This is a genomic window from Mucilaginibacter sp. 14171R-50 (genome assembly GCF_010093045.1).
Taxonomy (GTDB): domain Bacteria; phylum Bacteroidota; class Bacteroidia; order Sphingobacteriales; family Sphingobacteriaceae; genus Mucilaginibacter.
Genome location: NZ_CP048115.1, coordinates 1,900,114 through 1,957,784, shown reverse-complemented (window position 1 = coordinate 1,957,784; position 57,671 = coordinate 1,900,114). Strand labels below are relative to the sequence as shown.

48 protein-coding genes (2 of these 48 only partly in view) are annotated in these 57,671 nt (G+C 45.7%); 10 read left to right on the top strand and 38 right to left on the bottom strand.

Annotation, left to right across the window (positions count from 1 at the left end):
* Positions 1 to 1,223: the 5' portion of an energy-dependent translational throttle protein EttA gene (gene ettA / locus GWR56_RS09020; protein WP_162430785.1), read on the bottom strand. 460 nt of this gene lie to the left of the window's left edge; only the first 1,223 of its 1,683 coding nucleotides appear in the window; its start codon is at positions 1,221 to 1,223; the stop codon falls past the left edge of the window.
* Between the two features lie 476 nt (positions 1,224 to 1,699).
* Between ettA and GWR56_RS09015 the strand changes: the two genes are divergently transcribed.
* On the top strand, positions 1,700 to 4,237 hold the full coding sequence (locus GWR56_RS09015) for an ATP-dependent Clp protease ATP-binding subunit (protein ID WP_162430784.1): 2,538 nt from the start codon (positions 1,700 to 1,702) through the stop codon (positions 4,235 to 4,237).
* 60 nt (positions 4,238 to 4,297) lie between these two features.
* Here the strand turns inward: GWR56_RS09015 and GWR56_RS09010 are convergent, their stop codons facing one another.
* Genes GWR56_RS09010 through GWR56_RS08995 form a run of 4 tightly spaced genes read right to left on the bottom strand, consistent with a single transcriptional unit; the run spans position 4,298 to position 8,767 of the window.
* Entirely contained in the window at positions 4,298 to 5,368 is a 1,071-nt protein-coding gene (locus tag GWR56_RS09010) for a carboxypeptidase-like regulatory domain-containing protein (RefSeq protein WP_162430783.1), read from the bottom strand.
* 36 nt (positions 5,369 to 5,404) lie between these two features.
* Positions 5,405 to 6,553: a carboxypeptidase-like regulatory domain-containing protein gene (locus GWR56_RS09005; protein ID WP_162430782.1), complete on the bottom strand. Its 1,149-nt coding sequence runs from the start codon at positions 6,551 to 6,553 to the stop codon at positions 5,405 to 5,407.
* Positions 6,554 to 6,573: 20 nt separating this feature from the next.
* The gene (locus GWR56_RS09000; RefSeq protein WP_162430781.1) at positions 6,574 to 7,641 is read right to left on the bottom strand and encodes a carboxypeptidase-like regulatory domain-containing protein; all 1,068 of its coding nucleotides are present in this window, start codon (positions 7,639 to 7,641) and stop codon (positions 6,574 to 6,576) included.
* Between the two features lie 25 nt (positions 7,642 to 7,666).
* Positions 7,667 to 8,767: a carboxypeptidase-like regulatory domain-containing protein gene (locus GWR56_RS08995; protein ID WP_162430780.1), complete on the bottom strand. Its 1,101-nt coding sequence runs from the start codon at positions 8,765 to 8,767 to the stop codon at positions 7,667 to 7,669.
* Between the two features lie 136 nt (positions 8,768 to 8,903).
* Here GWR56_RS08995 and GWR56_RS08990 point away from each other — a divergent pair, with 136 nt between their 5' ends.
* Positions 8,904 to 9,314, top strand: coding sequence for a hypothetical protein (locus tag GWR56_RS08990; RefSeq protein ID WP_162430779.1), 411 nt, complete (start codon positions 8,904 to 8,906; stop codon positions 9,312 to 9,314).
* Between the two features lie 157 nt (positions 9,315 to 9,471).
* On the opposite strand, the gene GWR56_RS08985 is transcribed toward GWR56_RS08990, so the two are convergent.
* The 4 genes from GWR56_RS08985 to GWR56_RS08970 all read right to left on the bottom strand — a co-directional run bounded on the left by GWR56_RS08985 (position 9,472) and on the right by GWR56_RS08970 (position 14,791).
* Positions 9,472 to 10,284 carry an enoyl-ACP reductase gene (locus GWR56_RS08985; RefSeq protein ID WP_129876133.1) on the bottom strand — a complete coding sequence of 271 codons (813 nt, stop codon included), beginning with the start codon at positions 10,282 to 10,284 and terminating at the stop codon, positions 9,472 to 9,474.
* A gap of 127 nt (positions 10,285 to 10,411) precedes the next feature.
* The gene (recN, locus tag GWR56_RS08980) at positions 10,412 to 12,112 is read right to left on the bottom strand and encodes a DNA repair protein RecN (RefSeq protein ID WP_162430778.1); all 1,701 of its coding nucleotides are present in this window, start codon (positions 12,110 to 12,112) and stop codon (positions 10,412 to 10,414) included.
* A gap of 187 nt (positions 12,113 to 12,299) precedes the next feature.
* Positions 12,300 to 14,330 (bottom strand): M56 family metallopeptidase, encoded by a 2,031-nt coding sequence (locus GWR56_RS08975; RefSeq protein ID WP_162430777.1) that lies wholly within the window; start codon positions 14,328 to 14,330, stop codon positions 12,300 to 12,302.
* A gap of 86 nt (positions 14,331 to 14,416) precedes the next feature.
* Entirely contained in the window at positions 14,417 to 14,791 is a 375-nt protein-coding gene (locus tag GWR56_RS08970) for a BlaI/MecI/CopY family transcriptional regulator (protein ID WP_162430776.1), read from the bottom strand.
* 287 nt (positions 14,792 to 15,078) lie between these two features.
* Between GWR56_RS08970 and GWR56_RS08965 the strand changes: the two genes are divergently transcribed.
* Positions 15,079 to 15,849 (top strand): MBL fold metallo-hydrolase, encoded by a 771-nt coding sequence (locus GWR56_RS08965; RefSeq protein WP_162430775.1) that lies wholly within the window; start codon positions 15,079 to 15,081, stop codon positions 15,847 to 15,849.
* Here the strand turns inward: GWR56_RS08965 and GWR56_RS08960 are convergent.
* From GWR56_RS08960 to GWR56_RS20535, 4 genes are all read right to left on the bottom strand, one after another.
* A complete protein-coding gene (locus GWR56_RS08960; RefSeq protein ID WP_162430774.1) occupies positions 15,846 to 16,265 on the bottom strand; it encodes a response regulator in 420 nt (139 codons plus the stop codon). The genes GWR56_RS08965 and GWR56_RS08960 overlap by 4 nt on opposite strands.
* Before the next feature lie 342 nt (positions 16,266 to 16,607).
* A complete protein-coding gene (gcvP, locus tag GWR56_RS08955) occupies positions 16,608 to 19,517 on the bottom strand; it encodes an aminomethyl-transferring glycine dehydrogenase (protein ID WP_162430773.1) in 2,910 nt (969 codons plus the stop codon).
* Between the two features lie 115 nt (positions 19,518 to 19,632).
* Positions 19,633 to 20,349, bottom strand: a complete 717-nt coding sequence (locus GWR56_RS08950) for a pyridoxine 5'-phosphate synthase (protein ID WP_162430772.1) — start codon at positions 20,347 to 20,349, stop codon at positions 19,633 to 19,635.
* A 91-nt stretch (positions 20,350 to 20,440) separates the two neighbouring features.
* Positions 20,441 to 22,039 carry an aminopeptidase P family protein gene (locus tag GWR56_RS20535; protein WP_202925396.1) on the bottom strand — a complete coding sequence of 533 codons (1,599 nt, stop codon included), beginning with the start codon at positions 22,037 to 22,039 and terminating at the stop codon, positions 20,441 to 20,443.
* Between the two features lie 213 nt (positions 22,040 to 22,252).
* Here GWR56_RS20535 and GWR56_RS08940 point away from each other — a divergent pair, with 213 nt between their 5' ends.
* Both GWR56_RS08940 and GWR56_RS08935 read left to right on the top strand, forming a co-directional pair.
* A complete protein-coding gene (locus tag GWR56_RS08940; RefSeq protein WP_162430771.1) occupies positions 22,253 to 22,954 on the top strand; it encodes a hypothetical protein in 702 nt (233 codons plus the stop codon).
* A 35-nt stretch (positions 22,955 to 22,989) separates the two neighbouring features.
* Complete coding sequence (locus GWR56_RS08935; protein ID WP_162430770.1) at positions 22,990 to 23,391, top strand: DUF5655 domain-containing protein; 402 nt, start codon at positions 22,990 to 22,992, stop codon at positions 23,389 to 23,391.
* 209 nt (positions 23,392 to 23,600) lie between these two features.
* On the opposite strand, the gene ahcY is transcribed toward GWR56_RS08935, so the two are convergent.
* From ahcY to GWR56_RS08915, 4 genes are all read right to left on the bottom strand, one after another.
* Positions 23,601 to 24,917 carry an adenosylhomocysteinase gene (gene ahcY, locus GWR56_RS08930; RefSeq protein ID WP_162430769.1) on the bottom strand — a complete coding sequence of 439 codons (1,317 nt, stop codon included), beginning with the start codon at positions 24,915 to 24,917 and terminating at the stop codon, positions 23,601 to 23,603.
* Positions 24,918 to 25,053: 136 nt separating this feature from the next.
* Positions 25,054 to 25,434: a hypothetical protein gene (locus GWR56_RS08925; protein WP_162430768.1), complete on the bottom strand. Its 381-nt coding sequence runs from the start codon at positions 25,432 to 25,434 to the stop codon at positions 25,054 to 25,056.
* A 6-nt stretch (positions 25,435 to 25,440) separates the two neighbouring features.
* Positions 25,441 to 25,617 carry a hypothetical protein gene (locus GWR56_RS08920; RefSeq protein ID WP_162430767.1) on the bottom strand — a complete coding sequence of 59 codons (177 nt, stop codon included), beginning with the start codon at positions 25,615 to 25,617 and terminating at the stop codon, positions 25,441 to 25,443.
* A 58-nt stretch (positions 25,618 to 25,675) separates the two neighbouring features.
* Positions 25,676 to 26,527 carry a M23 family metallopeptidase gene (locus GWR56_RS08915; RefSeq protein ID WP_162430766.1) on the bottom strand — a complete coding sequence of 284 codons (852 nt, stop codon included), beginning with the start codon at positions 26,525 to 26,527 and terminating at the stop codon, positions 25,676 to 25,678.
* Positions 26,528 to 26,728: 201 nt separating this feature from the next.
* On the opposite strand from GWR56_RS08915, the gene GWR56_RS08910 reads away from it, so the two are divergent.
* Complete coding sequence (locus GWR56_RS08910) at positions 26,729 to 27,139, top strand: BrxA/BrxB family bacilliredoxin (protein WP_162430765.1); 411 nt, start codon at positions 26,729 to 26,731, stop codon at positions 27,137 to 27,139.
* 106 nt (positions 27,140 to 27,245) lie between these two features.
* Here GWR56_RS08910 and GWR56_RS08905 read toward each other — a convergent pair whose 3' ends face one another.
* The 5 genes from GWR56_RS08905 to GWR56_RS08885 all read right to left on the bottom strand — a co-directional run bounded on the left by GWR56_RS08905 (position 27,246) and on the right by GWR56_RS08885 (position 35,963).
* The gene (locus GWR56_RS08905; protein WP_162430764.1) at positions 27,246 to 27,875 is read right to left on the bottom strand and encodes a family 16 glycoside hydrolase; all 630 of its coding nucleotides are present in this window, start codon (positions 27,873 to 27,875) and stop codon (positions 27,246 to 27,248) included.
* Between the two features lie 13 nt (positions 27,876 to 27,888).
* Positions 27,889 to 30,360: an ABC transporter permease gene (locus tag GWR56_RS08900; protein ID WP_162430763.1), complete on the bottom strand. Its 2,472-nt coding sequence runs from the start codon at positions 30,358 to 30,360 to the stop codon at positions 27,889 to 27,891.
* A 104-nt stretch (positions 30,361 to 30,464) separates the two neighbouring features.
* Positions 30,465 to 32,867 carry an ABC transporter permease gene (locus GWR56_RS08895; RefSeq protein WP_162430762.1) on the bottom strand — a complete coding sequence of 801 codons (2,403 nt, stop codon included), beginning with the start codon at positions 32,865 to 32,867 and terminating at the stop codon, positions 30,465 to 30,467.
* Between the two features lie 374 nt (positions 32,868 to 33,241).
* Positions 33,242 to 34,618, bottom strand: a complete 1,377-nt coding sequence (locus GWR56_RS08890) for a DUF1080 domain-containing protein (RefSeq protein WP_162430761.1) — start codon at positions 34,616 to 34,618, stop codon at positions 33,242 to 33,244.
* A 19-nt stretch (positions 34,619 to 34,637) separates the two neighbouring features.
* Complete coding sequence (locus tag GWR56_RS08885; protein WP_162430760.1) at positions 34,638 to 35,963, bottom strand: Gfo/Idh/MocA family protein; 1,326 nt, start codon at positions 35,961 to 35,963, stop codon at positions 34,638 to 34,640.
* Positions 35,964 to 36,678: 715 nt separating this feature from the next.
* On the opposite strand from GWR56_RS08885, the gene GWR56_RS08880 reads away from it, so the two are divergent.
* The 3 genes from GWR56_RS08880 to GWR56_RS08870 all read left to right on the top strand — a co-directional run bounded on the left by GWR56_RS08880 (position 36,679) and on the right by GWR56_RS08870 (position 40,320).
* The gene (locus tag GWR56_RS08880; RefSeq protein ID WP_162430759.1) at positions 36,679 to 36,870 is read left to right on the top strand and encodes a hypothetical protein; all 192 of its coding nucleotides are present in this window, start codon (positions 36,679 to 36,681) and stop codon (positions 36,868 to 36,870) included.
* Between the two features lie 423 nt (positions 36,871 to 37,293).
* On the top strand, positions 37,294 to 39,777 hold the full coding sequence (locus tag GWR56_RS08875; RefSeq protein WP_162430758.1) for a M1 family aminopeptidase: 2,484 nt from the start codon (positions 37,294 to 37,296) through the stop codon (positions 39,775 to 39,777).
* 84 nt (positions 39,778 to 39,861) lie between these two features.
* Positions 39,862 to 40,320: a hypothetical protein gene (locus tag GWR56_RS08870; RefSeq protein WP_162430757.1), complete on the top strand. Its 459-nt coding sequence runs from the start codon at positions 39,862 to 39,864 to the stop codon at positions 40,318 to 40,320.
* Here the strand turns inward: GWR56_RS08870 and GWR56_RS08865 are convergent.
* The 16 genes from GWR56_RS08865 to GWR56_RS08785 all read right to left on the bottom strand — a co-directional run bounded on the left by GWR56_RS08865 (position 40,309) and on the right by GWR56_RS08785 (position 56,150).
* Positions 40,309 to 41,394 carry an acyltransferase gene (locus tag GWR56_RS08865; RefSeq protein ID WP_162430756.1) on the bottom strand — a complete coding sequence of 362 codons (1,086 nt, stop codon included), beginning with the start codon at positions 41,392 to 41,394 and terminating at the stop codon, positions 40,309 to 40,311. The genes GWR56_RS08870 and GWR56_RS08865 overlap by 12 nt on opposite strands.
* A 93-nt stretch (positions 41,395 to 41,487) precedes the next feature.
* Complete coding sequence (locus tag GWR56_RS08860; RefSeq protein ID WP_162430755.1) at positions 41,488 to 43,815, bottom strand: DPP IV N-terminal domain-containing protein; 2,328 nt, start codon at positions 43,813 to 43,815, stop codon at positions 41,488 to 41,490.
* A gap of 149 nt (positions 43,816 to 43,964) precedes the next feature.
* The gene (locus tag GWR56_RS08855; RefSeq protein ID WP_202925395.1) at positions 43,965 to 44,708 is read right to left on the bottom strand and encodes a sulfite exporter TauE/SafE family protein; all 744 of its coding nucleotides are present in this window, start codon (positions 44,706 to 44,708) and stop codon (positions 43,965 to 43,967) included.
* 109 nt (positions 44,709 to 44,817) lie between these two features.
* On the bottom strand, positions 44,818 to 46,395 hold the full coding sequence (locus GWR56_RS08845) for an alginate lyase family protein (protein WP_202925394.1): 1,578 nt from the start codon (positions 46,393 to 46,395) through the stop codon (positions 44,818 to 44,820).
* A 295-nt stretch (positions 46,396 to 46,690) separates the two neighbouring features.
* A complete protein-coding gene (locus GWR56_RS08840; protein WP_238395338.1) occupies positions 46,691 to 47,386 on the bottom strand; it encodes a LytTR family DNA-binding domain-containing protein in 696 nt (231 codons plus the stop codon).
* Complete coding sequence (locus GWR56_RS08835) at positions 47,361 to 48,866, bottom strand: TlpA disulfide reductase family protein (protein WP_162430754.1); 1,506 nt, start codon at positions 48,864 to 48,866, stop codon at positions 47,361 to 47,363. The genes GWR56_RS08840 and GWR56_RS08835 overlap by 26 nt, the downstream gene beginning before the upstream one ends.
* Entirely contained in the window at positions 48,863 to 50,347 is a 1,485-nt protein-coding gene (locus tag GWR56_RS08830) for a sensor histidine kinase (RefSeq protein ID WP_162430753.1), read from the bottom strand. Before GWR56_RS08830 ends, GWR56_RS08835 begins: the two co-directional genes overlap by 4 nt.
* Before the next feature lie 145 nt (positions 50,348 to 50,492).
* On the bottom strand, positions 50,493 to 51,692 hold the full coding sequence (locus tag GWR56_RS08825; protein ID WP_162430752.1) for an MFS transporter: 1,200 nt from the start codon (positions 51,690 to 51,692) through the stop codon (positions 50,493 to 50,495).
* A gap of 103 nt (positions 51,693 to 51,795) precedes the next feature.
* Positions 51,796 to 52,119 carry a helix-turn-helix transcriptional regulator gene (locus GWR56_RS08820; protein WP_162430751.1) on the bottom strand — a complete coding sequence of 108 codons (324 nt, stop codon included), beginning with the start codon at positions 52,117 to 52,119 and terminating at the stop codon, positions 51,796 to 51,798.
* Positions 52,100 to 52,552 (bottom strand): SRPBCC domain-containing protein, encoded by a 453-nt coding sequence (locus GWR56_RS08815; RefSeq protein WP_162430750.1) that lies wholly within the window; start codon positions 52,550 to 52,552, stop codon positions 52,100 to 52,102. Before GWR56_RS08815 ends, GWR56_RS08820 begins: the two co-directional genes overlap by 20 nt.
* A 25-nt stretch (positions 52,553 to 52,577) precedes the next feature.
* Positions 52,578 to 53,024: an SRPBCC domain-containing protein gene (locus GWR56_RS08810; RefSeq protein WP_162430749.1), complete on the bottom strand. Its 447-nt coding sequence runs from the start codon at positions 53,022 to 53,024 to the stop codon at positions 52,578 to 52,580.
* Positions 53,025 to 53,136: 112 nt separating this feature from the next.
* The gene (locus tag GWR56_RS08805; protein ID WP_162430748.1) at positions 53,137 to 53,592 is read right to left on the bottom strand and encodes a DsrE family protein; all 456 of its coding nucleotides are present in this window, start codon (positions 53,590 to 53,592) and stop codon (positions 53,137 to 53,139) included.
* A gap of 2 nt (positions 53,593 to 53,594) precedes the next feature.
* Positions 53,595 to 54,623: a c-type cytochrome gene (locus GWR56_RS08800; RefSeq protein WP_238395337.1), complete on the bottom strand. Its 1,029-nt coding sequence runs from the start codon at positions 54,621 to 54,623 to the stop codon at positions 53,595 to 53,597.
* A 244-nt stretch (positions 54,624 to 54,867) separates the two neighbouring features.
* A complete protein-coding gene (locus tag GWR56_RS08795; protein WP_162430747.1) occupies positions 54,868 to 55,302 on the bottom strand; it encodes a VOC family protein in 435 nt (144 codons plus the stop codon).
* Positions 55,303 to 55,344: 42 nt separating this feature from the next.
* Positions 55,345 to 55,833, bottom strand: a complete 489-nt coding sequence (locus GWR56_RS08790) for an SRPBCC domain-containing protein (RefSeq protein ID WP_162430746.1) — start codon at positions 55,831 to 55,833, stop codon at positions 55,345 to 55,347.
* On the bottom strand, positions 55,833 to 56,150 hold the full coding sequence (locus tag GWR56_RS08785) for a helix-turn-helix transcriptional regulator (protein ID WP_162430745.1): 318 nt from the start codon (positions 56,148 to 56,150) through the stop codon (positions 55,833 to 55,835). The genes GWR56_RS08790 and GWR56_RS08785 overlap by 1 nt, the downstream gene beginning before the upstream one ends.
* A gap of 309 nt (positions 56,151 to 56,459) precedes the next feature.
* Here GWR56_RS08785 and GWR56_RS08780 point away from each other — a divergent pair, with 309 nt between their 5' ends.
* Positions 56,460 to 57,671: the 5' portion of an ABC transporter permease gene (locus GWR56_RS08780; protein WP_162430744.1), read on the top strand. The gene runs 1,188 nt beyond the window's last position; only the first 1,212 of its 2,400 coding nucleotides appear in the window; the start codon lies at positions 56,460 to 56,462; the stop codon falls past the right edge of the window.

Here is a 57,671-nt window from a genome sequence, read left to right as displayed (position 1 = left end):
TTAGGGTCAAGGTCGTCGTGCATCTGGTCTACATAACCGAGCGCGACGGTATCACCTACACGGAAAGTACCGGCATCAGGCTGGTCCTGCCCGGTTATCAGGCGGAACAGCGTAGTTTTACCCGCGCCATTGGGGCCGATAATGCCCACAATACCCGCGGGCGGTAACGAAAAGTTTAGGTTTTCGAACAACACCTTATCGCCGTATGCTTTGGTAACGCCGTTGGCCTCGATAACGATATTGCCCAAACGCGGGCCGGGCGGAATAAACAGCTCCAGCTTTTCTTCGCGTTCCCTTGTTTCTTCGGATGCTAACTTGTCGTAGTTTGATAAACGTGCCTTTGATTTGGCGTGGCGGCCTTTAGCGCCCATGCGCACCCATTCCAGCTCGCGCTCAAGAGTTTTCTGGCGTTTGCTTTCGGTTTTCTCCTCCTGCGCCAAACGTTTAGATTTTTGGTCGAGCCATGAGGAATAATTTCCCTTCCATGGTAAACCTTCGCCACGGTCAAGCTCCAGTATCCAGCCGGCAACATTATCCAAAAAGTACCTGTCGTGCGTTACGGCAATAACGGTGCCTTTATATTGTTTAAGGTGCTGCTCCAGCCAGTCTATCGATTCGGCATCCAGGTGGTTGGTAGGCTCATCAAGCAGTAGCACGTCAGGTTCCTGCAAAAGCAGGCGGCACAGGGCCACACGGCGGCGCTCGCCGCCTGATAGTACCGAAATTTTTGTATCGGGCTCGGGGCAGCGCAGTGCATCCATCGCGCGCTCCAGCTTTACATCAAGCTCCCAGGCGTTAACAGCATCTATTTTGTCCTGCAACTCGCCCTGGCGGCTCATCAGCTTATCCATTTTATCGGCATCGCTGTAATACTCTTCCAGGCCAAATTTCTCGTTTATCTCTTCGTATTCCTTTAGCAGCGCGGTAGTTTCGGCAACGCCCTCCTCCACAATTTCCCTAACGGTTTTATCAGGGTCAAGCTCGGGTTCCTGGCTCAGGTAACCCACGGTGTAGCCCGGCGAAAACACCACTTCGCCAATATTGGTTTTATCAATCCCCGCGATGATCTTCAACAGCGAGGACTTACCCGAACCGTTCAACCCGATAACGCCAATTTTAGCGCCGTAAAAAAACGACAGGTAAATATTTTTTAACACTGTTTTTTGCGGCGGATAAACTTTGCTTACCCCTGCCATCGAAAAAATGATCTTCTCGTCTGCCATAAAATGTTATGCTTTGTACTTAGGGAGAGCAAATATATAACTTGAAATGTGGAATGGTGGATAATTTTCATTACAAATTCATCTGTTAACTTGTATCTTTCATTGTAAATTGGTTGGTTTGCTAACAAAGGGTTTGTTTATCAAACTATCATACACAAGCATGCCGTATTGTCATAAACAGTGACTATTTGCCCTGCTTTGTTATAATAGTTTCGCAATACCCGTAATTAGGTTAAACTATTTGGTGCCCAACATATCAAATAATATAAGTTTAACCGTTTATTATTACTGCTCAGGTTGTTTGTGGGGCATTAATTCGCCATAAAAAGTTTATTTTAACAGACTATCTATCATAAAATTGTCTGTTTCCGGTAAAGCAAAAAAGTTGGCAATATTGTTGATAAATGTTATAACAATCGTCTTGACAGGTAAAAACAAATTTATAGATTAGGACGATCATAATCAGAAAGGTATATATGGAAGCTAAATTTTCGCCACGGGTTAAAGATGTGATACAGTATAGCAGGGAAGAGGCGTTACGCCTTGGGCATGATTATATTGGTACAGAGCACCTTTTACTTGGCCTCATCCGCGATGGTGATGGTGTGGCAATCAAATTATTAAAAGGGCTAACCGTTGATACCGCTAAATTACGCCGTGCTGTTGAGGATGCTGTAAAAGGAACCATTGGCACCAATGTACATATAGGCAGTATCCCGTTAACCAAACAAGCCGAAAAGGTTTTGAAAATAACATACCTTGAAGCTAAGATCTTTAAAAGCGATGTGATAGGCACCGAGCACCTGCTGCTGTCTATCCTGCGCGACGAGGACAACATTGCCTCGCAGATACTGATGCAGTTTAATGTAAACTACGAAGTGTTTAAAAGCGAAGTGGAAGCCAACAAAAACGATGTTACGGACGAGATGCCAGGATCATCAACAGGCGGCGACGACGATTTTAAGGAAGACGACTCGTTCACCCAGCCTAAAAAGGTTTCGGATATCAAATCGAAAACACCGGTGCTGGACAATTTTGGCCGCGACCTGACAAAAGCTGCCGAAGAAGGCAAGCTTGACCCCATTGTGGGCCGCGAAAAAGAAATTGAACGCGTATCGCAGATATTATCGCGCCGCAAAAAGAACAACCCTATCCTGATAGGCGAGCCGGGCGTTGGTAAAAGCGCCATTGCCGAAGGCCTTGCCCTGCGCATTGTACAGCGCAAGGTATCGCGTGTATTGTTTAACAAACGCGTGGTTACGCTTGACCTTGCATCGCTTGTGGCAGGTACAAAATACCGCGGCCAGTTTGAGGAGCGCATGAAGGCCGTGATGAACGAACTTGAAAAATCGCCGGATGTAATTTTATTTATCGATGAGATACATACTATAGTTGGCGCAGGCGGCGCATCGGGCTCGCTTGATGCCTCGAATATGTTTAAGCCCGCCCTGGCGCGTGGAGAGATACAATGCATCGGCGCAACCACTTTGGATGAGTACCGCCAGTACATTGAGAAAGACGGCGCTTTGGACCGACGTTTCCAAAAGGTGATGGTTGAACCGGCCACCCCCGACGAAACTGTTGAGATACTTAACCGTATTAAAGAAAAATACGAGGAGCACCACGGTGTAACTTACACCGAAGAAGCTATTAATGCCTGCGTGGCTTTAACCACCCGTTACATTACCGACAGGTTTTTACCGGATAAGGCTATCGACGCTTTGGATGAATCGGGTTCGCGTGTGCATTTGACCAATATCCATGTTCCACAGGAAATTCTGGATATCGAGGCAAAGATAGAACAGATAAAAATAGAAAAGAACAAAGTTGTACGCAGCCAGAAGTACGAGGAAGCTGCAAAACTGCGGGATACTGAAAAACATTTACTTGAAGAGCTTGAACAGGCCAAATCGCTGTGGGAAGCCGAAACAAAGTCTAAACGTTACACCGTAACTGAAGATAATGTTGCCGAGGTAGTGAGCATGATGACCGGCATACCGGTACAGCGTGTTGGCCAGGCCGACAGTACCAAGCTGTTGGCCATGAGCGAAACCATTGGAAGTAAAATTATTGGCCAGGACGATGCTATTAAAAAGCTTACCCGCGCTATACAGCGCACACGTGCCGGCCTTAAAGACCCTAAAAAACCTATAGGCTCGTTCATATTCCTGGGCCCTACCGGCGTGGGTAAAACCGAACTGGCCAAAGAGCTTGCACGCTTTATGTTTGATACCGAAGACGCGCTGATACAAATTGATATGAGCGAGTACATGGAAAAATTCGCGGTATCGCGGTTGGTGGGTGCGCCTCCGGGCTATGTTGGTTACGAAGAAGGCGGGCAGCTTACCGAAAAAGTACGCCGCAAACCATACGCCGTTGTATTGCTGGATGAGATAGAAAAGGCACACCCGGATGTGTTCAACATCCTGCTGCAAGTATTGGATGAAGGCCAGCTGACCGACTCGCTGGGCCGCAAGGTTGATTTCAGGAACACCATCATCATCATGACATCCAACATCGGCGCACGCCAGCTGAAGGATTTTGGCCAGGGCGTAGGTTTTACTACCAGCGCGAAAGCTATTCAGGCCGATTCGCATTCGCGCGGTGTGATAGAGAACGCTTTAAAACGTGCTTTCGCCCCCGAGTTTTTGAACCGTATTGATGATGTTATCGTGTTCAACTCATTAGGTAAAGACGAGATCTTCAAGATCATCGATATCGAGCTGGGCTTCCTGTTTGGCAGGGTGAACAGCCTTGGTTACAAAATAGAGCTAACCGAAGCTGCCAAGGAGTTCATCGCCGAAAAGGGTTACGATTCGCAGTTTGGTGCAAGGCCGCTTAAACGCGCCATCCAGAAATACCTGGAAGACCCGATTGCCGAAGAGATACTGAAAGGCGAACTTACCGAAGGCGATACCCTGATGGTTGATTACGACAAGGAAACCAACGAAATAAAGGTTATCGACAAAAAGAACGACGACGCCAAACCAAAAGAAGAGGAAGAACAGAAGTAATTGCTCTTAATAATAAAAGCCCGCTTGTTATGCAAGCGGGCTTTTTTGTGTGCCTGGCATTTAATTTTCATTTGGCCAGTAATCTATTGGCAATAGCTGCGCTACCCTGCTGTTTCCCCAGGCATAGTTAAATACTACACCCATTGGGTTTAAAATTGTACCGTTGCCGTCAAAATAAAGGTATGGGTCTATAAAGCCAATTGTTGCATACTGCGGGTGCGTGTTTGCTGCCTTGCCCCTGGCTTTGCGGGGTTTGTAATATACTTCGAGGGGGGTATTGTAACCCAGGGCAAATATGCCGGCAGTATCGGTACGGTGTACATAATCTGCGGGCTGCAAAGCAGTGCGCGAGGTGCTCTTGTTGCCGGTAAACCCCTTTACGGTTACGTAACTGCTAATGATCTTCTTGGTTTCTACCGAGTAACCGCTGTCTACCCGGTCGGCCAGTATTTCGCGCAAAAAGTGCGTTGGCGAACCGTAGTAAACCTTCATTCGGTTGCTTTTCCATTGTTTAACCTGGTTATCATTGCCATCCAGTTCCTCAAACAGTACAGCTCCTTCATATATAAGTTTATTTTCGTTCCTATCCACCACAAAACGGGTTATCAGGTATTTTAACTTATATCCCAAAGCGTTATTATTGATTTCCAAAAAATCATCAGAACTACCGGTAAGCACATTGCCGTCCCTGTTGTACTTTAGTGTTAAAACATCAGGATTTACTATTTCGCACTGCCGTGCATAGCCTGATGATCCCAGAAATTGCTGTGTAAACTCCTTTAGCTTTTTTTCGCGCCTGGGGTCAAGCTCTATCTTTACTTCACCCAGCATGGTTGTTTTTGGTAAAAGCTTTATGTCGGGCAATACCAGGTCAGTTTTTACCATCAGCGTTTGGTGATACACTTCATACCCTATCACGCTTACCGTCAGATCATGCTGGCCGGTATTTAAATTGCTCAAAATAAAGGTTCCGTCGCCTGCCGACTTTGTGCCGATGGTTTCGTTATTTAAAAACACGCTCGCATCCGGTACGGGCTTACCATCGGTTGCGTTTATAACACGGCCACTTATTTTAAATTGCGCGAGGCAAGTAACAGGGAATAATAACAGTAAGATGAATAAGTACTTCATAAACTTTGAAAGCGTTTTATTTATATCTCATTCAAATTAATGGTTTTTGGCCGGGTCAATATCCCTGAGGGGTGGCCGGTAATCAATAGGCAATAGTTCGGCAACGCGTGTTACCGCCCAATTATATCTGAAAGAGGCCCCAGTAGGGTTTAAGATGGTGCCGTTGAGATCAAAAAGCAGATTATTATCAATAAAATCGATGCTGCCTATTTGTCCACGGTTTCCATACTCTTGTCCCTCGTTCGTCCTAAGGTGTTTTACCCCCGGTTTATAATAAAACACATCCAGGTCTTTGGGGTAACTAATTGCATATATTCCGTGTTTGTCTGTTCGGTGCACATAGCTTTTGGTTTTTAGTGTATCATACCTCAACATAATATAAAAGGTGGGGTATTCACCCGTAACTGGATCTAAGTGACTTCCCCGTTGTGCTATGGTATCAATATGATCTATGCAAAAAGGCCTCACCATATAATCAGAGTCTACCTTGCCGGCCAATACCGTGCGCAAATAATGCGTTGGCGACCCATAATAAACCTTACGTCGATTCTTTTCCCATCGTACCTTTTCTTCTGCTGGCCCTTCTTTTTCTTCAAACAACACATAACCTTCATAAACCACATTGAACGCCTTTTTATCTAACCTGAAATTATTAATTAGATACTTTAATTTGTAGCCAAGGGCATTGTTTTCGATTTCTAAAAAATCGTTGGTACTTGCAGTAAGAATTTTTTGATGGTCGCTGAACGTTAGCTTCAAAATATCAGGATTAACGATAGTGCACTGACGCCAAAAAAGCGCCCTGCCCAAAAACTGCTCCTTAAACATAGCTAACTTGCGGGCACGGTACGGGTCTTTACCGGCTATAACTACTTCGTTCATCATCATTAATTTAGGAAGCAGTTTAATATCATCCATTGTTATGTCCCTTTCTACAGATATGGTCTTGCTAAAGCGCTCGTAACCTATAGCGCTAACTATCAGGTTATACTGGCCGGGGTTTAGGTTCCGCAAAGTAAATGAACCGTCGCTGCCTGCCTTAGCCCCAACCGATGTATTATTGATGAACACACTGGCATCGGGTATGGGTTTGCCATCGGCAGCGTTTATCACACGGCCGCTTATTTTAAATTGCGCGAGGCAAGTAAGGGGCAATAAAAAAAGTATGATAAGGAGGTGTTTCATAAACTTAAAAATACTAAAGATCAATCAACCGGCCAATAATCAGACGGTAGCAATTCGGCTACCCGGCTTTTTCCCCACTGGTAATTAAACAGCGCCCCGGTAGGGTTAAGAATGGTACCGCGCGTATCAAAATATAGATATTCATCAATAAACTGAATGCCCGCCACCTGGCCGCGGTTACCTTTTTCTGTTCCGTTTGCATAGTGGAGCGAATGCGCTACCCCGGGGCCATAGTAAAAAATATCAATACCACTGGGGTAACTCAACGCGAACACGCCCCTGCGGTCTGTTTTGTGTACGTATTTCACCGGCGCCAAAGTATCGTATAAAACTTTTCCGTTATCTATTTTTTTTATGCAAAAGCTTCGCACCATGTAATTGGCGTCGGCCTTATCGGCGAGCACCTGCCTTAAGAAGTGCGTTGGCGAACCAAAGTAAGTACGCCGGCGGTTTTTTTCCCATTTTCCCTTTTGCTCGGCCGTGCCTTGTTTTTCTTCAAATAATACGTCGCCTTCATAACTTACGTTCAGGGTAAGCCGGTCTAAAACAAAGTTGTTAACCAGGTATTTTAGCTTATAGCCAAGTGCATCGTTATCAATCTCTAAAAAGTTGTTGGTGTGAACGGTGAGCACGTCTTCGTGCTTGCCAAAAACCAGAATCAGCTCTTCCGGATTCAATATAGTGCATTGCCTTGCAAAAGCCGACCTGCCTAAGAACTGCTCCTTAAACATCCTGATCTTTCGCGCGCGCTTACGGTCTTTACCGGCAATAACCACTTCGTTCATCACCATGGTTTTCTGCAGTAATTTAATATCCGGGAGATTGACATCACCATTTACCATAATGGTTTGGCGATAAGTTTCGTAACCTATCACCCTTACTATCAGATCGTATTGGCCGGCGCTTAGCCTGTTCAGCGCAAATCTTCCGTCATCGCCAGATTTTGTGCCGATAGTTGCATTATTTAAAAACACGCTGGCATCAGGTATAGGTTTACCATCGGCAGCGTCAACAACCCTTCCCCTGATATTAACCTGGGAAAAACACACGGCAGGAAACAGCAATAAAACGAATAAAAAGTGTTTCATAGATAAGCTGAAAACTAATATACCATTACTTCTCCTTGGGTGTATAATCAACAGGTAACATTTCTGCAACACGGCTTTTGCCCCAATTGCCCTCAAAAGTTATTGCAGAGGGGTTTAGTATTACTCCATTTGTATCAAATAACGCGTAAGGCCCGGTAAAGGATGCTATAGTTGTTAAGTAATTTGGCATATGCAGCAACCGGTAAGTGCTGTTGTATCGGTCATCCTCGCGCTTTTTGGTATACATAATATACAGGCAGTCGGTAAACTTCAACGCGAACAGGCTTTTCTTATCAGTGCGAACCGTAAAATCAGCCGGGGTTAGCGGGACATTTACCAACGTTTGGATGTATTTGTCGTTAAAACCTTTGGCGTCGGGGTTAGGTTTTCTGATCAGCCTTAAAACTTCAAAGCCATAACCCGTTATATTATTACCTATCGCGGCGCGTAAAAACTGCATAGACGAGCCCTCGTAAGCCAGTTGTCGGTTCTTTTCCCAGCGCTCTTTTTCCCTGGCCGTACCCTTCATTTCTTCAAATAACGCCGAGCCCTCGTAATATACCAGGCTGATCTTCGAGTCTTTTATAAACCGCGATAAAAGATATTTAATATGGTAGCCCAAAGCCTTGTTATCTATCTCCACAAAACCGGATGACGACCCTGTTAGCTGCAGCGCGTTTTTGTCCCACTCCAGGTCAATGGTTTCGGGGTTAAGTATTGTACACCGCAGGGCCATAGCAGAGGTGCCCAGGAACTCTTCTTTAAATACATCGTAGTTCCGCTCCCACGCGGGGTCGGGCGTAATATTTACTTCTGCCAAACTTGTTATTTTAGGGGTTAACCCTATATCAGGTAAACTGATGTTGTCGCTGGCAACCAGCACCTCACGGCGATAGGTTTCATAACCAACAACGGTTATGACCAGTTCGTACTGGCCCGGCCTAACGCCGCGCAATACAAAAGAGCCATCGGCGGCGGACTTATTGCCTATGGTTGCGTTGCTTAAAAATACACTGGCATCGGCTACATCACTTTTATCTGTAGCGTTAACCAGCTTACCCGTTATACTTACCTGCGCATAGCAGGCAAACGGGATAAAAAAAAGCATTGCCAAAAACCTCTTCATTAAAAATAAATGTAAAACTAATTAGTTAGTTATTTAAACCTTTTTCAAAATATAGCGTCTTCTATATATAAACACATTATAAAAACGTTATGATAGGGTTCATAGCCGGTTTTATGATCAAACAAATAATTATCACATGAAAAAACTACTATCTATCCTATGCGTGTCGGTTATTTTACTGACTGCTGCTTCGTGCAAAAAAGAAACCGTTATTGGCCCCAGCAACAATTTTACCGTTGTTAAAACTGTAAACGCTTCAGATTGGTCGGACTTTGATGCGAATACCTTATCGGTAGACCTGAATGTTCCCCAGCTTGATAATGATTACAACGAGAGTGGCGCTGTATTGGTGTATATCTCTTATGATAACAACACTCACGATGCACCGTGGGAGCAGATCCCCGAAACTTTTGACGGCGAAGCCTTCAGCTTTACCCACAACCCGGGGCACGTAACCCTTTACAAACAAAGGTCGAGCGGTTCTGGTGCACCAAATGATACCGACCGGATATTTGTAAAAATCGTACTGATAGATTCGCAGCAGTAATTCTGCAGATCTAACTGAAAAACAAAAGGCCCCGATAATTATCGGGGCCTTTTGTTTTTATTAGTCTGAGTTTGTCGAAGAATCAGCCAGTATTTAATGGTTCGATAGGTTCACCATGACAACTCGCATTTTGTCAGCCCGAACATACTGGTTGTTATTATTTTTCCATCTGCTCTATCACAGCAGCAGTAACGCCGGTGAACGAGAAGCCACCATCATGGAAAAGGTTTTGCATGGTAACCATTTTTGTTAAGTCGCTAAATAAGCTTACGCAGTAATCGGCGCACTGGTTAGCATCGGCATTCCCCAGCGGGCTCATCTTTTCGGCATAGTTGATAAAGCCATCAAAGCCCTTTACACCACTGCCTGCCGTGGTGCGTGTTGGCGACTGCGATACGGTATTGATACGTACATGTTTTTTAACACCGTACTGGTAGCCAAAATTACGTGCAATGCTTTCCAGGTAAGCTTTATTATCGGCCATATCATTATAATCAGGGAATACACGCTGCGCGGCAATGTAAGTTAGTGCTACAACCGATCCCCACTCATTTATAGCATCCAGTTTCATGGCTGTTTGCAGCACGCGGTGAAAACTCAACGCCGATATATCAAGCCCCTTGTGGGTAAATTCGTAGTTATTATCGGTGTAGGCAATGCCTTTGCGCACGTTTACACTCATACCTATCGAGTGTAAAACAAAATCAACGCCGCCGCCAAAATGCTCCATGCTTTTGGTAAACAGGTTGGTTACATCCTCATTACTGGTTACATCCGCCGGGATAACAGGGGCATTACATTCCTCTGCAAGTTTATTCAGTTCGCCCATGCGCAAGGCCAGCGGCGAGTTGGTTAAAACTATTTCGGCACCTTCTTCGTGGCAGCGCTGAGCCACTTTCCAGGCGATGGATTGCTCGTTAAGGGCACCAAAAATAATTCCTTTTTTACCTTTTAATAAATTGTAAGCCATTGTTTTTAGTTTTATAAGTGGGTAAAGTTATGTTTTATTTACGATTTTAGATTTACGATTTTAGATTGAGTTGCAAATCGGCATTCGAGGCACTCAATCGTAAATCTAAAATCGTAATTCGTAAATTTTAAAAACTCAGCAACTCCTTCGCATTTTGCAGGGCGCTTTCGCCGGGGTTATCGCCGCTCAGCATTTTGGCAATTTCCAGTACCCGTTCGTTATCCTCCAGCTTTTTGATGCACGTTTTTGTTACCGTTGACGAATCATCCTTATAAACAAAATAATGGCTTTTACCCTTGCCCGCAATTTGCGGCAGATGGGTTATGGTTATTACCTGCAGGTTTTGCGCCAGGCGCTCCATCACCTGCCCTACTTTGTTGGCCACCTCGCCGCTTACGCCCGTATCTATCTCATCAAAAATGATGGTTGGCAGGGCGGTGTATTCGGCTATGATAGATTTGATACTCAGCATCAGCCTGCTCAGTTCCCCGCCCGATGCTACCTTGCTCATATCCGCCAGGGCATGCCCCTTATTTGCCGAAAACATAAAGCGGATAGTATCGATGCCGTTGGCCCCCAGCCCCCCTGAAGGGGGATTGCCCGTACTAACTCCCCCTTTAGGGGGGTGGGGGGCTGCGTTTTGCTCTATCTCTAATACAGCATTTGGCATTCCCATTTCGGTAAGGCCGGCCAAAACTTTATCCTGTATAACCGGGATAGCTTTGGAACGGTTGGCCGATAGCTCTTTCGCTATTTCTTCCAACTCTTGTTTATTTGCTGCGATCTGCTTTTGCAGCTTCTCTACTGCTTCGTCGCCAAACACAGCCTGTTGGATCTTGTCGCTAAGGTCGTTCTGTATCTGCAGCAGGTCGGCGTTAGTTGCAACTCGGTGTTTTTTCTGCAGGTTGTACAACATGCTTAAGCGTGTGTTTACTTCTTCGGCCCGGGCCTCGTTGGTAAAGGTTCGCTGTTCTATGTTTTCCAGTTCGCCGGCAATATCCTTTAGTTCTATCAGCGTACTTTTAAGCCGCTCATGCAGCTCTTCTACCTCGGAGTTATACTTTTCGATGGTTGATAGCTGTTGTCCTGCTTCCCGCAGTTGTATAATAGCAGATGTTTCGCCCTCGTGCATCAGGTAATGCGCGCCTAACAGGTTACGCTTTATTTCCTCAGCATTAGTTAGTATGGCCAGCTCCCTTTCAAGCCCCTCCTGCTCATCAGCGGCAATTGCTGCCTTTTCCAGCTCGTCAAACTGAAACTGGTAGTAATCCAGATCGGCCTTCGCTTTATCGTTTTGGGCTATCAGTTCATCAAGCTGCTTAAGCGATCTTTTATACGCACGGTATTTAGTTTGATAGCTGCTCAGCAAATCGTGGTGGCCGGCAACGCCATCAACTACCAGCAGTTGAAATTCGGGGTCGTTTATTTCGTAAGTGGCATGCTGCGAGTGTATATCTATCAGCTTTTCACCAAGTTGTTTCAGGGTGGTAAGATTTACCGGGGTGTCGTTTACAAACGCGCGCGATTTACCGTCGGCAGATATTTCCCGGCGCAAAACCGTTTCGCCCTCATAATCCAGGTCGTTATCCTCAAAAAAAATATTCAGCTGAAATTCGGCTATTCTGAAAGAACCCTCTATTACGCATTTTTTCTGCTGATTAAAAAAGTACCGGCTCTCGGCACGCTGTCCTAAAATAAGCGACAAGGCACCTAAAATGATAGATTTACCCGCCCCGGTTTCGCCGGTAAGGATATTTAACCCCTTATCAAAATTGATCTCGAGGTTATCTATCAGCGCGTAATTGTGTATGGTTAGCTTTTGAAGCATAAAAAAAGTATCCCCGTTTTTGAGGATACTAAATTACTAATTTTAATAGGATTTGTATTGGTGAATGGTTGATTAAGTTGATCGGTGAGTAGTTCTAAACTATCCAACACTCCCCGATCAACTATTCGCCTGATCTTACTTGTTCTCGGCTTTTTCTGCTTTCTCTTTTTCGGCTTTCTCGGTCCGGCTATCTGTATTGTTGTTGTTTATTATTATTGTCGTTATCGTTATCCTCGCTCTTCCAGTACGACATTTCTTCCGGGTGCGCTTTGCGATACTCTGCTAACTTCTTTTTAAACTCAGGCGTTTGCGTATAAGCCCTTAGTTTCTCAGACGCTTCTCGCAGCAGCTTTTGCTCCTGTTTAACACTGGCATTACCGGTATAGCCACGCATCTTTTCGCCCAGCCTGCGCATTTCTTCCTGTTTCAGTTTAATATCAGGGTTATTAAATGCCTCGCGCATATCCGCACCGGCGGCACGCATTTGCTCTCGCGCTTTACGCACGTCGGGGTTATCAAAGCGGGCGCGCATTTGTTGGCCCAGGTCGCGCATTTGCTTGGTTGCCTGTTTTATTTCGGGCGATAGGGTCTTATCCAGTTCGGCCTGGTATTTTTTGTAATTCTCGTCCTTATCGGTATGGTAGTCGCGTTGGCTGATGCCGTACTGTTTCATCAGTTTGTCGTTCATGGTTTTAAACTCGGGCGAGTTAAAGTACTGCTCCATTTGCTTACCTAACACCTCCATCTGTTTGCTCATCTGTTCGGTACCCACCTCTTTGCCGGCATACAATTTGTCAAACTCGGCGGCGGCCTTTTCCTGGGCAGCAGTTGCCTGCTTAATTTTATCGCTATCGTAAAATGCGCTTACTTCGTCGCCCAGCTTACTCATCTGATCGCTCTGGGCTTTAAACTCCGGGCTATCATAATATCTGCCTACGGCATCAGCGTGTTTTTCAACCTCTTTGCTTAAACGTTCCAATTCGGGATCGTTTAATCCGTTGTAGTTGTAACGGTAACCGTAGTTAAAGCTTTTTGCATCCTTTTCGGTCTTAAATTTAGCTTTTAGTGCCGCGCTGGCTTTAACATTTGCCTTGGCTGTGGCCTTAACCGCTTTTGCCTGTGCCTTTACTGCCTTTTTTGCAGGTACGGTATCTGTCGCCAATAATTTTGTTATAGCCGGGTTTATGGCCTTTAAGGATATTTTCCCTTCTGCTATCCGGGGGTTAAGGATGGCTAAACTGCCAATACTTATGGTTAATATAAGCATGGCCACTAATGTTGGCCTTACGCTTGGGGTTTGTTTTTTTGTTTTCATGATTCTTTCGATTCGGTTTAATAAATGGTACTTTTTGCCTGTTACAGCCAGCGCTAACTGTAACTCGTTTTGGCGGTTTTGCTCTAACTTGAATAAAGCTTTCGCATATATAACAGGGTTTTGAGTAGCGTTTACAACCATATCGTCGCAGCTGTTCTCGCGTTCTTCGCCTATTATTTTATTGATGAGTAACACGCACGGATTAAAAAATAACAACGTGGTTATAACTTGCTGCAGCAGATTAAGCACATAATCGTTACGTTTAATATGAGCCAGTTCGTGCAGTAATATGGCTTCAATTTCTTCGGCACCCAGGTAGGTAGACAAGGTTAACGGCAATAATATAACCGGTTTAATATACCCTACAATACAGGGCACATCAACCATTTTGCTAAAGCCAACCTTCACTTTCTTGCCGATATCAAGCTTTTTAGCAAGGCTGCCTATTTGCTGCTGCAGCTGCACACCAATACTCATGGTGCGCTTTATACTGCGTATTTTTTTATGGGCCAGCACTATTCTTACCAGGTTCAAAAACAACCCGGCAACATATAACGCGGTTACATAGGGCAGGTACTCTTCTATACTGTAGTAGTAACGTATGGTTTGCTCATTAAACTGGCGTATATTGGCAGGCAGTTCCAGTATTATAGGCATGTTGGCCAGGTTAGCAGGCTTTGCCAGCCAATCGTATACCTGTATCTGGTGTACCAGCGTATAGGCAAACCAACCTGTTATAACCATTAAGCTTCCCATTGCCAGCATATATTTTGTAGATGATGGTAACTTGCCTGCAACCAGCAATACTACCCTAAGCAAAAAATAGATTAGCAACCCCTGCCATAACGAGTGGATAATGGTTATCCCCAAAACCTGGCTAATGTTATACAGTATATTTTCCATAACCTTTAAATTCTAAATCATAAAAGGGAAGCTCTAAATCCTAAACCCAGACCTCCAACTACTTACACCTGACTACTCACTATTCACTACTCACCATCACCAAACTGTTTCAAATAATCTTTTATCGCGTCTATTTCATCTTTTGAAGCCCGGTGCTGGCCCAGTGCCTGTATCACCAGGTCGGATGTAGAGCCCTTAAACACTGTCGACAAAATTTTATCCAATGCGCCCTGTTGAGCCGCTTCGCGGGTTATCAAAGCCGTATACAAATGGCTTTTAGCCGTCGTATCGCGCTCAACCAAGCCTTTCTCGTGCATTATCTGCATTAGCTTAAGTGTGGTTGTATAGCCCGAGTCCTTATTTTTGGCAAGCTCCTCGTGTACATCGCGTACGCTGCACTTCCCCTTTTTCCATATCACCTGCAATATTTCCAGTTCGCTTTCCGTCGGTTTCAAATCCATGTTTCTAAAGTTATACGAATTTCTTCGTACAAATATGTACGATAGTTTTCGTATATCAAAATTTATTTAAAAATATTTTTTAATTGATCTTACCTAATAGACGTTAAGCGAATAAAAACGTTACAGCGGGCATTTAAATCAGCTATAGAATAAACCGGTAATATCTAATTGCGGGGTTTTAACCCGGGGGGATCAAAGGTTTCAAGGCCATGTTAAAGCTAATGTCATTTATCCACCAACATTCCCCGCTTAGCTTTCTGCACCTTATATTTGCGCAAACATTAGTTATGGAAATTTTTGCTTTGGGCGAGGGCTCATACTCAGTTGATGCTACCAAAAAATTCATTCCCTTTAACCCCGAAACGGATAGCAAGAGGGACCGCCCGGGCTCATTGTTCATTCATGTCAATCCTTTCCTGATAAAAACCGCTACCGATCTCATCGTACTTGACGCCGGCCTTGGCTATAAGGACACCCGCGACGAACTGTTGCTGCATCAGCATATCCGCAACGCAGGTTTCGACCCTGACGATGTTACCCTGGTGCTCATGTCGCACCTGCATTATGATCACTCGGGCGGGTTGGTGGTTGAGCGTAACGGCCAACTGGAACCAAGCTTCCCGCAAGCTAAACATGTTATCCAACGCCGGGAGTTTGAATTTGCCTTAAGCGGCGCATCCTCATCATACCATAAAGAAATTTTTGAAGCGTTGAGGGATAAAGCCGATATTGATTTTGTTGAAGACAGCGGGGAGTACCAACCCGGTATTAAATTTGAGCTATCTGCCGGCCACAGTAAGTTTCACCAGGTGTTTTGGATAGATATTGAAGGACAAAAAGTATTTTTTGGAGGCGATGAACTCCCCGAACCCGAGCAACTGATAAGAAAGTTTGTAGCTAAATACGATTATGATGGCAACCGCGCCGCGGGACTGCGTATACAATACGGACAAAAAGCCGCAGCCGAAGGTTATACCTGTTTATTTTATCATGCACGGGCGACACCAATAGGAACTGTTAGTTACCGCGACGAACAGTTTGTAGTTACGCCGGCTTAATTTGACGATACTCCGAAAAGCTCTTTTATTTTCTCAACATTAAGCGGCTTTGAGATAAAATCTTTTACCAGTGGGTATGATCGGGCCTTGTTGATGTCGTTACTGAACACCGATGATGAAATAATATAGATCTTGCTTTTACCGAGCGGGTCGAGGTTTAAGCGCTTGTATTCGTCCAGAAATTCCCAGCCGTTCATGATCGGCATATTGATATCCAGCAGGATGTAGTCGGGCAGCTTACTCGGATCTTTACGTTGAATATCAGCCAGTTGATCAATAGCAAATTTGCCGTTAAGGCATGCCATAATATCAGAATTGGTCAACGCTTTCTTTATCAACTTTATCGAAATAAAGTTATTTATCTCATCATCATCAACCAATAAAACACTTACTGTTTTGTCGTTATTAAGGCTCATAGGGTCTTATACGGAATTGCAAATTAAAAAGTTATATTCTTAAAGGTTGTAAACGTTAAAATTTCATTAAAGTTACGTGTAAACGCGCTCTTTAAAGCTTAAGTGTTTACGGCAACCAATTCAGACAATATTAGTATAAATACGTAAATAATGTACAAATAGTTGCAAAAGGCAGCAAATGAGAATCATATAACAGGATACCCATTATTCTCCCTTTGCAAAAAGCCAATTTATGCCGCTGCCGGGGAAGGGCGAAACCAATAAAAAAGGCCCCTTAAGGGGCCTTAATTCAGTCATTTTTCACCTGCACATCTGCATATTTACACATCTGCACACCTATCTTCACGTTCCGTACTCGGGCGTAGTTACTTCGCTCTCTTCAAATTCATAGTCGCTTAGCGGGGGGCACGAGCAGATGAGCGTACGATCGCCATAGGTATCATTTACCCTGCCAACCGAAGGCCAGAATTTGTAGGTCGCAACATAAGGCAGCGGGTATGCCGCTTTCTGGCGGGTGTAGGGGTGTTCCCAATCGTTGCCGGTGATCACTGCGGCGGTGTGCGGCGCGTTTTTCAGCGGGTTATCTGTTTTATCAGATATGCCGTTTTCTACATCCGTAATTTCGTTACGGATAGATATCATCGCGTCGCAGAAGCGGTCAAGCTCGTGTTTTGGTTCCGATTCTGTTGGCTCTATCATCACCGTACCCGCAACCGGGAACGATACTGTTGGCGCGTGGAAACCATAATCCATCAGGCGCTTGGCTATATCTACAACCTCTACACCGTAAGCCTTAAATGACCTGCAATCCAATATCATTTCGTGCGCGCAGCGGCCGTTAGCGCCGGTGTACAACACATTATAATGATCTTTTAAGCGTGTTTTAATATAGTTGGCATTCAGTATGGCGTAACGGGTTGCGTTGGTTAACCCGTCGGCGCCCATCATGGCAATGTAAGCGTGCGATATGATCAGGATAGATGCAGAGCCCCATGGTGCTGCAGATACGGCGTGGATGGCTTTTCCGTTATCGATATCAACAACGGCATGGCCGGGTAGATATGGCACCAGGTGCTTAGCTACACCAATCGGGCCCATGCCGGGGCCGCCACCGCCGTGCGGTATACAAAAGGTTTTATGCAGGTTAAGGTGGCAAACATCAGCCCCAATATTGGCAGGGCTTGTTAAACCTACCTGCGCGTTCATGTTGGCGCCATCCATATAAACCTGCCCGCCGTTTTGGTGGATGATCTCACATATCTCGATAATACTTTCCTCGAACACCCCGTGAGTTGACGGGTAAGTTACCATAAGGCACGAGAGCTCGTTCTTGTACTGCTCTGCTTTTGCCTTCATATCGGCAACATCAATGTTACCGTTATCATCGCATTTTACTACAACAATCTTCATCCCTGCCATAGCTGCCGATGCTGGGTTGGTACCGTGTGCCGATGATGGGATCAGGGCGATATTGCGGTGATGGTCGCCCCTATCGTTATGATAAGCGCGGATAACCATTAAACCCGCGTATTCGCCCTGCGCACCTGCGTTTGGCTGCAGGCTCATGGCTGCAAAGCCGGTAATTTCGCTCAGCCATTTGTTCAGTTCGTCAAACAACTGCATGTAGCCGCCAACCTGATCGGTTGGTGCAAAAGGGTGCATCTTGCTAAACTCGGCCCAGGTAACGGGTACCATTTCGGTCGTCGCGTTAAGCTTCATGGTACACGAGCCCAGTGCGATCATTGAGTGGCAAAGCGAAAGGTCTTTAGCCTCCAGCGATTTAATGTAACGCAGCATTTCGTGTTCGGAATGGTGCGAGTTAAACAAGCTGTGTGTTAAGTAAGCCGAGGTGCGCTGCAATTCTGCAGGAATAATACCTTCAACATTTTCCTTCAGTGAATCAAAATTTGAATCGGTAAGCGTTTTACCTTTTACCTTGGCAAAGAAACGTACAAGTGTCTTGATATCCTCGGGCGATGTAGTTTCATCAACAGAGATGGTAACCACGGAACCGTTATAATTCAGGTTTGCTTCATTGTTCAGCGCTTCTGAATGCAGCGGGCCCCCCAACGGGCCAACGTCAAATTTCAGGGTATCAAAATAAGTTTCGTTCAACTGCTCATAACCAAGGGCTTTTAACGAGTTAGCCAGCAGAACGGTTAACCCGTGTATGCGTTCGGCTATGAGTTTAATACCTTTTGGACCATGGTAAACCGCATACATACCGGCCATAATGGCGAGTAATGCCTGCGCTGTACAAATGTTTGAGGTAGCTTTATCCCTGCGGATGTGCTGCTCGCGGGTTTGCAGCGCCATGCGCAAGGCATAGTTACCGGCACTGTCTATGGTTACGCCAATGATGCGGCCGGGGATGGAACGTTTATATTCTTCTTTAGTGGCAAAAAATGCCGCGTGCGGGCCGCCAAAGCCCATTGGTACGCCAAAGCGCTGGGTGCTGCCCACCACAATATCGGCGCCCCACTCGCCCGGCGGGGTTAGCAGCACGAGGCTCATGATATCGGCAACAACCGTAAGTTTTATATTTTTATCGTGCAGGGCGTTCGCAAAATCCGTATAGTTATAAACGGCCCCGTTACCTGCAGGATATTGTACAATTGCACCAAACATATCGTCGGTTAATTGTACGGTGCGGTGGTTGCCAATCTGGAGTTTAATGCCGTAAGGCTCGCTGCGTGTTTTTAAAATATCGATGGTTTGCGGGAACAACTCTTCCGAAACAAAGAAAACAGTGGCCTGCTGGTTTTTGCGCAGGCTGTATTGCATAAACATGGCTTCGGCAGCTGCCGTGCCTTCATCAAGTAATGATGCATTGGCAATTTCCATCCCGGTTAAATCGATAACCATAGTCTGGAAATTCAGCAGGGCTTGTAAACGGCCCTGGGCGATCTCGGCCTGGTATGGGGTATATTGGGTATACCACCCCGGGTTTTCAAGGATGTTACGCTGTATAACACCGGGCACAATTACATCATAGTAGCCCTGGCCTATGTACGATTTAAATACCTTATTTTTTGAAGCTGTTTGCCTTAGCGTATTCAGGTAATCGAATTCGCTTTTAGCTGCCGGCAGGTTTAGCGGGGCCTTAAGCCTTATCCGGGCCGGTACGGTTTCATCAATTAATTCATCAAGCGAATTTACACCGACAGTTTTAAGCATTTTTTCGGTATCTGCCTGGTTTGGCGCTATGTGCCTTTGCTGGAATTTTTCCTGGTAATCTACGTTCAGCTTCATTGAAATGGTTGTCCCTTAAAATTTATCGCAAAGGTACAATTTAGCTGTTGAATAACAATCAGGTAATACGATAGTGACAGTAGGTTTACCAAAGGAAAAATAGGCGATGTTTACACTAAGCCAGCTGCCTCAAATACATCTGTATAGTATTCTCTAAGCCATAGTACAGGGCATCGCTGATAAGAGCGTGGCCTATGCTTACCTCATCAAGCGCGGGTATGTTTTGCGCGAAGTATTTAAGGTTGTGCAGATCAAGGTCGTGGCCGGCGTTGATGCCCAGGCCACGTTTATGTGCGGTTTCGGCAGCCTGTACATAAGGTGCTATGGCTTCGTCTTTATTGGTTAGGTAGTTGTGTGCATAAGCCTCGGTGTACAGTTCAATGCGGTCGGTACCGGTGGTGGCTGCGGCCTCAATCATGTCCACAACGGGGTCGACAAATATGGATACGCGGATGCCGGCATCTTTAAAAACGCTAATGATATCCCTTAAATATTGTTGATTGGCTATAGTATCCCAACCATGGTTTGATGTGATCTGCCCTAAAACATCGGGCACCAGGGTTACCTGCTCGGGTTGGTTAGCCAGTACCAGGTCCACAAATTTTTGTTCCTGGCAATTACCTTCTATATTAAACTCGGTGGTTACAACCTTTTTAAGGTCAAAAACATCCCGGTAACGGATATGCCTTTCATCCGGGCGCGGATGTACAGTTATACCCTGCGCGCCAAAACGTTCGCAGTCGTTTGCAACCTGTACCAGATTTGGGTTGTCGCCACCGCGGGAGTTACGCAGGGTAGCAATTTTATTAATGTTGACGGATAAGCGGGCCATAGTTGTTAATATGAAGGGCAAATATCATTAAAATAGCTTAAAACAGGAAAGCCCCGACAAGTCGGGGCTTTCCATATATATTAAAGTCTTCCTATTTAAGCGGCGGGAATTTCGCACCGTCAAATATACTTTTTTCCGCGTCCATTTTTTCAACGTCCTGCCATTTTCTGGGCGCATCTAACGATAAAATAGTGCCCTTATCTTTGCCGATAACTACATCGTCTTCGATACGTACACCTATGTTCCACCATTTTTTATCGCATTTGCTGCCCGCAGGGATATAAATGCCCGGCTCAACTGTTATCACCATGTTCTCTTCCAGGTTGCCTGTGTACGAACCTTTATCATGCACATCAAGCCCCATGTGGTGCGATACGCCGTGCGGGTAATAGGTACGCAGCTCTTTCGCTTCTTTTATGATACCGAGCTTTATTAAACCAGCGGCCAGTATTTCGCCCGTTTTTGCTTCCAGGGACGAATATGGCACACCTGCTTTACACAGTTTAAACACTTCTTCCTGCGCATCGTAAACTATTTGGTAAATAGCCTTCTGCTCTTCGGTAAACTTGCCGGTTGGCGGCACCGTGCGGGTAACATCGGCCGAGTAGCCATGATACTCCGAGCCTACATCCATCAGCACCAACTGGTTGTTCAGCACCTGCTCATTATTTTCTTCGTAATGCAGGATGCAGCCGTTTGCACCTACACCTACTATCGGCGGGTAGCCTTCGTTTTCGGCGCCGTATTTGCGGTGCACATACATTAATATCCCTTCAAGCTCGCGTTCGCTCATGTTTGGTTTTACGGCGCGCATTACCTCGGCATGGGCAATGCTCGATAATTGCACCGATTTGCTCAGCAGCGTCAGTTCTTCGGGCTGCTTAACACCACGCAGTTTGGTTGTGTATTCGGTAAATAAACCTGCATTACCAAAATCGGCCTTTATTTTATCTTTAACACTTAGCAATGTGGCGGAGTCGGGCTTAGCAACCAACTCCTGTATTATAGCACTGTTTTTATGGGCATCGTCTTCAAGGCGGGGCTTCATAAAATTCATTATCTGTGTTAAATTCTTCGGTGTGGCATATTTAGTAATGATATTAAAATCATTCATCAGGCCTTTATCCAGATCCCGGATCGCGGCCTTGGTTTTAAATGTGCTTATTAAAGCCTTCAGGTCGCCTGTGGCATCGTCGTTAAGGTTGTCATATATAACAGCGCTGAATTTTTTAAAATCGACCGGGAATTTGGCAAACTCGCTGCCATTGTAAACCCTTTTAAAACCCAACTGGGTTTTGGCACCGTCAACACCCATGCGCCTGCCGGTCCATTGCTCCTGCTGCGGGTTGCGCTTGCGCACAAAAAGCACTTCGTTATAGCTGGTATCGCCGGTGCCCTGCATATCCTTAAATATCAGCAGGGCGGCATCAGGTTCTTTATATCCCGAAAAATAATACATATCGGGGTTTTGGTGAAAAACGTAGTTTACATCGTTAGAGAATACCTGCTCGGGGTAGGCGAATACTACTGCTACCGAGTTGGCGGGCATCAGGTTGCGCAGCGCCTGGCGGCGGCCGGCATGAAATTCTTTGGTAAGATAATCTTTTGGCAGGTTTTCCTGCGCAAAAGCTGTAAAGCTGCCCAGGCACACAGCCACGGCCGTGATAAAGGTTTTAGTTAATAGTTTCATTATAATTAGGTCTTTAAAAACGGCTTAAGTTACAAATAATATAAAATAAATTTATGCGATTATCACCTGTTTAGACCAGCCTGTACCTGTAAACCATTATAATATTTCAATTTTAGCATCCAAAAGCAAACCATTATTAATGAACTATTTACTAATCAACTTTGATTTTTTTATATTTATTTTACATTTATAAAAAAGCAGCCAGTTAATATTATGATGAAGTATTTATATGTATTGATTTTATTAGTTTTTTATAATAGCTCATTTGCCCAGCAAATAAATGGTGTTGAAGGGTTGCAAATTGGAAAAACAGAAAGCGAGGTCTTATCCGCATTAAAAATAGATCCGAGTGTAGTTATTGACGGTTCGTTAAAAACAATGAAGTTTATTGAAAAAAATAAAGATAAAGTGTTTAAGGTTATATACGATCCGCTGAGTCCTTTGGTGAAAAGTATATTAGATTCAAAACTCGACCTCGATGCTTCACTAAATAAACTTTACATAAAAAAATGTAAAGACGCGGTTAGTTACAGCATACCCAAATACGAGGTTTATGGTACCACTTTAAACAATATTATTTTAACTTTTTATAAAGGATCGTTAATTAAAATTCTTACCGTAGATAGTAAAGGCGATAATAACCAGTTTTTAGCTGTTTTTGAAAGTAAATATGGGGAGGGCGAGGTTAACGAATCCAAGTCTGTTTTGGATGCGTGCGGCAATTATTCCCTGTCAAAATCCAACACATGGAAAACGGGTGACCCTGATATATTAGCCATAAATGTAAAACATGATTATTGTATAAAAGAAGACGATCAGCCTAAACAAGTGATCGAGAATCGTTTTGTTATACAGTACAGCGCGTTGTATGAGGCCATGTTAGCCTGTGCTAAAACTGGCGAAACTATTAGATAGCCAACCGCAAGGCTTCGGCCTCACATATCTGTTATATGCCCTACAACTGCCCCAAATGCGACCGCGAACTACCCAGCGAAAGCCAAAGGCATTACTGTGCCAGGGTTAGCCTCGACGACCTGTTTAAAGGCAAGCCCGAGGAGTTATTGCTACTGTTTGATAAACTGCTTGCCGAAGTTGCCGACTGGCCCGATGTTTTGGTAGGCACTACCCCAAACTGCATCACCTTTGTGCATAGGCAAACGTTTTTTGTTATCCGCCCCATGCAAAAAGTGCTGGACCTAAAGTTTTACTCGGCCACCCAAATAACCGAGCCGCCGGTTTACAAAAGCATTGCTACGGCAGGCAGGTTTCAAAACAACATCAGGCTGAGCCATACCGGCGAGTTGCGCCCGCAATTGTTTGGGTGGATAAGGGGATCTTATGAGTTGCTGTAAAACGTGTTTGTCATCCTTACGGATAGCGAGGATCTACCGATAAACCGTGAACCAGCGAATAGGTACTTCACTCTCGTTCAACATGAAAGGCCATAGACGCGAAGTATCGCGTCTCTACAACGAAATGCCGATATACTCCGGCATAACGCTTGTAAACAAAAAAAGGGACATGGTCTAAACCACATCCCTTTTTACTTTTTACTTTAAACTTAGTACCTGTAATACTCCGGTTTAAACGGACCATCAACAGTCACGCCGATGTACTCCGCCTGATCCTGGTCTAAAACTTCAAGTTCAACACCAATTTTTTCGAGGTGCAAACGCGCAACCTTTTCATCAAGGTGCTTTGGCAGCGTATAAACTTTGTTTTCGTAAGCATCACCGTTTGTCCAAAGCTCAATTTGAGCTAAAGTTTGGTTGGTGAACGAGTTACTCATTACAAAGCTTGGGTGGCCGGTAGCGCAACCCAAATTCACCAAACGGCCTTCGGCCAGTACGATCAGGTCTTTGCCATCAATGGTGTATTTATCAACCTGTGGTTTTATCTCGATCTTGCTATCGCCGTAAGCGCCGTTTAACCAGGCCATGTCAATCTCGTTATCAAAGTGGCCTATGTTACAAACAATGGCTTTATCCTTCAACGCGCGGAAATGCTGCTCGCGAACAATGTTTTTGTTACCTGTTGCAGTAACTACAATATCAGCCTCGGTTATAGCAGTGCTTAATTTTTTCACCTCGAAGCCTTCCATTGCTGCCTGTAACGCGCAGATAGGGTCAATTTCGGTAACGATAACACGTACACCTGCGTTGCGCAAGCTATCGGCAGAACCTTTACCCACATCGCCGTAACCACAAACAACAGCCACCTTACCGGCCATCATTACATCGGTAGCGCGGCGGATGGCGTCAACCAACGACTCGCGACAGCCGTATTTGTTATCAAATTTCGATTTGGTAACCGAGTCGTTTACGTTAATGGCAGGCATTGGCAGTGTGCCCGCTTTCATGCGCTCGTACAAACGGTGTACGCCTGTGGTGGTTTCTTCAGATAAGCCTTTAATGCCATCTATCAGTTCAGGGTATTTATCTAACACCATGTTGGTTAAGTCGCCGCCATCGTCCAGTATCATGTTCAATGGTTTGCGGTCTTCGCCAAAAAATAAGGTCTGCTCAATACACCAGTCAAATTCCTCGGCGTTCATACCTTTCCAGGCGTAAACAGAGGTGCCCGCGGCAGCAATGGCAGCAGCGGCATGATCTTGTGTAGAAAATATATTACATGACGACCAGGTAACTTCGGCACCCAGTTCTATCAAAGTTTCAATTAAAACAGCGGTTTGGATGGTCATGTGCAAACAGCCCGCGATACGTGCGCCCTTTAATATCTTAGCGGGGCCATATTCTTTACGCAGCGCCATTAAGCCCGGCATTTCGGCCTCGGCCAATTCAATCTCTTTGCGGCCCCAGGCGGCCAGTGAAGGGTCCTTCACTTTATTTTTAACGTATGCAGTTTCTACTGATGACATATTATTATTTTTTTGAACTGCAAAAATAGTGATTATAAATATTTTAATGAAATAGGTTGCGTTATGATTACCCGGCAATTACACAACCTCAGGAGGTGGACCTTAAGTTTGGTGAAACCGATGTGGACAGGAAGCATTAGGCTTGTTTGGTAGAAAAATCGTCGGAGCTGAATACTAAGTAGAGCAGCAAGGCTGCTGATGCGTAGGCCCAAAAAGAGTTGAATACAAACAGGGTCGATTCGCTGCCGCTGCTGATGTCGCCGCCCAAAAAAGGGTATAGCATAATAACGGCAAACGAAAGACAATAAACAAGGGCGAAAATTATAACGTGCCTTATTTTACGGGCCAATTGCCTCTTGTAGCATATAAGCAGAAAGCCTGCAACGGCCAGGTACTGGCAAATATCTTTCAGGTTACTCATTTGTATATAGTATAACCCGTTGTGGCTGCCTTGTATTAAAAAGTAATAGCCAATACGTGTTATAATAACCCAAAAGCAAAGAATAATTATTTTCATATTGCGTTAGGCGCACGCGGTAAACCGGCCCTGCTCGTCACAATACCCGCATCTGCCCACATGGTCTGCCTCGCATATTTCTTTAAGGGTTAAATCCTTCTTATCCTTTAACTGTGCTTCTTCAGATACAACAATAATTTTCCCTTTTTTAGCCAATTCGTCTTTTTTAAGTTCGTCTTTCATTGTGATAATATTAAATTGTATAACTAATATAGGCAATAATAAACTAAAAAAACACTTTCTAAAGATTAATACTCAGGTATTGTTTGGGGTTAACCGGATGGCCGTTGCGTCGTATCTCGTAATGCAAATGCGGGCCGGTGGAACGCCCTGTTGAACCAACTTTGCCAATGATATCGCCAACGGTAACCCGTTCGCCTTCCCTTACATTTATTTTTGATAAATGCCCGTACCAGGTTTCCAGGTTATTGGCATGGCGTATTTTTATGCAATTGCCGTACCCTCCTGCCCTGCCTGCGAATATCACCCTGCCGCTGGCTGTACATTTAACGGGGTCGCCTCGGTGGCCTTTAAAATCAATGCCGGGATGAAACTCCTTGCCGCCAAAATCAAATGGATTGCCGCGCGAACCAAAAAAAGAGGTGAACGAGCTTAATCTTGGATAACCCATGGGGGTAAACGCTATATTATTTACAAGTTTATCCAGATAACTGCTAAACTCGGCGTATAGCTTGGTTTCGTTGTTAGGTTTATCGCTAACGTTTATTTTTTTAAACGATATACTGCGCAAACCACGTTTGTGCATAAAATTGTTTATGATCTTTAGCTTAGCCTGTATGTCCTGTATGTACGATACGGCTTTGCTGCGCTGGCCTTCCTTTTCGGCATTTAGCAACACCGCGTCCTGCGATTCTTTATCAATTTGTCCCTGTAATGCAGCTATCTGCGATTGCAGCCTGCTGTTCTCCTGCCTTTGCTGCGCACTTTGCGAGCTAAGGCGCACAATGGCCGTCATCAGTACCATTACTACTATTAATACAGCGGCGATTGTAAACTTAAGCGAGTTAAAGTGTTTTGCCTTTACTTGTACTACGCGTGGCTGGGCGCTATCTTTTCGTGTAATAATTCCCATACCTAAAACATTGATTTTAAGTTCATTACAATAGTGTTAATTAGGGTTAACAATATTAAAAATGCAAGATAAAAAATAATTCTTAAAATGCCTGTAACCGTTATTATAACCGAAACGTCAATTATTGCGGATTATTCTGATAATGGGTTGTTTTTATTTTGAATTAAGTATTTTTGTGCTGAATATAAGCGAAGTAAAATTATGTACCCAGAATATTTAGTTGCCCCAATGCGGGAAGAATTGACCAGAGTTGGTTTTGAGGAATTAAAAGACGCGCAAGCTGTTGAGCAAGCTATAAAAAGCGAAGGCACCGTGTTTGTGATGGTAAACTCGGTATGCGGGTGCGCAGCAGCCAATGCCCGCCCTGCAGCACGTATGGCCGCAGCTAACGAAAAACACCCGGACAAACTGGTAACCGTTTTTGCAGGCATGGAAACCGAGGCTGTTAACGCTGCCCGTAACCTGATGCTGCCATACCCTCCATCGTCGCCATCAATGGCTTTGTTTAAAGATGGTAAATTAGTGCACATTATAGAGCGCCACCAGATTGAAGGCCGCCCTGCACAAATGATAGCGGATAACCTGATCGGCGCATTTGAGCAATATTGCTAAGGTTTAGTGATGAGAGATTTGTAATCAGAGATCAGTTTCTTTGATGTTTATAAAAAGGTTCGATGCAAAACATCGAACCTTTTTTGCGCTTGCAGTTTTAAGTACGCTATTTGGCGTTGGTGATCTTTAAATTTTTCCAGTCGCCGGGCGAGCCGTTGCCTACCCAGTAACCAATTTTGGTTCCGCCCGTTTTAAGCAGGGGCTCGACCGTTAAGGAAGCTTTTTGCTGGCCGTTCACATACACATCTACCTTTGCTGGCGTAACCGTTATACGCACGTGAAACCACGCATTAGGGTCGGGTGCGGGCACAACCGCCTGTTCATATTTGTTCGGATATTTTTCGCGGAGTATAGGCCAGTCATATTTTGGCGGGGCGATGTACTGCACCCCATGGCTCTTTCTAACCGGGTCGACAGCCAAAAAATTGAAGGGCCTGAAATACACACATTCGTAAGTACTATCGTTTAACCCATGGTACGCTACGCCTACAAAGCTGCCCTGCATCTGGTCGTTGCCTTTTACATCAAACTCTATTACACCATTGGTAAATTCCAGGTTATTGATCCATGCCATGCCCGCGTTGTCTACGCCGTTTAGGTGCAAACTGCCATCGCTTGCAAAACTCGCCTGGCGGTTAACAACGGTTAAGTTGCCGGCTTGCGGCTTAACCTGCTGGGCAAAGCAGTTAATGCTGTACAGGCAGGCTAAAAAAATCAATGCTTTGTACTTTTTCATAACTAATATCCTTTTATTCCGCTCTTAAGCTTTTTACCGGGTTGGCTATGGCAGCCTTTACCGCCTGCAAACTAATGGTTGCCAGCGCGATGACAAATACCGATACCATTGGCACAATAAAGAACCAGATACTAAAATCAATACGGAACTTATAATTCTGCAGCCATTTATAACAACCCCAATACGCCAGCGGTATTGCAATAGCGTTGGCAATAGCCAGTAATTTCACAAAATCTTTTGATATGAGCAGTAAAATATTGGGTATGGATGCACCCAACAGTTTACGGATGCCTATCTCTTTAACCCGCTGGCCAATGGTAATAAGCGTTAGCCCGAACAAACCCAGGCAGGCAACCAATATAGCCAGCCCCGAAAACAAACTGAATACCTGGCCAAAGTGCTGCTCGGTTTTATATTGCTGGTCAAAAAACTCATCCAGAAAAAAGTAGTCGAAAGCAGCATCGGTGAAAACGGCCTTATAAGTTTTATTGATCTGAGCGATGGTGGCAGGCATGTCGGTCGTGTTTACCTTCAACTCGTAGTGGGTTACGCTGGATGGGTCTATCAGCCTGAAAACCGTAGGTGTAAACCCTTCTTTAAGCGATGTTTGATGGAAGTTTTTTATCACCCCTACAATGGTATTATCAAACACCCTGCCGCGGCCATTTTTGGTCTGGATGATTTTACCCACTGCATCCTGCGGGCTTTTATACCCTAATGACAGCACCGCCGCTTCGTTCAGCATCATTAACGACCCGTTGGTTTGCACAGCCGAATCAAAATTACTGCCGGCTATTACTTTTACCTTAAACTGGTTTAAAAAACCGCCGCCTATTTCAAGGGTTGGCAGCCTTATCCTTTTTTCGCCCGCTGCTACCTCAGGGCGGCTGTAAGCCATGATGTAGTTAATAACTTCGCCGGGTATTGCCGATGATGAGGTAACGTTTTGCACGCGCGGATTACGCATTATCTCCGTCTGGAAAACGCTGTCCTTATGCATAAAACTCATAGCCTCGGCATCGTTATCCCTCACAATTTGCGGCGCCCTTATAACAAGGGTTTGGATCATGTCCATCCCCTTGTTGGCGCTTTTCATGTAATTAACCTGCCGGTAAACCACAAGGGTGCCTATCATAAAAGCTATGGTGGCCACAAACTGAAAAACCACTAACGATTTGCGCAGCGATATACTTTGCGCGCTGGTTTGAAATTTACCTTTGAGTATCTGTACAGGTTTATAATCAGAAAGTACCAGCGCTGGGTAAAATGCCGAAAGCACAATCCCTGCTAATAAGCAGCCTGCAAAGCCTGGTAAAAAGGCGGGGTTTTTACACAGCGTAAATTGTATTTGCACACCGCATAAAGCGCTAAACCAGGGCATTAATAAAATTACAGCAAATACCGCCACGATTAAACTGATGACATTCAGTAATGCCGACTCAAACAAAAACTGAATGATAAGCTGAACGCGCTGCGAACCCAATACCTTGCGTATGCCCACTTCGCGGGCACGTTCTATTACCTTAGCGGTAGCAAGGTTGATGTAATTGATATAAGCGATGACCAAAATCAATGCTGCTATAATACCCATATACCAAACCATATTGCCATTGCCGCCGGCGCTTATCTCGTCGGTAAGGTTCGAGTACAGGTGAATATCGCGCAGGGGCTGCAAGCTTAGCGCTATGTTGCTGATGTTGGTTTTCCCCAGGGTAAAGCTGGTGTTGTTCAGTTTATCCTTACCCGCTACATGATTTTTGATAAAGGCAGGCAGCATGGCCTCAAAACGTTTGTAATTTGTCTTTGGCGACAATAAAAGATAGGTGTATGAATCGGCGTAAAGCCAATCGCCCGCGTGCGGATCTTGCGATACCAGGAAATCAAACTGCAGGTGCGAGTTGGCGGGCACATCTTTACAAACCCCGGTTATTGTAGCCGTGATATTCGTTCCCGAGATTTGCTGCTGTATCCTGATGGTTTTACCAATGGCATCGGCGTTACCAAAATATTTTTTCGCCGTACTTTCGGTTACCACCACGGTGTTTGGGTTGCTTAGCGCGTTAACAGTCCCCTGCACTAAAGGGAACGAAAACACTTTGAGGAACGATGGTTCCACCAGGTACAAACGGCGCTCGTTAAACGCAACTACATTGGTGCCCAATTGTGTGCTTACCTGCCCTTCGAGTTTAGAGATACGGGTTTGCTCTTCAACGCCGGGCAGCTCTGCTTTTAAGGCCGGGCCAACTGCCGAGTAGGTTTTTGGCAGGTTTTCAATTAAATTCCCCTGGCTGTAGTTCTGGTGCTTTACCCGGTATATCCGATCGGCATTAGCTTGAAACTCATCGTAACTTAACTCAAAGCTGATGTATTGTACAATAAGCATACACGCCACCATACCAATAACCAGGCCCAGTATGTTGATCAACGAGAATAGCTTTTGACGGGATAGTACACGCCAGGCCATTTTTAGATAATTATTAATCATGATGTAGAAATTCTAAATCCTAAACGCTAAATCCTAAACTCTAAATCCGGAATTCTAAAGCTGAAATTAAATCCGAAATCGAACATCCGAAATCCGAAATCGAATTACTCTGTTTTTAAACTTTTAACCGGGTTGGTTAACGCGGCTTTGATGCTTTGATAGCTTACCGTTAATATGGTGATGCCAATAGCGCCCAAAGCCGTAAGCCCGAATACCCACCACGAAAGTTCGGTGCGATACTTATAATCCTGCAACCAGCCGTGCATCAGGTAGTAAGCCATTGGTATGGCTATTAAAAGCGATATACTTACCAGGATAACAAAATCGGTTGACATAAGGCGCCACAGGCTAAACACCGACGCGCCAAGCACTTTTCGTACGCCTATCTCTTTAGTGCGCTGCTCGGCCATGAACGATGCCATGCCAAACAAGCCCATACAGCTTATAAATATGGCTAATAGGGTAAAGAAACCGGCCAGCTTACCCACCCGTTCCTCATTAGCAAATTTTTGAGCGTACTCATCGTCTGTAAACTTATACTCAAAGGGGCTCCCGGGATCGTATTGTTTAAACACGGCTTCAATTTTAGCCAATGCTTCGTGTGTGCTTTTTTTGGGGTTCAATCGTATATCTATAGTGCCTTCGGACCCGTTAGACAATATTAAGATAGTTGGTTTTACAGGCTCATACGGCGATGACATCACCATATCTTTTATTACGCCTACAACTTTATATTTCTTACCCCAGTCGATAATTTCGCCAACCGCATGCTTAAAATTCATAAATTTTGCTGCCGACTCGTTCAGTATCATTGCTGATGTATCGCTGCCAAATTCCCTCGAAAAATCACGGCCTTCAATAAGTTTCCAGTTGGCTACCTTGCCAAATTCGTGCGTTACACGCATGGTTGCAAAGTCGTCCTGCAGGTCGGGCGACTTACCGCGCCAGTTTAAACCGCTGTTGTTTGAATAAACCCCGGTTAACGGGCTGTTTGATTCGGCAATTTCTACGACAGTGCCGCTTTGCAGCAAGTCGTTACGTACCGCAGCAAAACTATTGTGTATATCGTCTGATTTCATGCTTACCTGCACCAGCCCTGTACGATCATACCCTACCGGCCTGTTTTTGGTGAACTGCACCTGCCTGAAAACGATAATGGTCCCTATGATAAGGGTTGCCGATACAAAAAATTGAAGTACTACCAATACCTTACGCGGCAACGCGGCGTACCTGCCCGCTTTAAAGGTACCTTTCAAAACCTTAACCGGCTGGAAAGACGACAGGTAGAACGCGGGGTAACTCCCTGCTATAAGCCCGGTGAACAAGGCAAAGCCCAATCCCATTATCCAGAATACGGGGTTATTCCATAACACCTGAACGGTTTTAGAAGCTACCTGGTTAAACCATGGCAATATCAACAGCACCAGCACTATAGAAAATAAAAATGCAAAGCCCGTTACCATTAACGATTCGCTAAAGAACTGGCCTATCAGCTGGCTGCGCAGCGAGCCCACCGTTTTACGGATACCTACTTCTTTTGCACGTTTCTCTGACCGGGCGGTGCTCAGGTTCATAAAATTGATACAGGCAAGCAATAGCACAAACATGCCGATAATGCCAAACAACCATACAAATTGTATCGCCCCGCCGGTGTTAATGCCATCCTTAAACTCCGAGTACAGGTGCCATTTATTCATCGGATGTAAAAATATCGCAGGCTTGGCCGCCGCGCCTACCGAGTCGCCCTGCGCCGCAATGTTTTTTTGCTTCAGAGGCTTTATCCGTTCATCAACCTTTTGTATGTCAACGTTATCGTTTAACTGTGCAAACAACTGAAAAGAGTTGTTGCCCCACCGGGTTGCAGCGTTCTTTAGCCAGGGCTGTGTGGTCATATAAAAATCCCAGGGGATAATTACATTCAGATCATTAAACGTAGTGTTGTGCGGCAGGTCTTCGTAAATGCCGGTAACCTTAAGCAATTGCTGGTTATCTATCTTAATGGTCTTGTTCATCGGGTCGGCATCACCAAATAGGGTTTTGGCCACCTTAGCCGATAACAGGATGGACGACGGATCTTTTAACCCCCCGCGTGTCCCCTTCAGCATTTTAAGTGACAGCATATCCGGCGCTTCGGCCTGCATAAAGTTGCCCGTTTGCGTAATCTTTTTATCGCCAACGGCAAGTATATGTTCAAATGTCCAACTGGAAAGCACCATATACTTAAAGTCTTTACCCTTGCCGGTATAATCTGTACGCAGCAGCGTTCCTAAAGGGATGGGTATAGAGGTTTGGCTGCCTACGATGCCGTTAAAGGTTTGGTGCTGCCAAACCTGCACTATTCTATCGCGGTTTTTAAAATACTTATCATAAGATACCTCGTCCCATATCCAAAGGCCTATCAGCATAGCTACCGCCATACCAACCGATAGCCCGGTAACATTAATAAACGTATGCGCCTTGTTTTTTAACAGGTTGCGCCACGAAATTTTTAGATAATTTTTAAACATTGCCCTACAGTTTAGTTTATTGTTAGTTAGCAAGCAAGCTTGCTATAAGGAACAATATAACATACGTGCCAAAACCACAACTTGTTGATTATAAATGATTTATAATGAAAAGCAACTCGTCAACCGTTCGTAAACGGACGGTACGGTGTTCGGTTATAAACTTTTTAAAATGAGCTGTTTAGGTGTATGAGAGAGCGGGAGTGCAGCCTGAGCCTGTCGCAGGGTGTGCGGCGGACATAGTCCGCTCGGTTCGACAGGCTCAGGATGACATCTTACATGATCTGTCATCCTGAGCGATAGCGAAGGAACTAATACCGAACTATGCATGTCGGTTATATGCCGGCGATCAGATGCACCATGACAAAGACAAAGGGTTATTTTAACTCTTTAATCTTCACGTTCCTGTAATCCACGTCAAAGCCGTGGTCCTGTAACAGGATGTGCCCTTCCTTAGCTTCGCCAAAATCTTTCCAAACCTTGTATTTGCTTATGGCTACCAAGTCGCGGTAGGCTTTGGACCCACGGTCGTATTCCAGCACCTTAATACCATTCAGATAATGCACTACATGGTTATTTGGCAAAACCACAATACGCCCGGTATTCCATGAGCCGATGGGGTGTACAAAGCGGGGTTGTTTTTTTGCAGGGATCAGATCATACAACGATGCCAGGGTGCGGTTACCATCCCGGCCCAGTTTGGCATCGGGGTGCACGGCATCATCCAGCACCTGGTACTCCAGCCCAATGGCCGAGCCTTGTGTTTTTTCATCAAGCGTAACAAAGTATTTAACCCCGCTGTTAGCCCCCCGGCTCATCCGGAACTCGAACGACATATCAAAGGCGCTGTACATTTTATCGGTAATGATATCTCCGCCGTTGGTAGCCTCGCCGCCGTTAGCGCCGATAACAGATATCATCCCGTCCTCAACCTTCCACCCTTTTGCCGGGAAGGTAGCCGCGGTAGCGCTATGCCATCCCGCGCTGGTTTTTCCGTCAAATAAAAGCTTCCAGCCATCCTGTTTTTCGTAAGCCGACAAGGTGTTATGTTGCAGATTAACCACGTAAACATCCTTCGCAAAGGGCTGCGGCTGCAGGTTAGTAGTTTTTATACGGAGGTTTTTAAAGAATATCTTCTTCCCTGCCTGCCCGGCATCGTTAATGGCGTGTACCTGCAATCCGATGAAACCTTTGGTATCTATGGTATCAATAACGTAAGCTGCTGCTATACCATTTATCCATGTCTTTGTAGTGTTGCCAATGCACTCAATTTTAATGTGGTTAAATTGTCCGTTCTTCCAGGCGTTTTGGGCTTTGGCGTTTAGCTCCATTGGGTAAAGCCAATCGCGGCGGCCCTCGTCGTATATCCCGCCGCTCCATTTGCGGTCGCTGGGGTCAATTTCGCATTGGCGACCATAAACCAGCCCTTTCCCATTATGCCCTGCCGGATCAAAATGACTGCGCAATTGTATGCCCGAGTTGGTCAGGTTGCTTTCTGTTTTAGCATCAAGTTCTAAAATAAAATCGCCATACTCCTTTTCGGTAACTAAAAAAGTATTACCACTGTTTAATACGGCAGTGCCGGTTATGCCGCCATTCTCTGCTTTATATTCTGCTTTGCCGGCCAGTATTTTCCAGCCGTTAAGATTTTTACCGTTAAATAAATTGGTGTAGCCGGCTTTGCTTTGCGCCGATGTAGTTTGGACACCGGCGGCCATGGCTATAGCAAGCAGGTAGGTTGTTAAGTTCTTCATAATATATTTCAGGCTGATGTTAAACTTTTAAAGTCCATCCGGGTTCGTATTCGCGGCCCCAAAGTTTGGCCGCTTCGGCATCGTGCAGGATATGGCCATTAGTGGTATCCAGATTCAGCACACGGCCTACGCGCTGGGCGATATTACCCAACTGCGGTATCACGGTTGATTTATGACCGTTTATAATGGTTTGGTTCAGCTTTTCGGTGCCGCGTATGGCGTTCACAAAATTTTGCAGGTGCACGCGGTCAAGCATTTCAGTAGGGCTTACTTTGTTAGCAGCATCTACCGGGGTTTCATCCTTTATTTCTTTTACCAGTTTGTTATCATAATCATAAACCTGGTAGCCATTACCGCCCCCATAATAAATAGTACCGTGATCGCCATAAAATACAACACCACGGCCCACTCCTTCAGAATTAAAGCCGTTGCAGCTGCGCCCCTCCCATGATAGCGCGGTGTTATTCGGAAAGTTTACCAATATGGTTTGCGTGTCGGGGGTTTCCCAATCATCCTTAAAAGCAAAGCGCCCGCCGGATGATGTTACCCGGTTTGGGAAATCAACCCCAAGCCCCCAGCGCATTACATCAATTTCGTGCGTGCCGTTGTTCAGCGCCTCGCCGGTGCCCCAGTTCCAGTGCCAGTGCCAGTTATAATGGATCAGGTTATCTTTATAAGGCCTGCGCGGGGCATACCCCTGCCATAGTTCGTAGTTTAAGTTCGACGGCACGGGCACTACTTTACCTACCCCTATGCTTTTGCGGTTATTAACATACCATCCCCTTGCAAAATAAGCCCGGCCAATAATGCCGGCATGCAGCTCGGCAACCATTTTCTGTACATTATCAAACGAGCGGCGCTGACTGCCCATTTGTACCAGCCGGTTATATTTGGTGGCCGCGGCTATGGCAAGCTCGCCTTCGTGCGGGTTATGGCTGCAGGGCTTTTCTACATATACGTGTTTACCCGCCTGGCAAGCCAGTATGGTAGCAGGCGCGTGCCAGTGGTCGGGCGCGGCTATTACCAGGGCGTCAAGGTCTTTTTTCTCAAGCAGTTTACGCACGTCGGTAATCCCGGTAGGTTTTTTGCCGGTTATTTTTTCGATATCGGCGATGCATTTAGCCATGGCAATGCTATCTACATCGCATATATAACCAATTTCTACATCGGCCAGGGCCGCTAACTTTTGGGCAAGGAAACCGCCCCGGCTGTTAACTCCCATTACCCCAATGATAACTTTTTTATTTGGCGACCCCGTGAAGGTACCGGCCGCTGCTAATTGCGATCCAATTAAAAAACTGGTGCCCGTGAGGGCTGCCCCCTGGATAAATCTTCTGCGTTGCATAACAATAGGTATTAGTGATGTATAAGCACAATTGGTAAAAGCTAAAATAGTAGTTTAATCATAAAATATGCGGCAGGGTAGCGATTTTATTACATAAAAGCCACCCGTACTTGCGTTGATGTTCATAAAGCACAACACTTCATTTGTTCTTCGTTAGGAATGGCAGTGAGTTGATGGATCGTCAGTGGATGTACTTTCCCCCTTTACAGCGGCCTTTCTATCGAGATTGCCACGCTACGCTCGCAAGGACGTGTCGGTGGGGAGTTGTGATTATGCGTCAGCAAAACAGCTTCGGGCGAAAGCGGGCAGAACGATGGTGGCCTTGAGCGAAGGCAAGGGCATAGCAATACTTGCCTGAAGCGCATGGCCAGGTGCGAACGAAGTTGGGGCAAGATTTTGCAGCCCGTGGTTCTGCCTGCTTTGCGGGGGAAAAAGGCCTTGTGCGGCAGAGAAGCCTTTTTGCTGACTTGATCTTTGGTTACTTTGTATCAAGACAAAGTAACAGCCCTCCGCGGCAATTGAGCGGACTACCGTTCATGAAAGCACAACACTTTATCTCTTCTTCGTTAGGAATGGCAGTGAGGAGTATGAATCGTCAGTGGATGTACTTTTTCTTTTCTCTCAAAAGAAAAAGTACCAAAAAGAAAAGTCGCGGCTGCGTCCTGTTCTGTGAAAGGAAGTGCTTTAGCAATCGCTATACTACCCGAACAGGCCAATGCCGCAGTTTGAAGGTGTTGTTAAGGCAGTGCTTTTTCTTGCGGATTGCTTTTCTATCAAAGATTGCCGCGCTACGCTCGCAATGACGTTAAAGGGATTGTGTTTCCACATCAGCAAAGCAGCTTCGGGCGAAAACGGGCAGAACGATGTGGTCTTAAGCGGAGGCAAGGGCATAGCAATACTTGCCTGAAGCGCAGGGGCGAGGTGCGAACGAAGTTGAGGCAAGATTTTGCAGCCCGTGGTTCTGCCTGCTTTGCAGGGTAAAGGCCTTGTGCGCAAAGAAGCCTTTTTGCTGACTTGATTTTTGGTTACTTTGTATCAAGACAAAGTAACAGCCCTCCGCGGCAATTGAGCGGACTACCGTTCATGAAAGCACAACACTTTATCTGTTCTTCGTTAGCAATGAGCTGACGTTCGGTCTGTCAGCACTCCTATTGGTATAGGGTTGGGTTATCCCTAATCATTACATATTATTAAAATACTAAAAACACCCCCCTTTTAGGGTGAATTACTGTATAAAACCGAACATAAATATATTTTTGCAATGTTAAATCCGATAAAAACTAATACTTTAGCTTTTATTATGCATGCATATCAATCAAACTATTAACATATGAAAACTCTTTACGCTGCTATCCTGATCAGCAGTATCGGCGCACTAACCCTGAACAGTGCATCTGCGCAGCAAACCGCAGCCCCGCAGGAAGATTCTGCAATGAAGATCTACCGCGAAACTACACCTAAGATCAACGACCTTGTACATACCAAGCTCGATGTACGTTTTGATTATAAAAAACGCTATATGTATGGTAAGGAGTGGGTCACTTTAAAGCCGCATTTTTATGCTACCGACTCGCTGCGTTTAGATGCACAGGGTATGGATATCAAAAATGTATCAATTGTAAAAGCGGGCAAAAACACACCGCTAAAATATACTTACGACAGCCTGACCATTGATATCAAGCTTGACAGGGTGTACCATAACAACGAAAGCTATACCATTTATATCGATTACACGTCAAAGCCAAACGAGCTTAAAGCTCAGGGCAGCGCCGCTATAACCGACGCGAAAGGTCTGTACTTTATTAACCCCGACGGCACTGAAAAAGATAAGCCGACACAGATATGGACACAGGGTGAAACCCAAAGTTCATCGGCATGGTTCCCAACTATTGATAAGCCAAATCAAAAAACGACCGACGAGATCAGCATGACTGTTCCAAAAAAATATGTTACGCTGTCAAACGGTCGCTTAGCTTCGCAAAAGCTTAATGCCGATGGCACCCGTACCGACACCTGGAAAATGGAGTTACCGCACTCGCCATATTTATTTATGATGGCCGTTGGCGATTTTAAAATAACCAAGGATACCTGGAAGGGTAAAGAAGTGAGCTATTACCTTGAGCCTAAATACGCCCCTTACGCAAGGGATATTTTCGGCTTTACACCAGAGGTGATCGATTTTTATTCGAAAACCCTGGGTGTTGATTACCCATGGAACAAATACTCGCAGATTGTTGTGCGCGATTATGTAAGCGGCGCTATGGAAAATACCAGTGCTACCCTGCATGGCGATTACGTACAGGCTACCAAACGCGAACTAATAGACGCTTATTACAGCCAGGGCCGCAGCACCATTGTACACGAGCTGTTTCACCAGTGGTTTGGCGATTATGTTACAGCCGAAAGCTGGAGCAACCTTACCGTTAACGAATCGTTCGCTGATTTTAGCGAGACCCTTTGGGCCGAGCACAAATACGGTAAAGATGCCGGCGACGCGCACATTAACGGCGACAGGCAGCAATACCTGAGCCAGCCAAACCTGAAAACCAAGGACCTGGTACGTTTTCATTACAACGATAAAGAAGAGGTGTTTGACGCGGTTACCTACCAAAAAGGCGGCAGCATACTTTACATGCTGCGCAACTACCTTGGCAACGCAGCATTTTACAAAGGCTTAAATATTTATTTAAAAACAAACGCGTTCAAAAACGGCGAAGCGCACCAGCTGCGTTTGGCAATGGAAGAGGCCAGTGGCCGCGACCTGAACTGGTTTTTTAACCAATGGTACTTTGGCGCAGGGCACCCTATTTTAAACATTACCTATAAATGGGATGACGCTACCAAAACGCAAACAGTTTACCTGAACCAAACACAGGATGGCAATGTATTTATTTTACCGCTGGCCATTGATGTTTACGCGGGTGGTAAAATGGACCGCCGCAAATTCTGGATGCGCAATAAGATTGATAGCCTGGTGTTCCACTCGGCTACTAAACCAAGCCTGGTGAATGTTGACGGCGACAAAATGCTGCTGGCTAAAAAAACGGATAATAAATCGCTTGACGAATTTGTTTTCCAATATTTTAACGCGCCGTTGTATTTAGACCGTTTTGAGGCTATTACCGCCGCCGCCAAGCAACAATCAAACGCCGGGGCGCGAAAAGTGATCATTTCCGCCTTGAATGATAAGTACTACGAGCTGCAAATAAAGGCCATTAAAGCGGCTGATATGACCAACGACGATGTGCGCAACGCGGCCCAACCAATATTAGTTAAACTGGCGCAAACCGACCCAAATACTTTAGTTAGGTCCGCTGCTATTAGTGTATTAGGTAAATTAAAAGCATCGGGACTTTCTAATTTGTTTAAAGAATCATTAAAAAGCCAGTCGTATGCGGTACAGGGCGCGGCTTTAACTGCATTAAGCCAGCTAAACCCTGCCGATGCGGTAGCCTTAGCCAAAACATATGAAAAAGACAGCGAAGGTGCTTTAACCCAAGCCATACTAATGGTATATGCGACCGGTGGCACCGACGCCCAGTACGATTATGTATACAACGCGTTTAACGAAGGTGCACCGCAAACTCAATTTAACATTATGTCGAAGTTTGCGGAATTTACCGGCCGTGTCAGCGATCCGGCTAAAGCACAAAAAGGCATTAAAGCTATTGCCGATTTTGGTGTTAAGTACAAAAAATATGGCATTGCCCCACAGGTGGTGCAAATATTAAACGGCGTTAAAGAAAGCCGTGCCAAACTTAACGATACTGCATCGGTTGCCGCTATTGATAAGGCTGTTGCCGAATTAAAATAAACCGCGACAATAAATTAATTCTATTCAAAGCCCCTTCAAATAACGAAGGGGCTTTTTTTGTACCCCGTATTGTAGTATTATTGAATGATGAACGGAATAGTAGATACCATTAACCGCAAACCGCTGCGCGAATTGCTGGTTACATTGGATGCAGGTACGGCCCCCCTTTGGGGCAACATGAATCCGCAGCAAATGATTGAGCATTTGATAGACCAGGTGCAGTACACCAACGGTACAAAAATACCTACCTGCGATGTATCGCCCCGGCAAGCTGCCGCGGCCAAACAACGCGGTATATATACCGATGAGCCAATACCACGGAATGTAATATTAGGCAAGCTTCCTGATTCTCTTCTTTATCCGGATATGCAAGCGGCTATAGATCAATTAATGGCCGAACTGGAAAGCTTCGACCGCTTTTTTAAAGAGCCCGGCATAACTGTGCTGCATGGTGGTTTTGGCCCGATGAATTATACCGAATGGCTGATATGGCACCACAAGCATTTCACTCATCATTTAACACAGTTCGGCTTAATTTCTTAGTGCCCGCTTTCGCCTTTCGGTTAAATATCTCCGCACCGGTGTATCATAAAATACCATTACCAGCCATGCCACACCCACCAGAATGATGATACCTGCTATAATAATAAGGGCTAACTGGCTGGTGCCGGGTTTATGGCTGCTGTAATAGTTGCCGAACATCCATATCACGGCGTAATGGGTCATGTACAGCGGATAGGATATGTTACCCGAGAAGTTACACAGCTTTTTAAGCCCCGGCGACAGGGTAGCGCCCGCCCCTAATGCTACAATCAGCGGGAAATAAAAAAGTACCACCAATGGCTCGGTGATCCAAACCAAATTATTAAAAGGCATCACAAATGGCAATACCAGCAATATGCTTAAAACGCCAAACCCCAGGTTAGATCTAATGATCCATTTTGAACGGTAAACAAGCAAACCTGCCAAAAACGAATAAGAGATGCGGGCGCTGCCGTCCCAAAAGTTTGGGCCGCCCCACCCGCCCATGATATTGCCGGCGCGGTAAGTAACCAGGCAAAGCGCAACTGCCGATACTATTGTTAACACAAGCAGCCACCGGCGTGCTAAGCGGTAAAGTACCAGCGCATACACAATATTGGCCACGTACTCCCAAAACAACGACCAGGCAGGGGCGTTAAAACTAAACAGGTTAAACGCGCGGTCGGCCACTACCGGGTAAGGGATAAGCAAAACAGAACTTATAAACACCAGTATGATCTTTCCGGCGCTGTATAATTCGAGATGGCCGCCGAAAGGGTCGAACAGGAAACTAAGCAGGCCCAACACCGAACCCAGTATAACCAGCGGGTGCAGCCTGATAGCCCTCGACTTAAAAAACGCTATTGCACCCATTTTACCAATACGGTCGTCATAGGCATAACCAATTACAAAGCCCGATAAACAGAAAAAGAAATCGACCGCCAAAAAGCCATGCGCCAAAAAATTTTGCGGAGGGAGGTAAACCATTTCCATAAAATGAAAAGCTACCACCGCCAGGGCCGCCAGCCCCCTTAACCCGTCAAGAATTTCGAAATGCTGTTTTGTTTTTAGTATACCGGGGGTTAGCTTTTCCATACAGCTTCAAGGATACCGAATTATAATTTTTTGAGCAAAAAAGCCTGCAACTTTCGCTGCAGGCTTACACTAATTTAGTACTTATTGCAGCAATTAACGCCGGATTGCCAGCGGTTTCAACTGGTAGTCATATGGCGCTTCGGCACCTAAAAGGTTCTTCACAAAATAATCCCAGCGGCGGCGCATCATATAGCCCGAGTACTGCCCGTAGCCATGCGCGCTGTTAGGAAATATCACCAGGTCGAAGCTTTTATTGGCTTTTTCAAGCGCCTCTACCACTAACAGGGTGTTGTAGGGCGGTACATTGTTATCCATCATACCGTGCGCAAGCATCAATTTACCCTTAAGGTTTTTGGCGATGTTTTGGTTAGCCTGCGCATCGTAGTTGGCGTTCTCAACCAGGCCGTTATAGCGCTCGGCCCAATCATCCTCGTAGTTACGGTTCTCGTGGTTGCCCGATTCTGAGATGCCCACCTTAAAGAAATCGGGGTAGCGGAACATAGCCGCCGCGGTAGCAAAGCCGCCGCCCGAATGGCCCCATATACCAACTTTGGTGGTATCTATGGGGTATTGAGCGGCCAGTTGCCTTATGCCGGTTATCTGGTCGGGCAAGGTATTTTCGGCCATGTTGCCGTAATTCATATCATGAAAGCTTTTTGAACGCAGCGGGTTGCTGGTGCCTTCTATCACTACCACAATAAAGCCCAGCTCGGCAAGCGCCTGATGGTCGTTCCTTGAGGCTGCGAACGACCAGCTGCCAACACCGCCACCCTGCGGACCCGGATAAATGTAATCGATAACCGGGTACTTTTTGCCGGCATCCATTTTTGTTGGTGTAAACACCAGGCCATAAATATCGGTAGTGCCGTCGTGCGCTTTAAGTTTAACCGGGATAGGCGGTTTCCAGCCTGTGGCAACCAGCCTTGAAATATCTGTTTTTTCGAGTGTTGCTATTAGCTTACCCTTCATATCGCGCAGCACGGTAACGGGCGCCACATCGGGTTTAGAATAGCTGTCTACAAAATAGTTGTAATCGGGCGAAAAGGTTACAGTATGGTTACCATCTTCGGGGGTAAGCAGGGTTAAGCCCTTTCCGTTAAAGCCAATTTTATACAGGTGCGAAAAATAAGGATTGCCCGGTTCGCGGCCGCCTGCGGCAAAATAAAGTAAGCGGTTCTTCTCGTCAACCTTCAGCAGTTTGGTCACTACCCAATCGCCTTTGGTTATCTGGTTTTTTACTTTGCCGGTGGTAGCATCATAAAGGTATAAGTGCCCCCAGTTATCGCGCTCCGAGAACCAGATGATCTCTTTTGAATCGGGCAAATACCGCCAGTTGATAGCACCCCAGCCAGATTCGTACTGCGTTTTAACATTTTCTTCAAACACCTCGCGCACGGCGCCTGTACGGGCATCCGCTATACGGAACTTCTCGTTCTTGTGGTCGCGCGAGGTTGATACGAACGCGAACTCCGAACCATCATCCTTCCAGTCGGCGTCATCAAAAGTACCGCTGCTTGATATATCATCACTCAGGGTTGCGCGGTGCGGGTCGGGCGGGATATTAAAACGGATAACCTTCGCATTATCTACATCAACAATAACCCTTTGTATGGTAATGATCTCCTTATCGCCTGGCAGCGGATATTTCCAGGCCCTGAGGTTTGGCTTGCCCACATTGGTGGTAACCAAATACATATCGCTGGCGTTACGCTGGTCCTGCTGAAAGGTAGCTACCTTTTTTGAATCAGGCGACCACGATACAATAGGCCTGTCGCTCATTGTCCACCCGGCGTTATCGGTAGCATAGCCAAAATCCTTTACGCCATCGGTGGTAAGCTGGGTTTGCTTGTTGGTAGCAACATCGCGCACCCAAAGGTTATAATCTTTAATGAAAACGGCACGTTTACCATCCGGCGATAACACTTCGTTACCCCCGCCCCTCGCGGCACGGCCGGTAAGCCTTTCGGCCCGGGCTGGCGGTGCGGTGGATGTATCAGGGCTTAACTGGTTAGATGCGGGGTTATAAGCCCACTTTTTAGCATCGGCAGTAAACAAAACAGACTTACCATCGGCCGTATAATTGATGGATTGAAAAGGCAGCCTGTTGGCATCATACGTTTTACCGGTTGCTGCTGATAAAGCACCAGCCAGCTTCTGCGCGTCGAAAGCAACGGTACGCGTTTTTTTTACCGGGTCAACCAATACGTATTCGCTGCCCTGGGCTGTATAAACCCGGTACCAGAACTTATCGCCCTGCAGCCAGTTTGGCCTTACGTTGGCGCGATCTATAAAGGGCTCGGTGTTGTAGCTTAAAAAGCTTTCGGCATGCGCGTAATCCTTAGCGGTAAGCGGGGCATGCTGCTGGGCATTAGCGCCATAAGCCAATGCCAACGCCGTTACCGTTAGTAGGTATTTGTTCATATCAATAATATTGGTCAGTAAAATTTAAAGATACCAAGGTAAGGCAAATTACGAATTTATAAGGCAACCAAAAGTATAATGATTGTTACACTAAACTGCACGAACTGGTCATTTTCATATCCGGCTTTCTTAAAGCGAATTTAAGTGTGTTAATTGATAACAGCCCTGACCAATAAAAACAGGCCGATAGCTGACAAAACCACATAAACGTATTTAAAAAACTTTTCGCCATGCAGGCGATTATTGATGGCCCGGCCAATAAAAACCGCGGGAACCATTACCGGCAGGCTTAACAGATAGTAATGGATAACATTTGTTACCAGCAGGCCGGCAAACCAATACCCTACGGTACCAACCATACTGGCTATAAAAAAGTAGCCCTGCAGCGTAGCCCTGAAATGTTGTGCCGACCAGCGGCGTTTAGCACCGTAAATAACAAGCGGCGGCCCGTTTAAGCCATACGCCCCGTCAAGTATGCCCGCCAGTAGGCCGCAGCCAAAAAGCCAGGCAAAATTATCGGTTTTTAATTCTTTAAGCTGTTTGCCGGTAAGTAAATAAACCGAAAATATAAGGATGATGGCACCCAATACAGCTTTCACTATCCGCTCGTCGGTATTAATTAAAAGCAGCAGCCCTAACGGGATGCCTATTAGTGTGAACATAATAAGCCCGCTTGCACTACGAAAGTGGATCTTTTTCCAGTCCTGCACCACCACTATGCCCGCGATAGTAACAGATACCAGCACCGAAAGCGGTACCGCGATATTAAGGGGTACCCACAAAGCCAGCAGGGGCACCGCTACCAGCGATTCGCCGAAACCAAACGCAGAACGGAACACGGTAGCGATAAAAATAATGAGCAGGATATGAATAGTGATGGAACTGATGAGCATTGGTTGGATAGATGTGGAGGATTAAATATATGCAACTACCCCTTGTTATGCAAAAAAGGCTGCCTCATTTCTGATGGCAGCCTTGGTATATCAATTCAACTAATATGTTTTATTGGTTCAGCCCGAATGATTCCCAGCCTTGCGGGGTGGTGCGGTTGCAGGTCATGGCTTGTGTGCCGTTCTCGCTCGATACGTATTTGCCGTTATTGCCTTGCAGGGTTATCTTGCCATCGGCGGTTACGCCCCATGTGAATTTTTCCCAATCGCCGGGGGTGGTGCGGTTGCAAGTCATGGCTTGTGCGCCGTTTTCGCTCGATACATATTTACCCATGCTGCGCAAATATATTTTACCATTACCGGCATCCAATACGGTAAAATGTTCCCAATCGCCATCGGTAGCGCGGGTACAGGTCATGGCTTGGGTGCCGTTTTCGCCGCTAACGTATTTTCCGTTAAACCCTGTAAGCGTTATCACGGTGCCAATAGGCGGGTTATTATTAGCAGGAGGAGGTGTTGTACCGCCACTCAAATTGTAGTGGGTGTAGGTAGTAAAGCCTAAAAAGGTGTTATCAGCAGGTGCGCCCAGCGGGTCGTGCAGGTCGCGAAGCGCGCCCATGTTTGAAGTGCCGTAATGATGATAAGCCACCTCTACCCCACCGTATACCGCGCTGCCGGTGCTGCAATAATCGCAGCTGATGTTCTGGAAGAACGAGCGGTACATAAAATCGTACCCGGCGCTTATGCGGTTTGATAAAGCGGTGTATAACGAGTTATCGCCCTGCATGGCGGCAATTTCGGCCGCGTAGGTAAAGCCCGTTAACGAGTATTGGTAATGCACGCAGTCTGTACGGTCGCATTCCTCGGGCATGGTGCCATCCGCGTGTATCATATTTGGCATGGTAATGTTTAGCTGCGCCTCGCCATCGTTAAACACGCTGGCGCTGTTCAGGAAAACGCCAACAGCCATTTTAGCATACCCGGCAGATACGTTCCAGTTATTGTTGTAGTTATAACCGTTGCCGCCAAAGGTGTGGTTAATGTAATTGTTTTTTACATTGTTAAGGTAGTTGCTAAAGGTGTTGATATCCGCCTGCGACCAGTTGGCCGATACGCCGTTTGGCTGGTAATACCTGATGATCTCGGCCGCGGCTACAAAGCTCGGGGTTGTCCAGGATGCTTCCAGGTCAGACTGGTGCGGATTATCGGATGCATCTATAGGAGCATAGTTCTGAAAGGTAGATGCCCAGCCGTTCAGGATGAACTTACATTTATCAGACCATTGCGTATCGCCTGTTTTGGCAAAACGCAGCGCCAGCGCGTAGGCAAGTATCGCATCTTTACGGATCTGCGATTTAGACGGGCTGGTGTGCCCGTTTGAACCTACATACACGGTAGAGTAGAACTGCGTTGGCATAGGGTTGTTGTTTATAAAATCTACCACTTTTTGGTAGGCTGCATTACGCGCGACGTCGCCGTTGTTGGCCTCGTTTCGAATCAGGTCAAGATTGGCAGCGGTGTTTAAAACGCCCGGGTGCACAAACGATGTAACCGAACGGGGGGCAGTTGCTGTGGCTGCATTTGCAGGGGCATTATCAGTAACTAATGATTTTTTACACTGCGTAAAAATAAAGGCAGATGCAAGCAGCAGGACGCAACCCAGCCAATAAGAAAGGTTAATTTTCTTCATAATAAAATTTAATAATTGGTTATAGATGTAGTTAATTACAATTGGTTGTTCTCTCCCGGACAAGGCGGTATGCGGCGTCCGGAAAAAATTGATTATCAGCACATGTCGGCCGGCACTGTCAGACCAAAACTATTTAACTAAAAGATAAAACCACCAGATTTACGAGGATTTATTTACTAAAACGTTTTCGTAATTAACTGTAAAATAACTGTTTATGAAACGGTAAAAGTAATTTTAAAAGCAGGAACGCAGGAGATCGAGGTGAATATGTGTTCAGACGTAATGACAGGTAATGCTATTTTGGGCTTGCGGTCAACGAAAACTTAAAGCCCGCACTTACAGGCAGCGCCCGGCCGTCAATGTGTACCCGGTGCCGTTCGGCCTTGCTAACTTTTTCTTTATTGACGATGTACGACCGGTGTATACGCACGAATTTATCTGCGGGTAAAAGTTGCTGTACCTCGGCCATGGTAAGGCGCGAAAGCACCTGCCTGTCGCCGGTGAGCTTTAGCGTCACATAATTTCCGCCGCTTTCCAGGTAAAGCAGTTCGTCAAAACTTACCCTCAGCTGCTCGTAACCCGATTTGATAAAAATACTGGCAGGAGGATTGTCATTTTTTGATTCACGATCAGCATTCAACACTTCGCGTGCTTTGTTGCATGCCTTTAAAAACCGCGCGAAAGAGAACGGTTTAAGCAGGTAATCTACCGCGTCGAGCTCATAGCTAAGCACAGCATGTTCGGCATAGGCGGTTGTAAACACAACCAGGGGCTTTTGCCTCAGGCTTGCTAAGAGCTCCATGCCGTTAATATCGGGCATTTTTATGTCCAAAAATAAAAGGTCTACCGGGTGCCCGGCCAAATGGTCGATCGCTTTAAAGGCGTTGGTAAAACTTTCCTGCAGATCAATAAAAGGCACCTTTTCCGCAAGGGAGCGGATCACCTCGAGCGCCAATGGTTCATCGTCAATTGCTACCGCCTTTATCGTCATTTAAAAATCCTTCTATTTGTTTGTATAGTTCGTCCAGGTCGCTTGGCCGTTTGGCATCTGTTTTCACCAGGGCGCCGTTTTTGTCAAAAATAAAGTAAGTGGGGTAATATTGTGTTTTTTGGCCGGGTTTTAATTCATTCCAGAACGACTGGATATCCTTATTGCTTTTGCGCAGGTGCAGGCCGGTTAACCCGTTTACCTTTATAAATTCGCGCCATTGGGCATCTTTAGCGTCGTCATCCATATCAAGGTACACAAAAGCTACATCTTTGCCTTTAAAGTGGCTTTTTAATGCCGCATTATACTTTAATTCCTCTTTGCAGGGGCCGCACCAGGTTCCCCATATATCCAGGTAAACTATTTTACCTTTCAGGTTTTTGATCGCCTCATAAACAGAGGTCATTTTTTCAAATCCATCCGCTATCACAATCTCCTTATTTGCTGCGTTTGCTGCCAATATCTTTTCCAGCTTATCTGCTTTAAGTTTAAAAGCGGGCAGGTAACTGCTGCGCGGATAATATTGCTGAAGCTCGGCAAGCAGCGGCCGGGTCTGCGGCAGGTCTTTGTTTAAAAGTTTTGTTTCTATAGCCTGCGCCAGCCAATGCTCGGCAACGGTTTTATCAAACTCGTTCCTAACCAGCATCCATTGTAAAAACGATTTCCCTTTTTGTTTGGCAATGCGGGTGCCGCTATCTATAGTTACATTATAGTATTTTACAAAGGTTTGAGGGTTTTTAGCGGCATCATCCGGCAGGCCCTTAAAGGCAAGTGTTTCCAGGTAACTGATGTAACTGTTTGCAAACGCATAATATTTTGGCCCGGCAGGCAGCACCTCCGGCGCTAAAGGCGAGTCTTTGTAAATTTCAAGCACCAGGTCAAACACCTGTTTGCGCCCGGCCTTTAATACTCCTCTTGCAAAATCGTTTAGCGCTACTATCGCGCCGCTCCTCACTTCCTGGATTATCAGTTTTTTATCCGCCGCGGGCAGATCACTTTGTTCAATGCGGTTCAGCTTTTCATCGCGGATAGCAAACCATTTTTGCAATACCTGCTGCTTTAGTTCGGGCAGGCTAAGCCTTGCGTAAAGTGTATCTTTAAAAAAGAAGGGCATCTTCTCGAGCCCCAGGCTGTAAAGCAGCTTGTTTTCTTTTGCAGCAACGCCTTTAAACCCGGTTATGGTAGTATCGGCCATATTAATGGTTACATCGAGTGATTTACCTGGCGTAAGCAGCAAGGTATGCTCTTTGCCATTAATATTAATGGTTGCAAACCGCTGCCCGCTGATGTTTAACGTTTTATTGAAATAACCATTAGCGTTTACGCCTGCCGGGATAGTATTTTCGGTATAGTAGCCATACACAAACGGCATATTAAGGTGCACCGAATCGGGCGGCGTGCCAATGACCTTACCGGTTAGTTTGAACTGCGCGAAGGTATGGCTGCTGAGCAAAAGCAGCAGCCCGGTTAATAACGATCTCATGACAGGTGAAGGGTTAAATGAATAAAAAAATCCTCTTTGGTTTCGCGTATTTGCAGCACATGTTTTTGGGGATAAAGCAACTTTAAACGCTGCTTTACATTATCGAGCCCAATACCCGGTTGGTCTTTCTCCGGGTTGCTTTCTGCATACCTGCTGTTATGCACGTTAAGTGTGAGCCGGTTGTGGTCAATTTGCAGGTTGATGGTGATAAACGACGGATTTTCAAAGCTGATACCATGCTTATACGCGTTCTCGATAAAAGGGATCAGCAGCATCGGCACAATTTGGAGTTGGCTGTCGCTATCCGAGATCTCTGTTTTTATAGTAACACCCTCTGACGATGCGACGCGGAGGTTTTGCAGATCGATATAATTGCGCAGGTATTCGATATCCCTGCTTAGCGGGATAGTTTCCCTCATGTTTTCGTGCAGCATAAAGCGCATCATATCGCCCAACTTTTGGATGCCTTCGCCGGTGCGGGCAGCGCCCTCTACCAGCGCGGTGCCATACAGGGCGTTAAGTGCATTGAACAGGAAATGCGGATTGATCTGCGACCGCAGTAGCTGCAGCGTGGCATCTGAAGTGCCCAGGGCTGTTTTCAGGGCGGACAACTCTAAATATTTTTCCTGGTTTACAATATAAACCCGCCACGACACGATAACCGTAATCACCAATGGGATAAACCAATAGAACAGTACATATACATCTACCGAGAAAGATGGTACTGATTGCAGCAGGAAGGCGTTTTCGATAAAGCCGAGGAAGGCTGCAATGCCCAGCAGTTGTATCGCGTAAACCACCCCGGCGTGCCGCCCGCCACTACGGTAGCGCGGTATCATCAGATACAGGTTTAAAAAATAAATGCAGAAACAAAACGGCAATGCAAACAGGTAAAACGAGCCGGCCGTATAAAAAAAGCCGGTAACGTTAGTTGCTATCAGCAGCATTAAAATAAGCAGCCAGGTACCAACAAGCATAATTGCCTCGTGGATTATTTGCGATACAATGGTTGGCCTGCGGCTATGAAGCCGGTATTGATATACAACCGCACAGCGCAGCAGTAAATAAATACCGTAAATAAAAAAGGCGATGGCGGCTATGTCAAATCCCCTGCTTATAAACCGGGTAGCGGGTAAGTCTGCATTACAATACTTGCGGTATATCCAGCTACCAAAATAGCTTTGAGCCGAAAGAATGGCCCCGGTAACAATAAAAATCGCAAGGATAATGCCACCGGCGATCAAGTAACGCTTTGCGCGCCAAAACCGCGGCATAACATAAAAATGAACAGCTAAAAAAGCGCCATATAAAACAGCTATAACTGCCAGGGCAGGCAGCAAAGTATAAAAGAGCATTTGGGTGCCGGTATGTACGCCATCATCAGCAGCATTGTATTGGGTAAGGCCCTGGTAAAGCCTGCTAAAAAAGATGATGGCAAAACAGGCAGTAGCTATCCAGAATTCTATTTTATTGTATTTCATCGTCGCGTTTATTTGATACAAGGTTAGTTAGCCGCCTTGTATCCATAAAATAAATGTGACGAAGTATGCAAAATATGTGCTGGATACTCCGTTAGTGCTAAACGGGAACAGTACTATAAACTGATGGACAAGATTAATAAATACCTTACGAAACTGAACTGCTGCCTTGTGAGTGCCGGTCGCCAAAAACCAAGAGCACGGCTATGACGCCTATCACAAAATAGCTGATTACAAGGGGGAACACACTTTTCACCAGCAGGTGGCTGATGACCGAGCCTAAGGCCGACCCGATAAAGAAGAAAATGGTGCCATAAACTGCAGAGGCCATCCCCGCCGTTTGGCCCATTGGCTCCATAGCCAGGGCGCTGCTATTAGGCTCAATAGCCAGGTTAAGCGACATTAACAGCGCTATCGCAATAAAGAATACCAACATATCCGGCCGGCTTTTAGCCACCACCGTGATGATCATTAACACGGTGGCCACCAGCAGATAAATGAACAGAAGTGCCCTAATGGTTCGCCTGGCTCCAAACCTGGACGACAAATAGGAGTTGAGGAAGGTGCAGCACGACATGAGGAAGCCCATACTGGCAAATATTGCAGCAAAAGCTTTTGGTTTGCCATAAATCTCGCCTACAATATGCTCTGAACTTGCCACATACGAACTTAAAGCCGTAAATAGCGCGGTGGTAATGGCGGTGTACCTTAAAAAAGCGCGGTTACTTAAAACTCTACTAATGGATTGAACAAGGCTTGCCCACCGAAGCGAGCTGCGCCTGTCGTGTGGCAGCGACTCCTCCAGTTTTAACGACCATAAAAACACAATAACTGCAAATAATGGCGGCGTTAGCATTACCATTTGCCAGGATGCTACAGACATAATAGCGATACCCAAAAAGGGCGCAAACACCGGCGTGCACAAAAAGATGGTAAAAATAAGTGACATGGTGCGCGCCATCTGGTCGCCAACGAACCGGTCGCGCACGCCCGCGATGGTCGTCATGAAAACCGCTGAAGCACCTATACCTGCTACAAAGCGTGCAGCGCACATGAGCGGTAATGTTGGTGCAAAGGCTGCGGCTATCCCGCTAACGATATATAACGGAAAGCCTATACGAAGGATAGCCAAACGCCCGAAACGGTCTGAAAGCGGCCCGAAAATAATTTGGGCCACCTGCCCCATGAAAAAGAACGAGATTACCTGCGCCGTTGCGGTTGATTGCGGCGGCAAGCCAAAATGCCTGCGCAGCTCGCCAAACACCGGCAGCATAATATCAATTCCCAAGGCTGTCAGCATCATGGTACATGCGGATAACGTAATAAACTCGGCAGGTTTCATTTTCATGTTGCCTGTAAATATATTATTATTAAAGTCCCAAAAAGACCCGGCCCCTCATGTTCCTCATATAAAATATCGGCGGGTAACAGCATAATTGTGCGCCGCCGATTTAGTGAGGCGATCTTTTGTTTAACAGCACCTCCAGGTTCTTCAGTTTAGATTTCCAGAACTCATCGAAATAAGCCAACCAGCTTTCCAGTTCCTTAAAGCCATCCTGTTTGAGCGTGCAATATCGCTCGCGGCCACTATCTGTCATCGATATAAACCCCGAATTATGCAATATCTTCACATGTTTTGAAACAGCGGGGCGGCTCATGTCAAAATGCTCGGCCAGGCTGTTAATAGACAAGCTATCCTCCGACAGCAACATCAGCATTTTGCGTCGGCTTGGGTCGCCTATCACCTGGAATACATCAAGCGCCGGTACTGCCATGTTCTACTGGGGTTAAAAGGTTATCAATATTTTGCAGTTTTTCCACCCAGCCATGCAGCAGGCCGTTATAAAAGTCAAGGTTTTCTTTTTTAGCAAAGCCACGATGGTCCAGAAAAACCTGTGTGCCGTTTTCGCGGGGCTCCAGTCGCCAGGTAACCACCGATTCCAGTGTGATCTTACCATTGCCCGGCCCGCTGCTCCAGGAGTAGCTAAGTTTTTTTTGCGGCTTTACTTCTAATACCCTGCAATGAAAAATGCCATCAAAGTCGAGGCTTGCGATAGGCCCGGTCCTGAACTGGAAACTGCGGCCCACCAGCGGCTCAAAGTCGTTCTTCATGAGCCATTGCGCCATAAGGTCGGGCTTGGTCAAATAATCCCAGACGATTGCCGCCGGGTGGGCATAAAAAAATTGATGTTGAATGATCTGTTCCATAATGTTTAGTTTTTTGGTGTTATGTTTAGTTGTTCGTTACCGCCGCGGTATCCAGCCTGCTTATTAGCCGCCTGCCAATTTTCAGCCAGCCCTTGTTCATGATCAGGTATGAGAAATAGTTTTTCACCCCCCTGAAACCAGTATGTTCCAGGCGCAATATGGTGCCATTAGCCTTCGGTGTAAGCGTCCATGTTACTATCGAATCGAGGGATGGATTTTCCTTCGACATGCCGCCCTGCCAGGAGTACACCAGTTTTTTGCCGGGGATAATTTCCAGCACCTGACAATAAACGATGCCATCAAAACCGATTGGGATTCGCGGTTTTGTTTTAAATTGAAACTTACGATTCAATTCAGGTTTAAAATCATTTGGCATAAGCCATTGAGCCAACAAGTCCGCGTCGGTTAGGTAAAGCCAAACATCTGCCGGCGCGTGGGCGAAAAAAAATTCATGAATTATCTCTTTTTCCATAATAGGTAACTCAGAAGTTACCCAAATGTATGTGTAACTTCTGAGTTACGCAAATATTTTTAAAAATTACGCGTAAATGGGTCAGAAAAACCCGGAAAAAAGTCAGGGATTTTTAAGGATGCACCACCGCCCACCCCTCGTATTGCCTCAGGATGATCTCGCCATTACCGCTCGGCACAAACGAGATAAAAGGGAAGAGCTCGGCCTTATCTATCTTGCGTTCCTTTAAGGTATTGTTGCATTGTGCCAGTATTACGCCCTTAGCTTTAAGCGCCAGCAGCAGGGGTTCGTAGGCGTTGTTTTTCATATAAACAGCTACCCCGTCGCCAAAGGCTATCAGTTCAAGGTGCAGTTTGCCGGCAAGACGGGGGTCTTGCAGGGCGTTGGCCATATTGCGCAGGGTGCCCCTTATCCGTTTATCATCGTTTGAGTTAATGATATACAGCGCGTTATAGCTTTTTAAGGTAGCCTTAGCGCCCGTAAATGTTGTATCCGTTTGCGCGAATACCGCTGATCGTGCAAAGCTAAGAACGACTACTATCGCTAAAATTAAACTGTGTTGTTTCATATTCATTTGTGCTTATGGGCTGCCTTTATAGGTTTAAAGGGGCCGTATTTATGTTGTTTTTCGCTAAAATTATCCGCGTAAGGGCCAAACGGAAAGTCAATGGGTTTGGTATCCAGATTTTGCCAATCCTGGTGCTGGTCTCTATGCGGGCGCGGCTGCGAGTTTATAAAAGCTGCTACGTTCCAGGCTTCTTCATCGGTAAGCCGGGGACTTTTGTAAGTTGCGCCAAATGGCATATTGTTTTTAACAAAACCCGCCAGGTTGCTGATGCGGTACATTCCGGCGCCATCATTATAGCTGTGATTTCCCCATAACGGCGGATAGGTGTACGATATTTTGTCGGGTGTCAGGGTGCCCTGGCCGTTTTTGCCATGGCATTTCTGGCATTTAGCTACAAATACCTGCCGGCCCTTAAGCGAATCGGCTGCATCGTCCATAAAGGCAAGCCTTTCGGTAGCGCTGCCAAATAACTTTTGATCTTTTTTTACCCCCTGCCCTATCCACTTCAAATACGCCAGCATAGCTTTCACCTCTCTTTTGGTGGTATCTGGCGATGTACCACCCAGGCTGCGCTCAAAACAATCTACAATGCGCTGTGCTGGCGGCTGGTTCTTGCCCGATCGCTGGCTTATTTTAGGATAGCTGGATATAAAGCTGGCGTAATTATTGGCGAAAAGCCTGCTGCCGCCGTCCAGGTGGCAGTTTTGGCAATTCATGCCGTTCGAAATGCGGGCTATGCTTCCCCGCGGACCAAAATATTTAGCAGTATGCATTAATAGTTCGCGGCCATAGCGGATCATTTCACCGGCATTCCCAGGCGGAATAGTGTTTACGGCGGGCGCTTTCCAGGCATCAGCAGGGATGGTACGCCGTGCAGTGCCGGCAACCGCACTCACTTTTACTGACGCTGTATTAACACCTCTTAATGCTTTGGTCTGCACATTACGGCTATTAAAAAATGCGGCGTACGCGGCCCAGCATACCATAACGGTTAGCGCTATTATCAAAATATATCGTATCCGTTTAGCCACTGTTTCGCTCTGTTGGTTTGTATCAATTAACAAACGCTTTTAATTTACAGGCAATATCGCAAACTTCAGATTAGCATCTGTAATTTTTATGACAAACACCCATTCTGAAACAAAGGGCTTAAGGGCATACCGAAGAATAAGACTGTAAGTTGATACATCATCCAAACAATCGTACAATTACTGCGAAGCCAGAAGGGCGATCTTTAAACCTTCATAGGCATTTTCAATAACCGGCCGCCCGTATTTATCCCTTGTGGGTCGGGTCAAATTCTACTATCCATTCAATACCATACTTATCCCTGAACATACCTGCATATGTTCCCCAGGGGCCATCGCCCATAGGGCCTTCAACCGCTCCGCCTGCCGATAGGCCGTTAAAAATTTTATCGGCCTCTTCCCTGCTTTCCGCGCTCACCGCTATTTTAGACCTGTTCTCGTTCTCGCTAACCCGCCCCATAAACCCGGGTACATCGTTAGCCATCAAGGCGTTGTTTTTGCCTATGGGTAAAGCAATGTGCATTATTTTGTTAGCCTCACTTTCCGGAACCTGAAATTCGGCGCTTGCCAGGTCGCTAAAGCGAATGATCTTTGTGAATTCGCCGCCAAAAACTGATCTGTAAAAAGTGAACGCTTCTTCGGCATTTCCGTTGAAGTTGATCCAGGGGTTAATTGCTCTCATGATTTTTATTGTTTTAATGGTTGTTTTATACTTATGTAATTACTACAGTGTAGCCAACAGGTCTTCCAGCTTTTTTAAAGTCATAGTGAAGCCTATCTTGAATCCTTCTAATAATTTCTCCAAACGCTCAAACGACTCATTATAAATAGTAATGTCTACTTTAGTTATACCGTTTTGTTCGCTGAAATTGTAATCCCAGTCAGACCCGGGCAGCTCGCGGTTTTCATCCTTATCCGAAAAGGCGTTGTACATTTTAAAATTGGTTTTCGGGGTAATGGAAGTAAACTCCTGCACTGCCCATCGCTCCTGCCCGTCGGGGCTTATCATCGCGTAAACCCGCCGCCCGCCAACTTCAAAATTCATATACCTGGTTTTAGCACGCATAGGTGCCGGTGCACCCCATTGGTCAAGCAGTTCGGCTTTAGTAAAGGCATCCCATACCAAGGGCAACCCGGCATTAAATTCCCTGGTTATATAAACCGTCTTCGCCGCCTTGTCAACGTTAAAATCAAATAGCAAATCGTTGTTCATTATTTCTGTTCTTTTATGGTTGTTAATAATTGGTCGAGCTGGTTGAATTGAGTTTCCCAGCTTTGCCTGAACTGGGCTAACCAGTGGTCAAATTCCTGCATCTTTTTGGCATTAAAGTGATAATAGATCTCCCTGCCGCTTTGCTCCGGTTTAATCAGATCGCATTCTTGCAGTACCTTAATATGCTTAGATACTGCCTGCCGGGTCATGTCAAATTTTTGGGCCATGGCATTTGGCGTTAACGCCTGAATGGCAACCAGCGTTAAAATTGCCCTTCGTGTCGGGTCGGCAATAGCTTGAAATATGTCCTGTTTCATATTTAAATTCTAAATAAGCAACCTGTTGGTTGCAAATATATATGCAACTTTTCAGTTGCGCAAATTTATTTGCATTTTTTAGATGTAATTATTAAACGGTGCTATGCAAGTAGCAAATAATCTTACATCTGGTTTTTCACATTATTTTCTTACGAGTATAGTTATCCAGGGCGCGTCAATCTGTATCAAAAGCGTACAGTCGTGTATCGGATTCGAACAGATTAGCAAATGATACTGTTGTTAAAATACTGACAGTCAACTGTTAATATGCTTGGTATTCGCTTGGGAGTATTAAATATAAAGAAAATTATGTTCCAGAATTTCCTGAGATCCGGTTTAAGAAACATCGGACGCCACAAAGGTTTTTCATTCATCAATATTGCAGGCCTCACTATTGGTTTAACCGCCTGTCTGCTGATTGGCCTATTTGTCAGAGATGAGCAGCAGTACGACAAGTTTGTTCCCGGGTATGAAAATACTTACCGCGTTTATCAAAAGACAAAAGGGGATGTAGACAATATCATCGCCACAGCACCTCCGGCATTTGCAGTGGCGCTTAAACAGAACTTTCCTGAGGTGGAAGAAGTAGTACGTGTACTGTCATTTAATTCAAAAGAGCTGATCGAAGCGAACGACAAAAAGCTGTACGAAGAAAATGGATTCCTTGTAGACAGTAATTTCTTTGAGATGTTTCCGCTCCATTTTCGGTATGGATCAGCAGCAAAAGTGTTCGGCGATCCGAAATCAATCGTGATTTCCGCTGCTATGGCAGAGAAGTTTTTCGGCAAGGAGAATCCTATCGGTAAGGAACTTACACTATCCAAATTTGTAATGCGTGTACAGGGCGTGCTGGAAAACAGCGAGAAATTCCACTTACCGCTTAATTTTGTGATGCCGCTGGCTGCGGCGGAATTACCTGCCGACAGGATGCAAAGCTGGCAATGGTATCCGTTTAACACGTATGTAAAGCTAAAGAATGGCACCAGCGCAGATCAGCTTCAGGCAAAGTTTCAAACTTATTCAAAGCCATTCATGAAAAGCGATGGTCCTGTCAACGTGCCCTATTTTCAATCTCTTGGACAAATTCATCTCTATTCATCAGACTTTAAATACGAGATGTCCACCAGGGGCAACATCACGTATGTGAAAGCTCTTTCTATCATTGCAATTTTTATATTACTCATTGCCTGCTTCAATTTTGTGAACCTTGCCACATCCAGGTCACTTAAGAGAGCTAAGGAAGTAGGAGTTAGAAAATCTATAGGCGCAGGGAGAATAGAACTGGCTACACAGTTTGTTGGCGAGACAATATTGTTGACCGCTATCAGTATGATTATTGCCATCGCGGCAACATGGCTCCTGTTGCCGTATCTAAATCGCTTTACGGACAAAAACATCGTATTCGACCTGATTGCCAATCCGCTGGTTGGGCTCGCATTAGTTACGCTTACATTAGTAGTAGGAATACTTGCAGGTTTTTATCCGGCACTGGTATTATCTGCTTTTCAGCCTGCAAAAGTT

Excerpts from the sequence above, each read along its gene's own strand:
- GWR56_RS09015 (WP_162430784.1), top strand. The coding sequence starts at position 1,700 with ATGGAAGCTAAATTTTCGCCACGGGTTAAAGATGTGATACAGTATAGC.
- GWR56_RS09010 (WP_162430783.1), bottom strand. The coding sequence starts at position 5,368 with ATGAAGTACTTATTCATCTTACTGTTATTATTCCCTGTTACTTGCCTC.
- GWR56_RS09005 (WP_162430782.1), bottom strand. The coding sequence starts at position 6,553 with ATGAAACACCTCCTTATCATACTTTTTTTATTGCCCCTTACTTGCCTC.
- GWR56_RS09000 (WP_162430781.1), bottom strand. The coding sequence starts at position 7,641 with ATGAAACACTTTTTATTCGTTTTATTGCTGTTTCCTGCCGTGTGTTTT.
- GWR56_RS08995 (WP_162430780.1), bottom strand. The coding sequence starts at position 8,767 with ATGAAGAGGTTTTTGGCAATGCTTTTTTTTATCCCGTTTGCCTGCTAT.
- GWR56_RS08990 (WP_162430779.1), top strand. The coding sequence starts at position 8,904 with ATGAAAAAACTACTATCTATCCTATGCGTGTCGGTTATTTTACTGACT.
- GWR56_RS08985 (WP_129876133.1), bottom strand. The coding sequence starts at position 10,284 with ATGGCTTACAATTTATTAAAAGGTAAAAAAGGAATTATTTTTGGTGCC.
- recN (WP_162430778.1), bottom strand. The coding sequence starts at position 12,112 with ATGCTTCAAAAGCTAACCATACACAATTACGCGCTGATAGATAACCTC.
- GWR56_RS08975 (WP_162430777.1), bottom strand. The coding sequence starts at position 14,330 with ATGGAAAATATACTGTATAACATTAGCCAGGTTTTGGGGATAACCATT.
- GWR56_RS08970 (WP_162430776.1), bottom strand. The coding sequence starts at position 14,791 with ATGGATTTGAAACCGACGGAAAGCGAACTGGAAATATTGCAGGTGATA.
- GWR56_RS08965 (WP_162430775.1), top strand. The coding sequence starts at position 15,079 with ATGGAAATTTTTGCTTTGGGCGAGGGCTCATACTCAGTTGATGCTACC.
- GWR56_RS08960 (WP_162430774.1), bottom strand. The coding sequence starts at position 16,265 with ATGAGCCTTAATAACGACAAAACAGTAAGTGTTTTATTGGTTGATGAT.
- gcvP (WP_162430773.1), bottom strand. The coding sequence starts at position 19,517 with ATGAAGCTGAACGTAGATTACCAGGAAAAATTCCAGCAAAGGCACATA.
- GWR56_RS08950 (WP_162430772.1), bottom strand. The coding sequence starts at position 20,349 with ATGGCCCGCTTATCCGTCAACATTAATAAAATTGCTACCCTGCGTAAC.
- GWR56_RS20535 (WP_202925396.1), bottom strand. The coding sequence starts at position 22,039 with ATGAAACTATTAACTAAAACCTTTATCACGGCCGTGGCTGTGTGCCTG.
- GWR56_RS08940 (WP_162430771.1), top strand. The coding sequence starts at position 22,253 with ATGATGAAGTATTTATATGTATTGATTTTATTAGTTTTTTATAATAGC.
- GWR56_RS08935 (WP_162430770.1), top strand. The coding sequence starts at position 22,990 with ATGCCCTACAACTGCCCCAAATGCGACCGCGAACTACCCAGCGAAAGC.
- ahcY (WP_162430769.1), bottom strand. The coding sequence starts at position 24,917 with ATGTCATCAGTAGAAACTGCATACGTTAAAAATAAAGTGAAGGACCCT.
- GWR56_RS08925 (WP_162430768.1), bottom strand. The coding sequence starts at position 25,434 with ATGAAAATAATTATTCTTTGCTTTTGGGTTATTATAACACGTATTGGC.
- GWR56_RS08920 (WP_162430767.1), bottom strand. The coding sequence starts at position 25,617 with ATGAAAGACGAACTTAAAAAAGACGAATTGGCTAAAAAAGGGAAAATT.
- GWR56_RS08915 (WP_162430766.1), bottom strand. The coding sequence starts at position 26,527 with ATGGGAATTATTACACGAAAAGATAGCGCCCAGCCACGCGTAGTACAA.
- GWR56_RS08910 (WP_162430765.1), top strand. The coding sequence starts at position 26,729 with ATGTACCCAGAATATTTAGTTGCCCCAATGCGGGAAGAATTGACCAGA.
- GWR56_RS08905 (WP_162430764.1), bottom strand. The coding sequence starts at position 27,875 with ATGAAAAAGTACAAAGCATTGATTTTTTTAGCCTGCCTGTACAGCATT.
- GWR56_RS08900 (WP_162430763.1), bottom strand. The coding sequence starts at position 30,360 with ATGATTAATAATTATCTAAAAATGGCCTGGCGTGTACTATCCCGTCAA.
- GWR56_RS08895 (WP_162430762.1), bottom strand. The coding sequence starts at position 32,867 with ATGTTTAAAAATTATCTAAAAATTTCGTGGCGCAACCTGTTAAAAAAC.
- GWR56_RS08890 (WP_162430761.1), bottom strand. The coding sequence starts at position 34,618 with ATGAAGAACTTAACAACCTACCTGCTTGCTATAGCCATGGCCGCCGGT.
- GWR56_RS08885 (WP_162430760.1), bottom strand. The coding sequence starts at position 35,963 with ATGCAACGCAGAAGATTTATCCAGGGGGCAGCCCTCACGGGCACCAGT.
- GWR56_RS08880 (WP_162430759.1), top strand. The coding sequence starts at position 36,679 with ATGCCGCAGTTTGAAGGTGTTGTTAAGGCAGTGCTTTTTCTTGCGGAT.
- GWR56_RS08875 (WP_162430758.1), top strand. The coding sequence starts at position 37,294 with ATGAAAACTCTTTACGCTGCTATCCTGATCAGCAGTATCGGCGCACTA.
- GWR56_RS08870 (WP_162430757.1), top strand. The coding sequence starts at position 39,862 with ATGATGAACGGAATAGTAGATACCATTAACCGCAAACCGCTGCGCGAA.
- GWR56_RS08865 (WP_162430756.1), bottom strand. The coding sequence starts at position 41,394 with ATGGAAAAGCTAACCCCCGGTATACTAAAAACAAAACAGCATTTCGAA.
- GWR56_RS08860 (WP_162430755.1), bottom strand. The coding sequence starts at position 43,815 with ATGAACAAATACCTACTAACGGTAACGGCGTTGGCATTGGCTTATGGC.
- GWR56_RS08855 (WP_202925395.1), bottom strand. The coding sequence starts at position 44,708 with ATGCTCATCAGTTCCATCACTATTCATATCCTGCTCATTATTTTTATC.
- GWR56_RS08845 (WP_202925394.1), bottom strand. The coding sequence starts at position 46,395 with ATGAAGAAAATTAACCTTTCTTATTGGCTGGGTTGCGTCCTGCTGCTT.
- GWR56_RS08840 (WP_238395338.1), bottom strand. The coding sequence starts at position 47,386 with ATGACGATAAAGGCGGTAGCAATTGACGATGAACCATTGGCGCTCGAG.
- GWR56_RS08835 (WP_162430754.1), bottom strand. The coding sequence starts at position 48,866 with ATGAGATCGTTATTAACCGGGCTGCTGCTTTTGCTCAGCAGCCATACC.
- GWR56_RS08830 (WP_162430753.1), bottom strand. The coding sequence starts at position 50,347 with ATGAAATACAATAAAATAGAATTCTGGATAGCTACTGCCTGTTTTGCC.
- GWR56_RS08825 (WP_162430752.1), bottom strand. The coding sequence starts at position 51,692 with ATGAAAATGAAACCTGCCGAGTTTATTACGTTATCCGCATGTACCATG.
- GWR56_RS08820 (WP_162430751.1), bottom strand. The coding sequence starts at position 52,119 with ATGGCAGTACCGGCGCTTGATGTATTCCAGGTGATAGGCGACCCAAGC.
- GWR56_RS08815 (WP_162430750.1), bottom strand. The coding sequence starts at position 52,552 with ATGGAACAGATCATTCAACATCAATTTTTTTATGCCCACCCGGCGGCA.
- GWR56_RS08810 (WP_162430749.1), bottom strand. The coding sequence starts at position 53,024 with ATGGAAAAAGAGATAATTCATGAATTTTTTTTCGCCCACGCGCCGGCA.
- GWR56_RS08805 (WP_162430748.1), bottom strand. The coding sequence starts at position 53,592 with ATGAAACAACACAGTTTAATTTTAGCGATAGTAGTCGTTCTTAGCTTT.
- GWR56_RS08795 (WP_162430747.1), bottom strand. The coding sequence starts at position 55,302 with ATGAGAGCAATTAACCCCTGGATCAACTTCAACGGAAATGCCGAAGAA.
- GWR56_RS08790 (WP_162430746.1), bottom strand. The coding sequence starts at position 55,833 with ATGAACAACGATTTGCTATTTGATTTTAACGTTGACAAGGCGGCGAAG.
- GWR56_RS08785 (WP_162430745.1), bottom strand. The coding sequence starts at position 56,150 with ATGAAACAGGACATATTTCAAGCTATTGCCGACCCGACACGAAGGGCA.